This is a genomic window from Flavobacterium sp., from assembly GCF_044341265.1.
Classification (GTDB): Bacteria; Bacteroidota; Bacteroidia; order Flavobacteriales; family Flavobacteriaceae; genus Flavobacterium.
This window is the reverse complement of the sequence record NZ_JBIISA010000005.1, coordinates 1-57,671: the sequence shown is the minus strand read 5'-3', so window position 1 is coordinate 57,671 and position 57,671 is coordinate 1. Positions and strand designations below refer to the sequence as shown.

Sequence of the window (57,671 nt, the reverse complement as noted above, 5' to 3'; positions counted from 1 at the left end):
TGTTTACCAAGTTTTTCAACTCTTCTACAATCGCCATTCTGTTTTCTAAATTCGCTTTCAAATTGTTTTGAAGCGATTTAAAATGTACATTTTTCTTATCTCTGTATTGATTGTATAACGAATCAAATTTTGTTTTTAATGGAAAGCTATAATGGAAATCCTCTGTAGTATCAGGATTTTCAGCATGAAATTCATCTCTTTTTTCATCCATAAAATGGTGAAATTTAGATAAAAATGCTTTTTTAACTTCTTCAACATGTTCGCGAACCGACATTACTTGGTCAGTTGCAACCAATGTTTCTAATTCTTCAACCAATTTTTCCATTGGCAAAGCTTCATAATCTTGCAACGGAATGTCATAACGACCTTTTACCGTTTCATCTTCGCTTTCTTCTGCATTCGCATTGGCAATAGCGTTCATTGCAAAATCATTTGCATCTTCTAAAACCATAGAATCGTCAGCAACTTGTTCTTCTGTTAATTCAATAACATTTTCTACAACTTCTTCTGCTGTATTCTCGATTGTTGGAACTTCTACAGGTGTTTCTGTAATTTGTTCACCTACAAGGTCTTCAACGTCTAGAACCGTTTCTTGTTCAGCTTCAGCTACTAATGGAGCTTCAACTTCGGTATCAGGAACCAATTCAACTTCTGTTTCAACAGCTTCTGCGATTGCTTCAACTTCTTGATTTTCAGTTTGAACCGCTTCTTGAGAGGCATTGTTTACGTTTCCATCTGTCTCGTTTTCGTTAACTGACAGGTTATCATTCTTTTCTTCTAACATTTGCTTAAATGTGTAAGGTTATACAATATTTTCCTTTTTGGAGGGCGAAAGGTAGTAAAGTAGCATCAAAAATCAAAGAAAATCAATGGTTTCTGTTGTTTTTATTAAGAAAATTTTAAGAAGAGAAAGAAAAGAAAATTATTTATTCCAAATCGTCCAAGCTTTTTCTGCTTGAAAAACTAACATCTCGTAGCCATTTTTAATAGCTGCACCTTTTTTCTTGGCTTTCTTTAAAAATTGTGTTTCTTCGGGATTGTAAATTAAGTCAAAAGCGATGTGTTTTTCTGTAAAAAACTCATAAGGAATAGGAGGAAATTCCTTTGTATTCGGGCTAGTTCCGAGTGGTGTGCAATTAATAATTATCTGAAAATTATCAAATGTCGTGGTGTTGATTCTGTTGTAATCAATGGCGTTTTCAGTAGCTTCTCTTGAAACAAAAGTATAGAAAATTCCGAGTTTATCTAAAGCAAAGGCAACTGCTTTTGAAGCACCGCCAGTTCCAAGAATTAATGCTTTTTTATGATGTGGTTGGAGTAGTGGTTCTAACGATTTTTTAAAACCATACCAATCAGAATTATAGCCTTTTAGATTCCCTTTTTTGGTAAAACGAATTACATTCACTGCTCCAATTCTAAAAGCTTTATCCGACATGGTGTCAAGAAATGGAATAATTGCTTCTTTGTAAGGAATAGTTACGTTTAACCCTTTCAAATCGGGATTTTCTTTCAATACATTCGGAAATTCTTCTATTGTTTGAATATCAAAATTCTCGTAAGTGCAATCATCAAAAAGTTCTTTTGAAAATTTTTCTGTAAAATATTTTTTAGAAAAGGAGTAGGAAATATCTTTTCCAATTAATCCGAATTTTTTATTGGTTTCCAAGTTTATTTTAATTTAAAAACCATTAAGAAATTAAGTTCGTTAAGTAGAAAAAGCTTAATGGTTCTTAATATCTTAATGGTTTATTTTGAAAATTGTATTCTATTTATTGTGTTTCTTAATCAAACTCTGCACTTTTTTGATAGTCCAAACAGTTGGAAATAATTCTTCTAATAATGTTTGATTATTAAAGTTCAAACGCAAAGCATTACTCAAGTGAAATGTTCCTTTTTCAGTATCATTTAGCATAAAATAAAATCCTGCCAAACGGTATTCGATTTGATATTCTTCTGGGAACAACTCGGAAGCTTGAAGTAATGTGATGACTGCTGAGTCATTTTCACCTAAAAACTGTAAAATATCAACCCAAAACAACCAAGTGTCTAAATGGTCATCTCCAAATTCAACCGCTTTTCTAAAACCAAGTTCGGCTTCTTCATAGAAGTTCATGGCTTTATTTATCGTTGCAAAACGTTTCCAATAAGCGCGATTTTGATCGTCAATTGCTAAAGCTTTATTTACATAAAACAATGCTTTTTGAAAATTTTTCTGACGAACATAAAAATCAGTTATCGCAATCCAGCCTTTGTCTAATAAAGGATCTTCATGAACTGTTTTGTTGAAATACTTTAACGCTTCCGCTTTATTTCCTAATTTTTCGTGACATTTTCCAATACGTAATAAAGCATATGAAGTTGGATCGTCTAAATCGATAGTTCTTTGGTAGTTTTCAATAGCATCTTCATAGCGTTTTAAACGTTCTAAAGCTTTTCCATTTTCCATGAAAGCACCCATAAATTCTTCGTCAATGTAGGTAGCATATTCAAAAGCACGCACAGCATTTACATAATCTTTCAATCCGTAATACAAACGTCCTTGTTGATGCCAAGCAATTTCGGAATAAGGATTTCTATCAATGTAGGTTTTAATATATTCAATGGCTTCTGCATTTTGGTCTAAAAATTCGTAGCAGTAAACCACATTATATAGTGCCGATTGGTCTTCAATATCTACTTCTAAACAACTTTTGAAATTCTCTTTTGCTTTTTCAAGGTTGTCCATAAACAGATATTCCATCCCAATAAGGTTGTAAACATCGGCTAAATCTTCGGTAAATTTTAAAGCTTCTTCAAGGAGTTCAACCGCTTTTACATGGTTGTCTCTTTTCGAATAAATATTAGCTTTTTGTATAAAAATTTCTTCGTTTGTTGGCTCAATGGCATACAATTCGTTAAGCATTTTTTCAGCTATTTCGAGTTTGTCATCATACACCAACATTTCTACTTGAACTAGCTTTAAACCAGTTGATTTAGGATGTTGTTCAAGTCCTAATTTTAAAGCTTTTTTAGCTAAATTAGCTTTGCCCATATCAAGATAATGAAGAATAATTTCTTCAAATTCTTCTGAATCAAAAAAGAAAACTTTATTGGTTTTCAACATGGATTCAAACTTCGATAAGGATAGATTGTAGTCTTCTTCGTCGTGATCCAAATGCATAGCTTTTTGTTTAAAATTATCCTTAATAAAAGTAGTTAACTAATATCGTCATTTAAGGAAAATAGATTTTTGTTTTGAACAATTTAATTAACATTCAACAGTTTCGAGTTTCGGGTTTCGGGTTTCGAGTTTTTGCGAAATTTATATGACTCGCAACTTTTAACCCGCAACTATCTCATCCATAACCTCCAAAATAATTTGGCAACCTTCTCTAATTTCCTCTTCAGAAATAGTTAATGGTGGTGTAATTCGGATGGCTTTTCCTTCAAACAATAACCAAAATAGAATCAATCCTTTGTCTTGACAACGCAAAATCACCTGATTTGTTATTTCTTCATCAGATGTCATTGCGGCTAACATCAATCCTTTTCCTCTAACTTCTCGTATCAAAGGATGTACCAAAAGTGTTCTAAAAAGTTTTTCTTTTTCTAAAGATTGTTTGGCGTAGTCTTTTTCTAAAACTTCTTGTAGTGTTGCCAAACAAGCGGCAGCAATCACAGGATGACCACCAAAAGTTGTAATATGTCCTAATTTAGGATTGTGACTTAATAAATCCATGTGTTTTTCGTTGGCAATGAAACCACCAACAGGCATTCCGCCAGCCATTCCTTTTCCGATAATGACTACATCAGGAACTACATTGTAATTTTCAAATCCAAACAATTTTCCAGTTCTTCCAAAACCAGGTTGGATTTCGTCAACAATCATTAAAGCACCAACTTCTTCGCAACGCTTCTTTACTTTAGCTAAAAAGTCGTTTTGAGGTTGAATAAAACCAGCGCCACCTTGAATACTTTCAAGAATTATTCCAGCAGTTTTGGTTGTTATTTTTTGTAAATCGTCTTCATTATTAAAAGTTATGAAATCAACATCAGGAATTAGAGGACGAAAAATTTGTTTGCGTTCTTCAAATCCCATGACGCTCATCGAACCCATCGTATTTCCATGATAAGCATTGTGACACGAAATTAACTGACTTCTTCCAGTAACGCGTCTAACAAGTTTTAAAGCACCTTCACAAGCTTCAGTTCCAGAATTCACTAAATAAACTTTATTTAGTTCTTTAGGTAAATTTTCTACCAATAATTTACAATATTGTACAGCTGGACTTTGAGAATATTCTCCATAAACCATTACGTGAGAATATTTATCCAACTGATCTTTGATGGCTTGATTTACACGTGGATGTTGATGACCGAGTGAGCAAGCCGAAACGCCAGCAACAAAATCTAAATATCTTTTATTGTCAGTATTGTAAATGTAGGAACCAATAGCATGCGAAACCTCCATTCCTAGCGGATAAGGTGATGTTTGTGCTTGGTATTTTAAAAAATCGTTCAATTTAGTTGTTATTTAATGTTTACAGAACCAGAACACATATTTCCTTCTTCAATTCCTGTAAGCCAAATTTTTAATCTTTTTATTCGTTCTTCGGTTAATTCTTGCAGGTAATTGCTCCAACAAGTTGGTTGAATACTTCCATAATATCCAGGTTCTCTTTTAGGAAATTTTGCAAGCATTTCTGCATCTCTGAAAGTAATCCAAATTTTTTGTGCTGTTTTTAAATTTTTAATAAACTCAATATCAGATTTATATTCAGTTAAAATTTTTTGATAGACAGTATTTAGTTCTTTATCTGCTTTTTTATAATTGTTATATGCTTCTTCATTAATCTCAGATTGAGTTTGAGCAAAACTATTAAGATTGAAAAATAGGAGGAATAAAAATGCAATTTTTTTCATATCAGAAATCTAACTTTAAAACATCCGCAAATTTATGAAATTAGAATCAGCACAAATGTTTATTAAGATTTTTTTATTAGTAGTTTGAAATGATTTTCAAATTTTTATATTTGTTGAATCATGTTACCGTAAATAGTACTCATTATGAAGAAAGTCTTATTGCTCGCTTTGATTGGATTATCACTAACTGTCAATGCTCAAAATAAAAAAAGTAAACCAACCGCCAAAAATAAAAAAGTTACCATTGTGGATAAGAAGAAAGTGACGCCAACAGAGAAGAAAAAAGTTGTATATCAGGTTTTTACAAGATTGTTTGGAAATACAAATGCTACCAATAAACCTTGGGGAACAATAGAAGAAAATGGAGTGGGAAAGTTTAACGACTTTACTGATAAAGCTTTGCAAGAAATTAAAAATCTTGGAGTTACGCACATTTGGTATACAGGAGTTCCACATCATGCTTTGGTGAGAGATTACACCAATATTGGAATTTCAAATGATGATCCAGAAGTAGTTAAAGGTAGAGCTGGTTCGCCTTATGCTGTAAAAGATTATTATAATGTAAACCCAGATTTAGCTGTTAATCCTGCGAATCGTTTGCAAGAATTTGAAGCTTTAATTGCTCGTACTCACAAAAACGGTTTGAAACTATTGATTGATATTGTTCCAAATCATATTGCTAGAAAATATGAAGGAAAAAATAATCCAAAAGGTGTGAAAGACTTTGGTGCTGAAGATAAAATATCGGTTGAATATGATAGAAATAACAACTTTTATTATATTCCAGAGCAACACTTTGAAGTGCCTACATCAGATGATTATCGTCCTTTGAATGGAGAAAGCAATCCGTTGATTGATGCTAAGTTTGATGAATATCCTGCAAAATGGACTGGAAATGGTTCGCGTTTGGCTAAACCAGACATCAACGATTGGTATGAAACGGTAAAAGTAAATTACGGAATTCGTCCAGACGGTTCTAAGGATTTTCCTGAACTTCCAAATGGTTTTGAAAAGAAATCTTATAAAGAGCATTTTGATTTTTGGAAAGATAAAGACGTTCCAAGTTCATGGAAAAAATTTAGAGATATTGCTTTGTATTGGACAGCAAAAGGCGTTGACGGTTTCCGTTACGATATGGCAGAAATGGTTCCTTATGAGTTTTGGAGTTATATGAATTCGGCTATTAAAATGAAGAATCCAAATGCTTTTTTATTGGCTGAAGTATATAATCCGAATGAGTATAGAAATTATATTTTCTTAGGAAAAATGGATTATCTGTATGACAAAGTTGAAACTTACGATCATCTAAAAGCCGTTATTCAGGGAAAAACAACTCCTGATGGATTGACTGATATTCAAAACAGAATGAGAGATATTGAGCATCATATGTTGCATTTTCTTGATAACCATGACGAACAGCGATTGGCAAGTTCAGAATTTGCTGGAAGTGGTGAAAAAGGAAAACCTTTAATGGTGATTTCTACTACTTTGAGTTCTTCGCCAACGATGGTTTATTTCGGGCAAGAAGTAGGTGAGGCAGGAAACGAAGATGCTGGTTTTGGTAGACGTTCTAGAACTTCAATTTTTGATTATGTAGGCGTTCCTAATCACCAACGATGGATGAATAATGGTAAATTTGATGGAGGTCAATTGTCTAAAAGCGAAAAAGAACTGAGAGATTTTTACAAGCGTTTATTGAATTTCACTATTAAAAGTGAGGCGTTGATGGGTAAATTTCAAGAAATTCAGTCTGTGAATAGACAAGACTCTTCTACTTATGGTCAAAATGTATATTCATTTGTACGCTGGTCGGCTAATGAAAAACTTATTATTGTTTCTAATTTATCTCCAGATATTAACGAAATGTTTGATTTAAAAATTCCAGCCGATGTGATTAAGGAATGGAAACTTAAAGATGGAACGTATTTGTTAACAGAACAACTTTATGGTGTTGCTCATACTTTAAAAGTAAGCAATGGAGTAGGAATTGTAAAGATAAGTTTGAAAGGCAGTGAGAGTTTTATTTTGAAGCTGTAGTTGATATTACGTTCTCTTAAACAATTGTTATTTATCCAATTAATATTGTTAAAATTTAGTTGAGATAGAATGTGTTGATTATGTTTGTTTACTAAAACGACTATAAATGCAATTCATCCTACTGTTTTCAATATTATTAAATCCGATTTTATTATTTGATTTTTCAAAAGGTAGCAACTTATCTAACTGGAAAGTTGTTGATGATGGTGTAATGGGTGGCGTTTCCTCAAGTGACTTTTTCCTTGATTCAAATGGAAATGGAATATTTAAAGGAACAGTTTCTACAGAAAATAATGGTGGATTTTGTTCAGTGCGTCATTTTTTTAATCCTATAAAGTTAACAGATAAAAGTGTTTTTAAAATCCGTTTGAAAGGTGACGGAAAAAAATACCAGTTTAGAGTTAAGAAAAGTGAGAGTGATTATTATTCTTACATCTGCGAATTTCAAACTTCAACTGAGTGGGAAACAATTGAAATTCCTGTAACTAAATTATATGCTTCTTTCAGAGGTAGAACACTTCAACTTCCTAATTATGATGGTCAAAGCTTAGAAGAAATAGCATTTTTAATAGGAAATAAGACAAATGAAAATTTTGAATTACTTATAGATAAAATTGAAGTTGAATGATTTTTTTCAAACACAATCAAATATAGAATGCAATGTTAGAGTTTCATAGTAGGCACGGATTGCAAATCCGCGCTATCGACTGAGGAAGATATGCGCGATATCGGGTTTAATTTAATATTGATTTTTTAAGTAAATATCATTAAAATTACAAAAAGCAACAAATTCAGAAATTAGGTTTTTTAGATAAATATGAATTTTTTCATTTTGCTTTTTAAATTCCAATAATTTATAGCCACAATGAGACATAATTTCGCCAGATGTAGAACCTTCTCGGATTGCTACTTCGAGCTCTTTTCTTTCATTCTCATATCCACCTTCCAAAAGTTTTAAGTTTATTTCATCTAAAATGTCCAAATAATTCCTCATAATGGTAATCTGTTAATTTTTTAAAGATATTCTGTCTCTTGTTATTGCTAACTTTCCAGCTTGGTGAAGTGTCTGTTTTAGAATCTCGTAGTTTCAATTAAGCACTAATGTTTATTAGAAATCTGAATGTTCAATTTAGCACTGAATCAGCCATTATCACAAACTGCTGTAACCGGTAGTTGCGTTCAATCTTGGCCTTCACATATTACTTTTCCAGTTTCTGCTTCAATATTCGCAAAACTATGTTTTCCGTAAACTATTTTTAAGCCTTTATTTTCAATTCTAATTTCTCTTATTTCAGATTTTCCAACTGATGGTTTCCCGCAAACTTTCATAACAGCTGCTTTCCACTTCACTTTTCCATTTTGATAAGCAAGTATTGTTTGGGTTTTCTTTTCGAGGTAAAACGTTATTTTTCCAACGTATTCCAAACCTTCTATTTTGGTGAAACCTTTAGGAATTCCATCGCTAGTTTGTCCAAAGGAAATTTGAAAAACCAAAAGCAGAAAAAAGCCAAACTTTGTAATTTTCATATTAGTTGTTTGTTGGTGAGCAATTTTTTGTAACGGCTGTTGTGCGACGTTTTTAATACATATAGTTAACGTCTGAATATTCTTTATTATGTTCTTCGTAGAGTCTTTCCATTTCTTTTCTTTGTCCCTCTTTTAGAAACCAAATTGCTGTTTTTTCAATATTTTTATTTCTCAAAATAGGTAAAAAATCGCTAGGTTCGTTTGCAGTCATTTCTCTACAAGAAAATTCTTTTAATGAATGTAAGTTTTCTAATGAATTAAAATCCTTGATGTTTTTCATATACCAAAGTTCAATTTTTCGCAATTTACAGTTTGTGTGTAATTTAGGAAAACCTTTAATTTTATTAACAGTTTGTAAGAAAATATGTTCCAACGATTCCATTTCGTTAATAAAATCAAGATTCTCTAGATTTTCTACTTTGTAGAATTCAATAAACTTTAAATTTTTGAATGATTCAAGTGCATTAAAATTTGTTAATGGAATTGATTTTAGATGTAAGTATTTAAGTTTTTTTAAAGATTTAATAAAATCTAAATTTTTTATTGATTTGATTTTGCATAAAATTAATATTTCAAGATTTTCTAATTGTGAAATAATTTGCTCAATATTTTTATTATGTCCTAAAACAGTTAGAGATTTTAATTTTTTAAACCGACTAATTTGAGAAATATCTATTTTGTGTTGTTTTACATCGTCTGCGATAATTGATAGTTCTTCTAAATTTTCATTTAGATTATTTAAAAAGTCATAATTAGTAATATTTTTAGTTGCTAATGAGAGTGATTTTATATCTTTTAAATTTGAGATAAATTGTTCGTTTTTTACATCTACATTATCAATTGAAAGATTTTGAAGATTTACCATTTTATCTAAAATTTTTAAATCTGTCATTTTATCACTCCAACCATAGAGTCTCAAACTAATTTCAGGTTTTACAGAAAAAATTCTATTATTCAATATTTCGTAAGTCCTTAAAGATACTTTACTGTATGAATTTATTTGAATATGTAGAACATTGTTATTTAATATCTCTTGAATTAATTCTTCTGTAAGCATACTTTCAGAATCAATTTCGTTAAATTGATTAAACTTGTGTTGAGGAATTGGGTGAATATATGCTCCCATATTTTATTTTTTTAAATATTTGTCTGTTTTCAACTACTCGCGCAAAATGTCACACAACCTGTATATATCAGCCATTAAACAACACAAAGCAATCAATATTTTGAAGGATTTGTGCCATAAAATGACTTATTTAGTTATCAAATATACTACTATTTTCAATAAAAAAATCCCAAACTTAAAATTTGGGATTTCTATTTATTACTTCAAAATTGTTTGTTTTCTGTCTGGTCCAACAGAAACTATTTTTATGGGTACTTCGACTTCTTTTTCTATAAATTCGATGTAGTCTTTTAGTTCTTTTGGTAAACTTTCAAAAGTCGTTAAACCAGTTAAATCGGCTTGCCATCCTTTGAATTCGGTGTATATTGGTGTTACATTTTCTTCTTCTATATTATAAGGTAAATGTTGTATAACTTCTCCTTTATAGTTGTAAGCTGTAGCTACTTTCAAAGTTTCAAATCCTGATAAAACATCGCCTTTCATCATCATTAATTGTGTTACGCCATTCACTTGAATTGCGTATTTCAAGGCAACTAAATCCAACCAACCACAACGTCTTTTTCTTCCAGTTACTGAGCCAAATTCGTTTCCAACGCTTGCCATAACATCACCAGCATCGCCAAAATCTTCTGTAGGAAATGGTCCAGAACCCACACGAGTCGTATAAGCTTTGAAAATTCCGTAAACTTCTTTGATTTTATTTGGTGCAATTCCTAAACCAGTACAAGCTCCAGCAGCAGTTGTATTAGATGATGTTACAAATGGATAAGTTCCAAAATCTACATCTAATAACGAACCTTGTGCTCCTTCGCAAAGAATTGATTTTCCTGCTTTTTGTGCTTGTGCCAAATATTCTTCGCTGTCAATGAAAGTTAGTTTTTGTAAATCTTTGATGGCTTCAAAAAATTCTTTTTCAAGTTCAGGTAAATTGTATTGAATATCAACATTGTAGAAAGCAATCATAGCTTCGTGTTTGTCTGCCAAAGCTCTGTAACGTTCTTTGAAATCTTCTAATTCGATGTCACCAACACGAATTCCGTTTCTACCAGTTTTGTCCATGTAAGTTGGTCCAATTCCTTTTAATGTAGAACCAATTTTAGCTTTACCTTTTGAAGCTTCAGAAGCTGCGTCAAGTAATCTATGTGTTGGAAGAATTAAATGTGCTTTTCTCGAAATGATTAATTTAGATTTGATGTCCAAATTGAATTTTGCCAAACCATCGATTTCACTTTTGAAAACTACAGGATCGATAACGACACCATTTCCAATAATATTGATATTGTTATCATGAAAAATTCCAGAAGGAATGGTTCTCAAAACGTGTTTTATTCCATCAAATTCTAAAGTATGTCCAGCATTTGGGCCACCTTGAAATCGAGCAATAATGTCGTATTTTGAGGTAAGTACGTCAACGATTTTTCCTTTTCCTTCGTCACCCCATTGTAATCCGAGTAGTAAATCTACGGTCATTGTGTTGTTGTTTATTGTGTAGTTAGTTTATTCTTTTTTCTTATTTGCGTAAAAATATAAGGAGTGATTAGTGATTTCGATACCAAAAATTTCTTCCATAGTTTTTTTAATAGTTTGAATCCTTGGGTCACAAAACTCAATTACTTCACCAGAATCGGTCATAATAATATGATCGTGTTGTTTGTCAAAATAAGACTTTTCGTAATGCGCTTGATTTTGACCAAATTGGTGTTTTCTAACCAAGCCACAATCTAAAAGTAATTCGATGGTGTTGTAAAGCGTTGCTCTTGAAACACGATAGTTTTTATTTTTCATTTTGATGTACAAATTTTCTATATCAAAATGTTCTTGACTATTATAAATTTCTTGAAGAATAGCGTAGCGTTCAGGCGTTTTACGGTGTCCTTTGTTTTCAAGATAGGCAGTAAAAACGTTCTTTACTGTTTCTTGATTTTTTGTATTATCTGATGCTATTTGTGTCATAATGCGCAAAGATAAATTATAGTTTATAAGTATGAAACTTTATGAGTTTAAAAGTTATAAACTAGTTGTTGATAATCTTGTTAGTTCTTGTAAACCCTTGAAACTTTTTCGATACCATCAATTTTTTTAATGTTATCAATTAGTTTTTTCAGGATGGTATTATTTTGTACAACTACTGTCACTTGTCCATTAAAAATTCCAGCTTCACCACTCAAGGAAATACTTTGAATATTCACGTGCATTTGATTTGAAATTACTTTTGTAAGCTCATTAGTCAATCCTAAAGTATCCATTCCGGTAATTTTTAATACGGCTTTAAATTCTTGTTGTGAAGAATCAATCCATTTGGCAATCATGATTCTGTAGGCATAGTTAGATTGTAATGCAATAGCATTTGGACAGTCTTTTTTATGTACTTTTATGCCTTCATTAATGGTTACAAATCCAAATACTTCATCACCAGGAATTGGATTACAACAACTTGATAATTTGTAATCTAATCGGTCTTGTTCTTTTCCAAAAACCAATAAATCATAATTACTAGTTAGCTCTTGTCTATTAATGTCTTCAGCATTAGAGTTTGGAGTACGTTTGATTTTATTTTTAAAGAAATTGATTAACGTATTGCTTTTTTGAGCAGCAAAATCTTTTAATTGTTGATTTTCAATAGCGCCAATTCCAACACGATAAAATAAATCTAAACTTGTTTTCAGTTTGAAAAAGTTTACCAATTCATTTACAACAGTTTCATTTAAAGTAATTTTTAAATGTTTTAATTTTCTTGTAAGAAGTTCTTTTCCTTCTTCGGCTATTTTCTTGGTGTCTTCATTAAGAACACTTCTGATTTTATTTTTTGCTCTTGATGTGGTAACATAATCTAGCCAATGCATTGTAGGTTTTTGATTGACTGAGGTTATTACTTCAATTTGGTCACCACTTTTTAATTCGTGGTTTAATTGCACTAATTTTCCGTTAACACGAGTTCCTCTTGTTTTAATTCCAATTTCGGAGTGTATACTGAATGCAAAATCTAATGAAGTGGCACCTTTGGGTAATGATTTAATTTCACCTTTGGGTGTAAAGACAAAGATTTCTTTAGCATAGAGATTCATTTTGAAATCCTCTACAAAATCAACAGCATTGGTTTCAGAGTTTTCAAGTGCTTCTTTTAGTAGGTTTAACCAAACATCCAAACCATTTTCTTCGGTTGCACCTTGTTTGTATTTGTAATGTGCTGCGTATCCTTTTTCGGCTATTTCATCCATTCTTTCGCTTCGCACTTGAATTTCTACCCAGCGACCTTTTGGTCCCATTACAGTAATATGAAGCGCTTCATATCCTGATGATTTTGGTGATGATATCCAATCACGCAAACGACTTGGACTTGGACGATAATGATCGGTAATGATGGAATAAATTTTCCAAGCCAAGAATTTTTCGTCGTGTGCATTGGATTTGTATATGATTCGCAATGCAAATTTGTCATAAACTTCATCAAAACTGACATTTTGAGCCAACATTTTACGTCGAATAGAGTAAATTGACTTCGGACGACCTTTCATTGTGTATTCAACACCTTCTTCGTCAAGTGATTTTTTTAATACATCTGAAACCAATTTGATGTATTCATCTTGCTCTTCCTTAGTTTCTTTTATCTTACTGACGATATCATTATAAACAGCAGGTTCTGTATATTTTAAACCTAAATCTTCCAATTTGGTTTTGATATTGTATAGTCCTAAACGATGGGCTAGAGGTGCGTAGATGTATAACGTTTCCGAAGCAATTTTTACTTGTTTGTAATCAGGCATTGAATCCATAGTTTGCATATTGTGCAATCTATCAGCAATTTTGATAAGAATTACTCGAACATCATCGTTCAATGTAAGCAACATTTTACGAAAGTTTTCTGCTTGCATTGAGATGTTCAAGTCTTTCTTTACTTGAGATATTTTGGTTAATCCAGCTACAATTTGTGCAATTTTTGGATTAAACATTTTTTCAATATCCTCGACTGTAATTTCGGTATCTTCTACAACATCATGCATTAAGGCTGCAGCAATACTTGTTGGTCCAAGTCCGATTTCGGAAGCTACGATTTTAGCAACACCAATAGGGTGAAAGATATAGGCTTCACCAGATTTTCTGCGTTGGTCTTTGTGTGCATCAACAGCTACATCAAATGCTTTACGAATGAGTTTCTTGTCTTCAGGTGTAAGTGTTTGATAACTAATGCGAAGTAACTCTTTGTATTCGCGAGCTAATGCTTTTTTTTCTTCTTCTAAATCGATCTCTGTCATAGCAAATTCTTCAATTAGCTAAAAATAAGAAATATTATTGAAATTGCAATAAAAAAAATCCAAATTCCGATATTTTTTTCAGAATTTGGATTTGAATACTAAACAAGTTTAGTGTAAAAATTTTAGATTTAGTTATCTATTCTTGAGAAGTCTAAATCGTGAAAATCATAACTAAAATCAGTAAGTGGTGATATAGCTTTCATTTTAAATTTTATAGCTTTTCCTTCTGCATCAAGTTCGAAGAAAATATGAGCATCTGCATGGAAACTTCTGTTGTTCCATCTCACAACAAAGTTTTGGTCTTTGTAAAATAAAATGGTTCCTGAAAGTCTCGGTGAACGTTTGGATTTAAAATTTAAGATTCCATTTTTTTCATAAACGTAAACTTCTCCAAACCAGTTGTCATTATATGTTCCGATATATTTTGTAAAATCAATTTTTACACGAGTAATGCTATTTTGATTTACAGTTTTCCAAACTTCATCTGTAATTTTATCAGCGTTTTCTTCTTTATTTTTGCGTTCTTCGCTTAGCGTAATTACATGATCGGGATTTTTCAGACCCAAATAACTGTCTTTAATTGTATTTGAAATTGCATTAAAAGCAGCTCCAGATTGTTGATTAGTTAATACAATTATTCCCAATTGAATGTCTGGAAACATGATGGTTTGCGTAACAATTCCGTCCAATCCTCCAGTGTGAGAAACTTGTAAATGGCCATTAATATCTGATAATTGCCATCCTAATCCATAAGCTTTGAAGTTGCAACTGTAAGGTTTCATACCATTAATTGGAAGAATCGTTTGTGGTGTCCACATTTCTTTGTGAACCTCTTGACTAAATAATTGATTGTTTGTGCCGTATTTTCCTTTGTTAAGTTGAGCAATAACCCATTTGCTTAAGTCATTTGTACTAGCGTAAATTCCGGCTGCAGCATCAAAAATCGGATTAGTATATCGCTTGATAATTTCTAATTTTCCATTGGTAGGTACGTGAGGAACGATAGTATTTGTAGTATCTTTTAGTCTGTTCCAAGAAGCTGCACTATTGTTCATTTGTAGAGGCTTCATGATTCGTGTTTCAACAAATTCGCACCATGATGTTCCTGAAACTCGTTCAATAACTTCACCAGCAATTACGTAAAGTAAATTATCATAATCGTATTGCGCTCTAAAAGAAGAAACTGGCTTTAGATATTGAATGTTTTTGATGATGTCTTTTGGAGTAAAATCATGTCCGTCTGGCCATATCATTAAATCACCAGCGCCTAATCCTAATCCACTTCTGTGAGTTAATAAATCTCTTATTGTGAACTCGTTAGTAACAAAATCATTATACATTTTAAATTCAGGAATGTATTTGATGACTTTATCATCCCAATCAAGTTTTTTTTCATCTACAAGCATTGCTAATGCTGCTGATGTAAATGCTTTGCTATTGGAGGCAATTCCGAAAAGTGTATTTCCGTCAACCTTTTTCTGAGTATTTATATTGGTTACACCATAACCTTTTGAGATAACTACTTTTCCGTCTTTTACAATTGCAACAGCAATTCCAGGTACGTTAAAGGTTTTCATAGTTCTGTTTACAACATCATCTAGTTTAGATTCAGAAATTTGTGCAAACGATAAAGCGCATGTAATAGTTGAAATTGCAGTAAAAAATAGTTTTCTCATGGTATAAATTTAAGTTGAAAATCAAAATCCTCTTTGTCTTTTGGCTTCAAATAATAAAATAGCTGAAGCTACAGAGACATTCATAGAATCGATTTCGCCTTGCATCGGAATGATGATGTTTTGGGTAGCATTATTGCGCCAAGCTTGTGTTAAGCCTGTCGCTTCTGTACCTACAACCAATGCACTAGCTGTAGTATAATCTTGAGTATGGTAGAAGTTGGAGTTCTGTAATGTGGCACCAAATATAGCAATTTTTTTGTCTTTTAAAAATTGTATTACATTTTCGGTAGTATCAGAGGCAATTTGATTGGTAAAAAGACATCCTACACTAGAACGTACAATGTTAGGATTATACAAATCTGTTTTTGGATTGGCAATAATCACGGCATCAATTTTGGCAGCATCACAAGTGCGAAGCATAGCACCAATATTTCCTGGCTTTTCAATTGATTCCATCACTAAAATCAAAGCATTTTCAGGTAATTTTAAATCGTTTAGCGATAAAGTTTTTGTTTTTGCAACCGCTAGAATACCTTCAGTTGTATCTCTGTAGGCTAATTTTTGATATACTTCTTTGGTAATTTCAATTAGCTCAACTTTGTTTTTAACAAGTTTATTGATTTCAGTTTCAGTAATTAATTCAGGAAGAAATAAAATAGTTTCTAGTTCGTAATTACCTTTTATGGCTAATTCAATTTCACGTTTACCTTCAATCAAGAAAGTACCTGATTGCTTTCTAGCTTTAGCTTTTTCTTGTAATAAGGCTAAAGATTTAATTAACGGATTTTGTATAGAAGTGATTTGTTTCAAAAGCGATAACTTGTTTATGGTGCGAAGTTACAGAGAATTTTAAAATATTCCGCCTTAAAATTTGCTTATGATTATTTTGTAAAATACAACCATCCCACAAAAGGTTTTGGGTAATCAGCATCATTTAAGTTTAAAATATAAAAGTAAGTTCCTTTTAAAGCTAATGAGGAACTTATGGTTTGTCCCATAGTAATTTCACCATCCCAATCTTCTGATTGATTATTCCCTGTCCAAATTAGCCTTCCCCAACGATTGTAAATTTCTAATTCAAAATTCACAAAAATGTTCCTTAATCCTTCAATAAAAAACGTGTCGTTAAAGCCATCGTTATTGGAAGTAACATAATTGTAGATAATTGGAGGACAGTTTTTTGTAGTTAAATCAAATGAAGTAACTGAGAAACAATGGTCATTTTCAATTCTTATAAAGATTTTTTTTGGAGTTGAAGTTGAAACATAATTTGAAGTATTTGCTATTGCATTGATATTGTTTGTTGCATCTGCTTCCGTTTCGTAAAATCCAATAAAAGTATCAGTTGAATTGGTTAGAACTTGATTGGCATAATTTGAAAAATTGAAAGTACCAACAGTAAACCCTTCATTACAAGAGGTTAAAGGTTCAAGAAGGTTAAAATTTGGTGGCAGCCAACTAGAAATTGTTTGCGAAAAAGTATTATTGTTTTCAATTATTTCGGTTACAATTCCTGTGCCAGTTCCGTTGTCATCAATTACGAAAGTTAAGGTAAAATCTGCTGGAATTGTGTTAGGAATTATGATGGTAATTTGTCCGTTTTCACTTCCGTCTATCGGAATTGTGTTTTGTGTTTGCGTTTGCCCAACTAGTATTCCATTTGCATAAATTGCAATAGGTGTTACTGCTGGTAGCGGATTGGTACAATTAAGATTTGAAACTATATAATCTATAGTGTAAATATTCGAGCTACAAGATTGATTAATTGAGTCTAAAGCAATCGTCGCGTCTGGTAATTGACTATTAAGTTTTGTAACTACAACGTTTATCAAAACAACATCTTGTCCCGATGTTAGTTGAATTAGTGCAGAGGAATCTCCAATATTAATGTTGTTTTGAATGTTATAAATATCCAAATCCATATTGTAAAGAGTCGTACTTCCTGTAATACTGTTGGTGCTATTGAAGGCATTATTCGCAGGATTTAATGGCGGATTACTAAGCGTATTTCCGTTAATTCTAAGGGTTTCGTTTACAGCTAAAACATTATCACCTTCCCAAGCTATAAAGCCAATTTGAGCATTGTTATTATCAATTACATTCAAACTATTTAACGTAATATTCAAAGCATTTGGAATACTCTGTAAACCATCATAAATATTAATTTGATTCAAAGGCAAACTATTTTCCTTGTAAACAATTACTATCGCCCAACCTGCAAAATTGGTTCTGTTGTTGCAATATCCTTGTTCATTTATAAGTGTTTGTGAAATATCTAAATCTGAAAGTGTATACGTTCCGTTTCCAGTAGCAATGACTTGACTTGTAATATCTTTAAAAGCGCTAAAATAGGGAAGTCCTGAACTTATTGAAATATTAGAAAAAGTTCGTTGAGCTGTGATGTCAACAGCATTTAATTTTACATTAAAATCACCAGCTCCTGAACCTGCCCAATACAAATAAGCACTCTCTATTATCTGATTGGAATTCAAATTTAAAGTAGCGTCTGATGAAGTTAAAAGCAAATTTTCACATCCAAAAGTGATGTTGTTTTCACCTAAGTTCATGGTATTTCCTATGAAAGTGAAGTCGAATCGTCCGTTAAATTGATTGTATAAAGTTACGTTTTGCCCAAAACAGTTGCAAAAAGAAAGTAATAGTATACTAAAAGTAAGATAATGAAGTTTTAGATTCACAAAATTATAGCAATTATGATGTCTAAATTAGTCAATTATTTTTAATTATGACTATTTTTGAAATTCGTTTTAATATTAAATAATTGTGTAATTTTCCAAAGTTTTAATTTTAGTTGTGAAACACTACCAAATTCGATTATATAATTCAGCAGATTTTGATCAATGGAATACTTTTATAAGTGTTGCCAAGAATGCTACTTTTCTATTCAATAGAGACTTCATGGAATATCATTCAGATCGATTTCAGGATTATTCATTGATGGTTTTTGATGAAGATAAATTGGTTGCAGTTTTGCCTGCCAATAAGAATGAAAATACAATTTATTCACATCAAGGTTTAACTTATGGCGGATTGGTTTTAAATTCTAAAGCTAAATTAAGTTCAGTTATTTCAATTTTCAAAGGTGTGTTACAGTTTTTAAATGAAAATTCGATTGAGAAATTGGTTTTAAAAACAATCCCAAATTTTTATTTAGATTATTTTTCAGATGAATTAGAATATTGTTTGTTTATCACTCAAGCAAAATTGAATAGGAGAGATTCACTTTCTGTAATTGATTTGACTAAGCCTTATTCTATTACAAAAACCAGAAAAGAAAGTATTCGTAGAGGTAAAAAAAATAATTTAATTATAAAAGAAGAACTGAATTTTGAGTTGTTTTGGAACGAAATTTTGATTCCGAATTTAGATAAAAAACATCAAGTAAAACCAGTTCATTCGGTTGAAGAAATTACCTTATTGCAACAACGTTTTCCAAATAATATTCGTCATTTTAACGTGTATGATAAAGATAAAATTGTAGCAGGAACAACTGTTTTTTGTACTGATAAAGTAGCACATCCACAATATGTTTCTGGAAATTCAGATAAGAATGAATTAGGAAGCTTAGATTATTTATACCATCATTTGATTACAGAAGTTTATAAAGACAAGCATTTTTTTGATTTTAATAATTCCAATGAAGAGCAAGGAACAAAAATAAATGAAGGTTTGTTGTTTTGGAAAGAAAGTTTTGGAGCCAAAACAGTAATTCAAAATTTTTATGAAGTTCAAACAAAGAATTATTCCTTACTAGAATCTGTTTTGATATGATAAAATTCCTCGATTTGCAGCAATTAAATTTAAGTTATCAAGAGCAATTTCAAGAAAAAATGAAATTAGTTTTAGATAAAGGTTGGTTTATTTTGGGTGACGAAGTAAAATCATTCGAAACTAATTTTGCCAATTATTGTGGTTCAAGACAATGTATTGGAGTCGGCAATGGTTTGGATGCTTTGGTATTGATTTTTAAGGCTTACATTCAACTTGGAAATTTACAAAAAGGTGATGAAGTTATCGTTCCAGCAAATACCTATATTGCTAGTGTTTTAGCAATTTTACAAGCAGATTTAGTCCCAGTTTTAGTGGAGCCAAAATTGGAAACTTACAACATCAATCCAGATTTAATTGAAGAAAAAATCACATCTAAAACCAAAGCAATTTTGTTAGTTCATTTGTATGGTCAATTGTGTGAAATGGATGAAATTATTGCTATTGGTTATAAACATGACTTGCTCATCATTGAAGATGCTGCACAGGCTCATGGTTTAATTTTTAAAGGAAGTCATACAAGAGCTTTTAGTTTCTATCCAGGTAAAAACCTTGGTGCACTTGGCGATGGTGGTGCTATTACAACCAATGATGCTGAATTAGCTAAAGTTCTATTTTCATTGCGAAATTATGGTTCAGAAAAGAAATACCATAATGAATTTGTTGGGATAAATTCAAGATTAGACGAACTTCAAGCGGCTTTTTTAAATGTAAAATTACCAAATTTAGATGCAGATAACGATAAAAGAAGAAGTATTGCCAAACGTTATTTGTCTGAAATTAAAAACGATAAAATAGTTTTGCCAACTTGGGATTTTTCTAATAATCATGTATTTCATTTGTTTGTTGTTCGAACTGAAAACCGTAATGATTTACAAGATTATTTACTAAAAAATGGAATTGAAACGGTAATTCATTATCCAATTCCGCCACACAAGCAAAAGGCATTTCCTGAATGGAATAATTTATCATTTCCAATTACTGAAAAGATTCATGATGAAGTGTTAAGTTTACCAATAAGTCCAATTATGACTGATGATGAAGTTAGTATCGTTATTTCAATTTTAAATAAATACTAATTGAGTTTTATTAAAGAAATACTGTCCAAACCTTTATTCAAAGCCACTTCTTTGAATGCAATTAGTATTTTAATCAAGATTTTTGTTGGATTTATTACTTCTAAATTTATAGCCGTTTTTGTTGGCCCAAGTGGAATGGCTTTGGTTGGAAATTTGAGAAATTTTCTAACAACAACAGAAGCTTTTGCTACACTCGGATTTGAAAATGGAGTTGTAAAATATGTTGCCGAACATAAATTGGATGACAATCAACTTAAGAAAACACTTTCTACTATTTTTATTACAGTCTTATTCACTTGTCTTTTAATTAGTTTGGGATTATTTTTCTTTTCAGAATATTTGAACACTTCAATTTTCGGCAATCAATATCAATATGCTTTTGTATTTAAATCACTTGCAGTTGCTTTGCCATTTTATATTGGAAACCTCTTTTTGATAGCAACAATCAATGGATTTGGAGCTTATAAAAAAGTAATTTACATCAATATTTTCGGAAGTTTAATTGGTTTGATAGCTTCTGTTTTATTGATTTGGAAATTGAATACAGAAGGCGCATTGCTATCAATTATTTTGACGCCATCTGTTTTATTTTTAGTTTCTTTTTTCTCAATTAATAAAGAAATTAAGATTTTAAAAGCTATTGATTTGAAGTTTTACAATCTTTCTTTTCTGAAAAATTTATCATCCTATTCTTTGATGGCATTGGTTTCAGCCGTATTTGGGCCAATGGTTTTTCTTGCCATTAGAAAATACATTATAGTTAATTTAGGAATTGAACAAGCAGGATTTTGGGAAGCAATGAGTAGAATGTCTTCCTACTATTTTATGTTTATTACATCAATTATTTCTATTTATTTTTTACCAAAATTAGCTGTAGCCAAAAGTAATCAAGAAACCAAAACGCTTTTTTGGAATTACTACAAAGGAATTTTACCAGTTTTTATAATTGGAATGATTGTAATCTATTTTCTAAGAGATTTTATTATTTACTTTTTATTTACAAAAGAATTTTTGCCGGTTTCTAAATTGTTTTTTTGGCAATTAATTGGAGATACTTTTAAAGCGGCATCTTTTATTTTAGGATATCAATTTTATGCTAAGAAACTTACTAAAGCTTTCGTTATTTCGGAGCTATTTTCTCTTTTCGTATTGTATTTTAGTAGTATCTATTTGATTTCCCAATTTTCAATTGAAGGCGTTGTTATGGCTCATGCTTTTACTTATTCAATCTATTTTATCACCTTGAGTATTTACTTTAGAAAAAGTTTATTTGCTTAGCTGAAGCATCTCGTAATCGCCTTTTCCATTGCCGAAAACTACAATTTTATCGTAATTTTCTAGGTTTATTTTTTCTTTTATTCGATTTACTTTTTCTATTCCGTAGCAGTTTTTTGTTTTGAATTTTCCTGTAATTTTATTGTTTACAATTTCAAGTTTTGTGGTAATTAATTCTAAATTATTTTCTTCTGTCCAACCATAAATCCATTCGCGAAACGAAGCAGTTACAATGTAAATATCGGCGTTTTGCTCTTGAAGATTCTGAATTTTTTCCCAAATATTTTTATTAAGATTTATCGAAATATTTTCGTTTGAAAACTGTTTTCCTTTTTCTAAAAACAAATTGTAATACTCGTTTTTAAAAAAATATGCAATGAATTGTTGTTTAGCAGTTTCATTAGAAATTTTTCCAAGTTTCCACTTTAAAAGCATTGGTGAAAGAGCTATAAAACCTATTATTAATTGAAAAGTTCCTTTGTAGAATCTAGTAAATTCTATCAAACTATCTTTTTTGTAAAGCGTTTTGTCAAAGTCAACTAATACTAATGTTTTCATATTAACTTCTGAAATATAATAAATAACTCATAAGCAGTAGCCAACCCAAAATTGTAATTTGAATAAATCGGTCATTCAAAACTATTTTTGTTGGAGAATAGGTTGATTGATCTACAAAAACCAATTTCAAATACCTAAAAATTCCATTAACAACAAAGATGATGGAAACATACAATAATTTTGAATGATAATGTAGTTGAACTTCTGGCGAAATACAATAGAATATATAGCTAACAATGATTATGGATGCCAAAATTCCTAAAATAACATCAATAAAAATCAAATTATAACCTTCAATATTTTTACGGACATCATTACCATTTTCGGCAAGAATAACATCAGTTCTTCGTTTAGAAATACCTAAGAATAATGCCAAAAGATAAGTTATTAATAAAATCCAAATCGATGGAACTACATCACTTACTACTGAACCAGCTACAATACGAAGTATAAAACCAACTGCGATGATATTTACATCTAGAATAGCAATATGTTTAAGCCATTTTGAGTAAAGAAAATTTAACGCTAAATAGGAAATGATTACAAGAAACAATTCAACAGAAATCAAATAAGAAACTGTTAGGGAACTAATCATTAAAATTAGCATCAAAACCAATCCATTTTTTATACTAATACTACCTGAAGCTAAGGGTCTATAACGTTTTTGTGGATGATTTTTGTCTTCATTGATATCAAAATAATCATTAAAAATATAGACACTACTTGATATAGTGCAAAAACATAGAAATGCCAAAATTACATTAATCAAATTGTCTAAATTTAGAAACTGACTATCAAAAAAAAGCGGTGCAAATACAAACGCATTTTTTATATATTGTTCAACTCTTATGAGTTTAAGGTAATTTCTCATTTGGTTTGATTGAATTGTAAACTATGAAATATTTGGTTGTATCAAATTTATTAAATTTTTTGTAAATGTACCAAGCAGTTGGACTTGCTTCAATTGTAGCTTCTTTAAAATCTTCACCAGTTACAAATGATTTTTCAATAAAGATATAATTTTTTTTATTAGAACAAATTTTAATAAATCTTTCGTTTTGACCATCTATTTCATGATCTAATAACCAATCTCCAGGAAGTTGACTTTGAGTATTGAACAAATAATTAGCCATTGGCATACTTGGCGCTACAATATAATTCTCACCATATTTTTTAATTAATTGTTTTAATTCTAGGTGTTTTTCAAAAGTTTCTTTTTTTGTTTTAATATATTTTAACTTGGGTGAAATCGATTCAAGAGAATAGTTTAGTTCTAAAATAGAACCTTCATGATAAGGATTTTTATTGGCTACAAATGCTACCAAACAAAGCGGCAATCCTATCAAAATATACTTTTTTGGATTTAAAGAAACCTCATTTTCAAATAATGTGATGAAAGTCAAAATGATTCCTGTGGCAAATAATATTGTTGTTTGGTAACCTAAACTTATCGATACGGACCAAGATATCGCAATCAAAACCACTAGTGGAAACAGATAACTAATAGTTTTCTTTTTCTCAAAATAGGAATATAATATGGCAATAGCGGCTGCGTCAAAAGCAAGAAAAGAAGCCGCAAAAAACTTATTTATCAAAAATAAAAAGATTGCAACTAATAGAAATGCAATTGCTATTTTCTTAAGATGTGGAGTTAATTGACTAATTTTTTGATTTGTTTTTTTGAGGTAGATAAACAAGCTAACTGAAATAATAATCGTTAATGCAACAAAAAACTTAAATGGCATAAATACATAATGATGAAACCCAACAATGTATAAATCTCTTAAATCTAAAGTTCCATTAAGTTGTTGTTTGAAATTTTGCCAAGTTGTTATTTGACAAATTAATAAGATAAATATTCCTATTAAAATTGATAAACTTATTAGGTAATATAAACTTGCTTTTAAGTTATATCTGAAATATATCCAAACCAAGATGAGTAACGGAATCAAATAGAAAGATTGTTTTGATAAAGCTGAAAGTAACGAGAAGAAAGCAATAAAAAAAAGTGTTACAAAATTAACTTTAGTGTTTTTTGCTACAATCCAAAAAGCAATTGAAGCATAAAAAAGCCCATCTGTAGTTGGCCAAGGATAGGGTGGGAAATTCAACCACGATATTAAAAAACATAAAATTATCAAACCCCATTTGTTTACTTTTTTTATGTTGTAAATCAGATAAGTACCAGATACAAAAAAATAAACTTGAAGAAGAAAACTCAAATATGCAATGATTCTAAAATAAAAAAACTGACCAGTTTCTGGCAAAATTTTCATGAAAAAAGCATGGACATATATCGTAACAGGAGGAAATTTATAGATAAAATCTTCATAAACGTTTTGACCATTTACTATTCTCCAAGCAAAACTTGACATGTATCCAGTATCCCAAGTTTCCATTCCATACTGACTTAAGATTAAGCAATAGAATGAAATAATTAGAAACAAAATTATCTTATAATTCAGTGTTTTCATTTTTCTAAAATCAAAAAATAATGCGGATACACAAACATTCTTTTAGTATAACTTTTAAGAACTTTGAACCCAATTTCTTCAACTACTTTTTTAGCAAAATTGGCTTTCATTTCGTTTCCAATTTCTCTACTAAAAACTAAATCATGCATTTTATTGAAATAAAGTAATAAGCTACTAGCATCAATATCTTTCAGAATCAGCTTGCTTCCAATAGACATCTTAAAATAAATTTCTTTTAAAAATTCTAATTGATTTTCTTTTGGAACATGATGCAAAACATCAATCAAATATATTTTAGAATAATTTTGAATTAAACTTTGAATTTCAGAACCATTGAAAGTTTCAAATTGTATGTTTTTTTTATCTTTAAATTCTTGATTCACAATTCTTGCATTTTGAACAAGAGTTTCAGAAATTTCAATTCCATAAATTTCATTTGCTGGAGTAAATTTGGCTACCAATGCACAAAATTGTCCTGAACCACAACCAATGTCAAAAACAGAGTCATCATTTTCAATGTAATTGAGTAAATCATCAAAAGGACAAATCAAAGGTCGATAAACCACTTTAAGTTTATCAATAAAACTTAAATTGGCTGACTTAGTTTTTAAGTACTTCAAAATATCTGATTGGTTTATTAATTCTCCCATGCTTTCAAATATTTTTCAGCAACTTTAATGTAATTATGCTCCTTCTCAACAAATGCTCTAGCACGAATTCCAATAGCTTGAATTTCATTTGGATTTTCTATTAAAAAGGAAAGTTCTTTTACTAGATTTTCAACATTTGGTAAAGCATTCACAGCTACTTTTTCTGTTAAATTGTAATACTCTTCAAATTCTTTTTCGGCACCAGTAAATACTACTTTTCCTTTTGCCATAGCTTCCAACGCATTATAACCTTGATCATAAGCATAGATTTGATCTAAAACAATATGCGCTTTATTAAACTGTTTTATGTAGTCTTGATAAGGAATATTTCTTGTGACAATAACTTCAACTTTATCAGCATATTTTTGTTTGATAATTTCTAATGCTTCTTCAAATAAATGAATTCCTTTACTGTATGAATTTCCAATGTTAATTCCCAAGAAAATAACTATTTTACCTTCTATTGGATTTTCAATGTAGTTAACATTTGAAATGTTCACAGGATTTGGAATCATTCCTAAAAACTTAGGGTTATCTTTTAATGGATTAACATAATCTAAATCACTTGCAATAATACCATTTATGTTCTTTAAAAGAAATTTATGAATTTTAATATGAGTTTTTGAATTAAAATCAAACATCCATTTATATTGTTCTTTTATTTCTTTGGTTCCTTCAAAATAAGGATTCATTATCGAATAACGTTCCTTTTTTTCGAGCATGTGATTCAAAGTAACATAGTCAACACCACTACATAATAAAAAGAATTTGTGGTTCTGTTTGAAGAGTTTTTTTAATAAATGTAATTCAAATTTAGCAGTAGTTTGAATAGGAGCTTCATTAATTAATTGAACACAATCAAAACCTTTTAATTTCTTTAAAAGTAAATAGAAACGAAGGCCACGTTCAATTTTTGAAATATCAAATTTTGTTATTCTATATATCAACTGTCGTGGTAGATTTCCTAATTTGCTTTCACACCAAAATGCTCTATTGGAATAATCTGATGGATAATTTTTAAAGCCATCACCGTTACTAACTATGACCACTTCGTGTCCTAATTTTAGTAATCCTTCTTTGAGAGAATTATGTAATCGGCTAAACTCACCAACAAGTAATATGCGCATTTAAAAGTTTTATTTACATTTGCTAAAATACAAAAAATTGACTCAAAACCGAACATCTTATAAAATCTGCCTTGTAACTGTAACTCTTTCTGATGGTGGAGCAGAACGATGTGCTGCGAATTTGTCTCATTTTTTTGTTAATCAAGGTTTTGAAGTTCATCATTTAGTTTTTGCAGGTAAAATAGAATATGATTATTCTGGTGAAGTAATGCATTTAGCCAAATACAGTTCGAGTACGTTTGGGTTTGTAAACAGAATTCAAAGATTTTTGCACTTAAAAAAATATTTAAATGACCATAATTTTGATTTTATAATAGATTTTAGAGACAAACATTTTTTTTGGCAAGAGTTTATTATTCACAATTATTTATACAAAAATCATATTCAAACGATTCACAGTAATAAATTGGATTCTTATATTCCAAAAAGTAAGTTTTTAGCCAATTTACTATATAAAAATAGCAAACAATTAATTGCTGTTTCTAAAGGAATTGAAGAGAAGATTAAAACGGAATATAATTTTAAAAACATCCATCAAATTTACAATCCAATTGATTTTAAAAATATAAAAGAAATCAAATCAGAAAGTATTGATTTTGAAGGAGATTTCATTGTTGCTGCTGGAAGTATGAACAAAAATATAAAGCAATTTGACCATCTTATTGAATGTTATTCTAAATCAAATTTACCAGATAAAAACATCAAACTTATTATTTTAGGAGACGGAAAATTAAAACAAGATTGGATCAATTTAGCTGATAGAATAGGGCAGAAAGAAAACATCATTTTTAAAGGAAATGTAGAAAATCCTTTTGCTTATTATTCAAAAGCACTTTTCACGGTGCTTACAAGTAAATATGAAGGTTTGCCAATGGTTTTAATAGAATCTTTAGCTTGTGAAACACCTGTAGTAGCTTATAATTGTGAAACAGGTCCTTCAGAAATTATTAATCATTTGCAAAATGGTTTACTAGTAGAAAATCAAAATAAAGAGGCTATGATTGCTGCAATGAATACATTTTATGAGGATAAAAACTTATATTTACATTGTAAAAGCAATTGCAAAACAAGTATATCAAAATTTGAAGTTGAAAACATTGGAAATCAATGGTTGTCACTTTTTAAACAATTAAAAAATGAACGTTAAGTTAATTGATATTCCCAAAATATTAAATAGAGAAGGAAACATTGCTGTTCTTGAAAATGGTGTTGTTCCTTTTGATATTAAAAGAGTGTATTATTTGTATGATATTCCAAGTACATCTAAGCGTGGCGGACATGCACATAAAAAACTGAATCAGATTTTAATAGCAATTTCAGGAAGTTTTGATGTGGTTTTAAAAGATGGTAAAAATCAACAAGTTATCACAATGAATAAACCCGATAAAGGTTTGTTAATCACAAATAATATTTGGCGAGAACTTGAAAATTTCTCTTCTGGTGCAGTGTGTTTAGTTCTAGCATCAGAAGTTTATGATGAAGAAGATTATATTAGAAACTACAAGTCTTTTATAGCATACATCAATTCGAATAAGTAGCTACTTTTATGCCTTTTTTTATCAAAAAAGATTTTATTTTATCAATTGTAATTAACAAATAAGTAGGCAACTGTAATAAAATTTTCTGTTTCCAATTGAGTTTTGAGGTGTTTATAGATTTAATTAGTGAAGCTGCTAAATTTTTATCGCCATAAAGTTTGAGTTTTTTTGCCAAAACATACTTTTCAAAATTTATATAATCCGCAACTTGTGTATTTTTTTCTTCAAATGGTTTGTATTTGTTATAATCAGGAAGTTTTTTATTTACGATAGATGTTGCTGTAATTTGATTTTCAACTTGCATTAAATAACTCATTCCGATTGTTGATGAATAAGCAAGTTTAAAATGAAAATTGGCTCTAATATTAAAATCAATATCTTCAGAAAAATCTATATTTTCATCATAATTCCCAACTTTTTCATAGACTTCTTTGTGAACACAAACACTACCATGATTATAGATACCTTGGCCAATATTTAATTTAAAAAAATTGATGTATCCTTCATGATTTTCCGCTAAATTAAACGAGCCATTATAGGGTTTAAAAGTTTTAGTAGGATAAATTTCTTCATAATTGGTTGCAAAAATTTTGGCTTCTGGGAAATTATGAATCAACCGATTAATAGTTTCTAAAAAAGTTGGTTTCCACAAATCGTCAGCATCAAGAAAAGTGATATAGTTGGTCGACGCTTTTTCAATTCCAGTATTTCTACTTGCCGAAAGTCCTTTATTTTCAGAATGATGAATTAATTTGATTTTTTCCGATAAAAAAGGCATTACTTTTTCAATACTCTTATCGGTACAACAGTCATTTATTATCAAAACTTCATAATCAGTAAAGGTTTGATTGAGAATACTTTTTATAGCATTTTCAACATATTTTTCTTTGTTATAAAGCGGAATGACTATTGAAAAAAAAGGCATAAATTATTTTTTAAATATAAAATCAAAAATAGCATTCCAATCGTTCAATTGGTTCTTGGTATCAAAAGTATATTTATTTCCTTGAAATTTAATGGTTTTGTCTACAAAATCGGTAATCAATTGCGCCAATTCTGTTGGATTATTGACATCAAAAAAGGATACTTTTTCATAATCACCAACGGTTTCTCTTGCATAGGGTAGGTTGGCTGATAAAATCGGTTTACCAAAAGCTTTTGCTTCAGATAAAGGTAATCCCCAAGTTTCAAGTTTTGAAGGAAATATTAAACAATCCATGGCTTCATAATAGCCAAAAACTTCATCACGAGATAATTTTCCTATAAAATTAAATTGTGCTAGTGGATATTTTTCAATTATAAAATCCGCATATTTAGAATCTTCTTTGTCAAATGTAAGATGAACTTGTATGGCATTTTTTATAGAATCGGGTATAAGTATTAAAGCTTCAGCAATGCATTCAACATTTTTAAAACTTCTGGCAATTAATGGATAAAAGAAATGAATTTTAGAAACATCTAAATCAATTTTTTTTTGATTTGAAATTGATACAAATTCTGGCTGACAAACCATTACATTATTGATGTTGTAAAGTTTTTCAAACTCATTTTTAATCCAATGTTGTTGCACAAAAACGGCTTGGTTTTTCTTGATATTAATTTGAAATAAATATTTATATAAAATAGAAAAAACACCCACTTTATAATCAAATTTCCAATCTTTGTATGTCGCTTTATAGAACACTGTTGGATGATGACAATAAGCAAAACGTTTTTTAGCAATCACATTAGGACTAACGTCATGTAGTGAAAACCAAATGTCAGGATTTAATTTTTTAGATAATTTTTTGAAGTAAAAATATTCGTAATACAAGCGTTTGAACCAAGATTTTTTTGCTTCAGGGAATTCTAGATATTCAATATTGGGGTAATCAAATTTAGATTTATCATGAACTAAAGCAACGACTTTAATGTTTTTATTTTGAGCGTATTGCGATATTTTGAGCAAACAATTGTCCATAATGGTGAAAATTCCACCATCTTTCATATTAATACCTGATATAACAATTATTTGCTTTGACAAATTATTAATTATTTGAGACGTAAAAGTCCATATTTTAGGATGCAATAAATAGCTCGAAAGCCATCTTTCCAATTTATTTTTTTTCCTTCATCATAGGTCCTTCCATAGTAAGAAATTCCAACTTCATATATTCTTATTTTCTTGATTCTACTTACTTTTATTGTAACTTCTGGTTCAAAACCAAATCTTTTTTCATTCAAGTGTAGTGATTGAAGCATTTTAGTGTTGAATAACTTATAACAAGTTTCCATGTCGGTTAAGTTTAAATTGGAAAACATATTAGAAAGAAATGTCAAAAATTTATTTCCAATAGTATGCCAAAAAAACAACACTCTATGTGCATTGCCACCCATAAATCGCGAGCCATAAACTACATCGGCAAAACCATCTAGAACGGGTTGTAATAAAATGTTATATTCCTCAGGATTGTATTCTAAATCGGCATCTTGAATTATTGTAAAATCGCCTGTTGCCTTTGAAATTCCTGTATGAATAGCAGCGCCTTTTCCTTTGTTTTTAACGTGAGAAAATAATTGAATGTTAAATTCAACATTAGAAGTGATATAGTCATTAATTACCGATTTGGTATTATCGGTTGAGCAATCATCAATAATTATAATTTGTTTTTGTAAGTTTCCATTTAAAGTAACATTTTTTACTTTGTCTAGAAGTAAATGTATCGTTTTTTCTTCATTAAATACTGGAATTATAATTGTTAATTCTCTCATTAAATATATATTTTTGTAAAAATATGTAAATATTTTATCTAAATCCAATGGCTGTATATAAAAAAATAAGTTTTGAGTTACTTTTACTTCTGAGTTCTACAGCTTTCTTACTTACCTTGGTATTTACTTTACAACTATTTAAGCAATCATTTTATTGTCCAGATTGTGATAGTTATGTTGAATCAGTAAATTTATTTATCACTAAGTTAGCTGTACACGAATACAGACCTATCGGACTTTCTTTTTTTTATGCCATACCAGTACTTTTTAAAGATAATTTTTCATTGTTTTCCGCGGTTCTGTTTTTGACTAATTTTCTTCTCTATATACTTGTAGTTCAACTTTTTTTTAAACAATCACTACTTTTTTTTTCAAGGAAAACTTCTTTTAATATAACTCTTCTTTTAATAAGCTTAATTGGAATTTCTATTAATATAACTGTTATGTTGTCGGAACTTCCTTTTCTATTTTTGATGTTACTTGTTTTTTATTTTCTAACTCATTATTTTAACACTTTTACAATTCGTTACCTTCATATTGCAGTTTTTATTTTATTGTTTAGTATTTTAGTTCGCCCAGGAATTGTTTTTTTTGTAATTCTAGTACTGCTTTTTTTCTACAAAGAATTGCTAAAATCAATTTTGTCAAAAAGTTTTATTTTAATACTACTAGCGGTCTTTTTACTTGCTTTTCAAATGATATCAATGAAATCTAAATTTGGCGATTACACTTTTAGTTATATTGGTGATGTTACTTATTATAATTATCTCGGAAGCAAAGCCATCTGTTTTAAAGAAAATAAAGTTTTAAATCAATCTACTAATTCAAGAGCTGCTTATATTTTTAGTTTAGATTATGCCAATCAAAAGAAAGTTGCAACTCAAGATTTTTTATCGCAAGTTCAGTTTAATACTAAAAATTTAGTGTTAGCTTATATTGATGATGTTGAAGAAAATACCAAAACAGGTTCTTCTAATTTATTGATTGTAGAAAATAAAAACAAATCTGTAGGGTTTGATTTAATTGTAAAGATTGCTCAAGAACTTTCTGAGTGGCAAAACAAATTACTAACTTTGTTTGGTCTAATTTTTTCAATAGTATTGATACTAGTGCATAAGAAAGTACCCAAAATTATCTTATTTTTTTGTACCTACTTTTTTTATGTTTTTTTGATTTCAGGAATATCTAGTACTCAAGGTGACCGCTTTCATGTGTTATTTTATCCATTTGTGTTGATACTTATATTTTATTCACTAAAACATCGTAACATATTATTTAAAGCAACTAAACAATCAGACAAATGATTTCAAAAATTAAATATGAATATATATTGTTTTTTATTGCCTTGATTTGGGTGTTTATTTTTTCTTTTGCACTTCAATTAGCTCCTCATTTTAATTTTTTAGGTGATGATATAACGTATTTAGAAGCTTCAAAAATGTTGTATCATCATGGTCAATTAAGTCCAACAAGACCTTTATTAATTGCAGCAATTTTTGGATTTCCTTATTTGTGTGATGGTTCCACTGAAATGGTATTACAATGGTCGTTTTTAATTAATTTTTGTATATGGTTTTTTTCAATTATACTATTTTTTAGAATAGTTGAAGTAATTCTCAATCGAAAAAATGCTTTTTTTTGGTCATTGCTATTTGTTTTTTGCATCGGTAATTTGGCTTATGCTTTTCAATTTTTGCCAGAAGCTCTTTTTTCATTTTTACTTTTGCTAGCTGTCTTTTTCATAACCAAATATAGTAAAACTCAAAAAAAAGATTATATTGTTTTAGCTTTAATTGTGTTGTTTTTGTGCGCGCTTATCAAGCCAGTTGCTTTAGGATTTGCAATTGTATTGTTAATCTTTTACGTAAAAAAAGTGAAGTACATTTTGTTTTCAAAATTTTCTGTTGTGTTAGTTTTAAGTTGGATTTTAATCTTTTTTCAAGTACTATCGATAAAAAAGAGTTTTGGTGACTACACAATTAGCTATATTGGTGCTGTTACTTATTACAACTATGTTGGCGCTAAAGCAGATTGTTATAGAAAAAATATCGAATTTATACCAGGCGAAAACCAACGAGCTAAAACGTTGGAAGGTCTTTCAAGTCATCAGATAAAAATACTTGCGAATGAAGATTTTAAAGAACAATTCAAGAACAATAAGCTTAATTTAGTCAAAGCTTATATTTTTTGTTTGTATTCAAATTCGAGTAAAGGCAATTACATTGTTAGTGAATGTAAAAATGAGTCGAACACAAGCTACTTTGATAGTTTTCAGTTTCTATTTAAAGGAATATCTAAAATTCAAAATAATGTATTTACCTTGGTGGGATTGTTATTGTCTTTTTTAACTTTAATACAATATAAAACAAGCAATTCAATACAATTTTTCTGTTCTTTCGGAATACTTTTTATTGTTTTTATATCTGGAATTTCTTGTTTCCAATGTGATCGCTTTCACATTGTTATTTATTCAATGGTTCTTGTTCTACTTCTTCAAAAGATGAACTCATCTAAACACTTCTCTGAACCACTTCAAAAATAGCACCATCTTCACATTTAAGTGTTTTAGATGGGAATTTCATTAATAAAGCATAATCATGTGTTGCCATAATGATAGTTTTACCGTTAGCATTGATATTTTTTAAAACCTCAAGAACTTCAGCACTAGTTTGTGGGTCAAGATTTCCAGTTGGTTCGTCAGCTAAGATTAATTCTGGGTCGTTAAGTAATGCTCTTGCAATAGCAACTCGTTGTTGCTCTCCACCAGAAAGTTGGTGAGGCATTTTATTGGCAAAACCTTTCATTCCTACTTTATCTAAAACTTCATCAATTTTATTTTGCATTTCGGTCATGTCAACCCAACCAGTTGCTTTTAATACAAAAAGCATATTGTCGTTCACATTTCTATCTGGAAGCAATTTAAAATCTTGAAAAACAATTCCTATTTTTCTTCTCAAATAAGGAATGTCTTTTTCTTGTAGTGTTGCCAAATCATATTCCACGATATGGCCTTCACCTTCGGTTAAAGGTAAATCTCCATACAAAGTTTTCATAAAACTACTTTTTCCAGTTCCGGTTTTTCCAATGATGTAAAGGAATTCGCCGTGATTTACTTCAAGATTCACCTGAGATAAAATGACTTTATTTTCTTGATAAATAGTAACGTCTTTTAAAGATAATACTGGTTGTGACATAGGAAATTTTGTTTATTGGGTAAAAGTAATAAATTTTAGATATTAGATATAAGATTTTGGATATATAAATTTTGAAGTTTCCTAATTTAAAAACTTAACAAGTTGATTTTTATTGCTTCGTATCTTAATAATATCTTAAATTAGATTGTTAAGAAAAATGTTTATAATAAAACCAAACGATGTCTCGTTATACTTAGTAGAATGGTAATTTTGAATGATTATTAAAAAATATACGAAATGCGTAAAATAACAGCTTTTTTATTTTTAAATGTATTGGTTTCTGGCGCTACAATTTCGGCACAGCAAACTGCTATTTATACCAACCAACTTTCTGAATTTGATAGAGCTACAGACTTATACAACGACAAACAATATTTAGCCGCTCAGATTTTATTCGAAAAAGTGCAACAAAATAACAAAGAACAAGAGGTACAAGCTGATTGTGCTTATTATATAGCCAATTGTGCGATTCGTTTAAATCAATCTGGTGCAGATAAATTGATGGAAGATTTTGTAGCGGATTATCCAACAAGTACTAAGCAAAATCAAGCTTACATTGGTGTTGCGACCTTCTATTTTGAAAACGGAAACTATCCACAAGCATTAGAATATTTCAATAAAGTTGACGAAAGTGCCCTGACTTATGATGAGTTAGAACGTTTTAATTTTCAAAAAGGATATGCTTTTTTTACAGCTAAAAATAAAAAAGAAGCTACTGCTTATTTTAATAAAGTTGCTAATTCTAAAGAATATGGTTCACAAGCCAAATATTACTTAGGATTTATGGCTTATGAAGGCGATGATTATAAAGAAGCAACTAAGTATTTTGATCAAGTTTCTGGTGAAGAGAAATACAAAGAAAAGATGTCTTACTTTCAAGCTGATATGAATTTTAAACTTGGAAATTTTCAAAAAGCAATCGATTTGGGTAAGGCTGCTATGGCAAAATCATCGGCTGTTGAAAAATCGGAATTGAATAAAATTATTGGAGAAAGTTATTTCAATTTGAAACAATATGGTGAAGCATTGCCTTATTTGAAAGAATATAACGGCAAAAAAGGAAAGTGGAGTAACACTGATTTTTACCAATTAGGATATACATATTACCAACAAAAAGACTACGAAAACGCTATTTCGCAATTCAATAAGATTATTGATGGAAAGGATTTTGTTGCTCAAAATGCTTACTATCATTTAGGTGAAAGCTACATGAAAACCGACAAGAAGCAACAAGCTTTAAATGCATTCAAGATTGCATCTGAAATGGATTTTGATAAGAAAATTCAAGAAGATGCCAATTTGAATTATGCTAAAATCAGTTATGAAATTGGAAATTCGTATCAATCGGTTCCTGATGTTTTGTCTTCTTTTTTGGCAAAATATCCAAATTCACCTAGCAAAAATGAAATTGAAAACTTATTGATTAACTCGTATATCACTTCTAAAAATTACAAAGAAGCGCTGACTTTGTTGGAAAAAAATAAAAATCCAGAAAACAGATTGGCGTATCAAAAAGTAACTTTTTATAGAGGTTTAGAATTATACACAGACGGAAATTATCAAGAAGCTCAAAAGATGTTTGCCAAATCGTTGAAAGAACAAAAAGACGCAAAATTCTCAGCAAGAGCTACATTTTGGAAAGCTGAAACAGAATTTACTTTAGATAATTTCAACGAAGCATTGTTAAGTTTCAAGCAATTTGAAGGAATGGCTGAAGCTAAAAACACACCTGAATTTAAAAATGTAAATTACAATATCGCTTATTGTTATTTCAAGCAAAAAGAATATGATCAAGCTGGAAATTATTTTCAAGCGCAAATTGATGCTGTAAAAGACGATAAAATCCGATTGAATGATTCTTATTTGAGACTTGGAGACAGCCGTTTTGTAACTTCCAAATATTGGCCAGCAATGGATGCTTACAATAAAGCGATTGAATTAAAAAGTGTTGACGCTGATTATGCAGCATTTCAAAAAGCAATTTCTTATGGTTTTGTAAGTAAAAATGATAAGAAAATTGAAGATTTCAATAAGTTTTTAGCAACTTTCAAAACCTCTCAATATCGTGATGATGCCTTGTTTGAATTAGGAAATACTTATGTGGCTGACAATAAAACTGATTTAGCAATTAAAACTTACGACCAATTATTGTCAGAATTTAAAAATGGTTCTTATGCTTCAAAAGCGGTTTTACGTCAAGGATTGATTTATTACAATGCAAATAAAGATAATGAAGCTATAACAAAATTTAAAAAAGTAGCTGCCGATTATCCAAGAACTCCAGAAGCATTAGAAGCTGTTTCTACAGCAAGATTGATTTATGTTGATAACGGAAAAGTAGACGAGTATGCGACTTGGGTTAGGACTTTAGATTTTGTGGAAGTTTCCGATGCTGAATTAGATAACGATACTTATGAAGCTGCTGAAAAACAATATTTGCAAAATAACACCAAACAAGCCATCGCAACTTTAAGTAGCTATGTGGCTAAATTTCCAAAAGGAATTCATGCTTTGAAAGCCAATTTCTATTTAGCACAATCGTATTATGCTGATGGTTTGGAAACAAATTCAATTCCAAATTATGAATATGTAATTGCACAATCAAAAAGCGAATTTACAGAACAATCGTTAGCTCGTTTATGTGAAATTCATTTGAAAAAAGATGATTTTACCAAAGCCATTCCAGTTTTAAAACGATTAGAAACAGAAGCTGATTTTCCGCAAAACGTAACTTTTGCTCAAGCTAATTTAATGAGAGCGTATTATTCACAAAAAGATTATCCAAATTCTGTAGTTTATGCTGATAAAGTTTTGGCAAATCCAAAAACCGATAATAAAGTAAAAAGTGATGCTCAAATTATTGTAGCACGTTCAGCAATAAAAGCAAATGATGAAGCTAAAGCAAGAACAGCTTATGCTAATTTATTGAAAATTGCAAAAGGTGAATTAGCCGCAGAAGCACTATTTTATGATGCTTATTTCAAAAATAAGGATGGAAAATTTGCAGAATCCAATAAAGTGGTTCAAAAAATTGCTAAAGATTATTCTGGTTATAAATATTTTGGAGCTAAAGGTTTAGTGGTAATGGCGAAAAATTATTACGGATTGAAAGATAGTTTCCAAGCAACCGCAATTTTAGAAAGTGTGATAGAAAATTTTGCTGAATTCACAGATGTTGTTGAAGAAGCTAAAACAGAATTGAATACTATTAAATCAGAGGAAAGTAAAACGAATTCTTCTATTGAAAAATAAATTTTATTTAAACTCTGTGCAATAAAAAATAAAAAAAAATGAAAATCAATTTCCAATATAAAATCGCAATAGTAACTGTTCTTTTAGGAACTCAAATCACTTTTGCTCAAAAGAAAGACGAAAACATCGGAACAGAAGTTGTTAACGTTGTAAAACCATACACACCAACTATTTCAGATGCTTTTAAAGTGAAAGAAACACCATCTTTAGAAGACGATGATAATTCTAAAAAAGAGAATATTCAGTACAATATTTTTTCTTTTCCAGTAGCTTCAACTTTTACACCTTCTAAAGGAAAAGCAGCTGGAGTTGATAAAGGAAAGCAAGAAAAATTGTATAGTAATTACGCTACTTTAGCAGCAGGAAACTATGGAAATATCAATGCCGAATTGTTTGTAACACAAACATTAGAAAGTGGTGATTATGTAGGAGCAATGCTAAGACATCTTTCTTCTCAAGGCGGAATTAAAGATTTGGATTTAGATGATAAATTTTCAAACTCTTCTCTAGATTTAACTTACGGTAGTAAATCTAGAAATTTGTCATGGAATGCAGATTTGGGTTATCAGCATCAAATGTATAATTGGTATGGTTTGAATCCATTGTTCTATGAAAATTTTATCCCTGCCGATAAGGATGCTTTTATTAAAGCAATCGATTCTAAACAAACCTATCAAACCATTTCACTTGGTGGAAGATTAGCGCTTGGAGAAAGTGTTTTGAAGGAGGCAACAATCAAATTTAATCGTTTTTCAGATGCTTTTTCTTCTGGAGAAAATCGTTTAGTAGCAAAACCTTCTCTTGCATTTGATGTAATGGATGAAAAGATAAAAGTAGATTTTGTTTTCGATTACATCAATGGTAAGTTTGACAAAGATTATAACGGAATAACTGAGTTGAAATATGGTTACACCAACGTAGGAATGAAACCAAGTTTCCAAATCAATAAAGATGATTTATCTGTAAATTTAGGTGTTGGATTCTTTTATAGCATGGCAACAGAATCTGGAAAAAATAAATTCTTTATATATCCAAATATTACTGCATCTTACAAAGTGGTTGGCGATTTAATGGTAGCTTATGCTGGAGCTGAAGGTGCTTTGAGACAAAATTCTTATCAAGAATTCGTACAAGAAAATTTCTTCATTTCACCAACATTAGGAATTGCTCCAACCGATCAAAAATTTGACATTTATGTTGGATTAAAAGGTAAATTAGCCAATACTATAGGATACAACATTCGTGGTTCATTGATGAATGAAGGAGGTAAACCAATGTTCTTAAGAAATGAATTCTCTCATTACAATACAAATAAAAATGGTTACGCATACGGAAACTCATTTGATGTTGTGTATGATGATGTTAAAACAGTGAGTTTTTATGGTGAATTAAAAGCAGATTTCTCTAAAAATGTATCTTTTGGTGTTAACGGAACTTTTAGCAGTTACACAACCGATATTCAAGAAGAAGCTTGGAATTTACCAGCTTTGCAGTTAGGAGCAAATTTAGATTTCAATATAACTGATAAATGGTATGCAGGAACAAGTGTTTTCTTTGTTGGAGAACGAAAAGATCTTAAGTTTGTACAAACAGCTTTAGCAATTTTTCCACCAACATATACCACAGAAACGACAACACTTGATAGCTATTTCGATTTGAATGCTCATATTGGATTCAAATACAATGAAAGATTGACCTTTTTCTTAAAAGGAAATAATTTAGCTAACCAAAGTTACCAAAGATGGATAAACTATCCAGTGCAAGGTGTGCAAGGATTATTAGGTGCTAATTATAAATTTGATTTTTAGAAAAATAGACTGTTAGATTATTGGATTTCTAACAATCCAATAATCTAACAATCCAATAATCCAAAATGAAAAAACAAATCCTCCAACAACACCAACAATTACTTCAAGACAAAATCGATGTATTCCGTGATATGATTTCCGGATTAACAGAAGATGCTCAAAACGATGCTAAAGGTTCAGCAGGCGATAAGCATGAAACAGCTTTGTCGATGATGCATATCGAACAAGAAAAACTGAATCACAAACTAAAAGAAATTCTCGTCCAAAAAGAAATTCTTGATAAAATTGACGCTTCTGCAAATCATACTAAAATCGCTTTAGGGAGTTTGGTTCAAGCCAATGGTATGTTATTATTTATAAGTGCAGCTTTACCAAAAATCACTGTTGAAGATAAAACTATTATCGCTGTTTCACCTCAATCACCTTTAGGAAGTAAATTAATGGGAAATGAAGTAGGTTTTGAGTTTGAAATTAATACCACCAAATTCAAGATAGAATCTGTTCAATAATTAACAAATTCTAACCCAAAACCACAATTCAAAACAATTTTACTTTATAATTTTCATATAAAATCATTTTTCAGTTACAATTTATAACTAATTATTCTTTTTTAGTTTTAATATTTGAAGTATTACCTCAATTTTGCTTCATCAAATAAAGAATATAGTTTTTAGGCAGAACTTATAAACTCTTAAACTTTTTTAAACTTTTAAACTAGAAATAAAATGTGTGGAATTGTATGCGCCTTTGATTTAAAACAAAAATCAGAATCATTAAGACCTCAAGTATTAGAAATGGCAAAAATCATCCGTCATCGCGGACCAGATTGGAGCGGAATTTTTAGTAACGATAAAGCTATATTAGCGCACGAACGATTAGCAATTGTTGATCCAGCTTCTGGAAAACAACCTTTGTTTAGCCAAGATAAAAGTTTGGTTTTAGCTGCTAATGGCGAAATTTATAACCATAGAGAATTACGCAAACAATTTGAAGGTAAATACCAATTCCAAACTGAAAGTGATTGCGAAGTAATTCTTGCTTTATATAAAGAAAAAGGAGTTCACTTTATAGACGAGATGAACGGAATTTTTGGATTTGCAATCTACGATGTTGAAAAAGACGAATATTTCATTGCTCGCGACCACATGGGAATTATTCCATTATACATTGGTTGGGACCAATATGGAACATTTTATGTAGCTTCAGAACTTAAAGCATTAGAAGGATACTGTACTAAAATAGAATTATTTCCACCAGGACATTACATGTCAAGCAAAGATGGCGAATTCGTAAAATGGTACAACAGAGAATGGACAGAATATGATGCAGTAAAAGATAACGCAACGAGTATAGAAGAAATTAAAACCGCTTTAGAAGCAGCAGTTCACCGTCAATTGATGAGTGATGTTCCTTACGGAGTTTTACTTTCTGGAGGTTTAGATTCGTCAATTACTTCAGCTATTGCCAAAAAATATGCACAAAAAAGAGTTGAATCAGGAGATACAGTTGATGCTTGGTATCCGCAATTACATTCTTTTGCAGTTGGTTTAGAAGGTTCTCCAGATTTAGCCGCAGCACAAGTTGTAGCAGATCATTTAGGAACAATTCACCACGAAATTAAATTTACCATTCAAGAAGGTTTAGATGCGGTTCGCGATGTTATTTATAATTTAGAAACTTATGATGTTACTACAATTCGTGCATCAACACCAATGTATTTAATGGCAAGAGTTATTAAATCAATGGGAATCAAAATGGTGCTTTCAGGCGAAGGTTCAGATGAGTTGTTTGGTGGCTATTTATATTTCCATAAAGCTCCAAATGCAAGAGAATTTCATGAAGAAACAGTACGTAAATTAAGCAAGTTGCACATGTACGATTGCTTACGTGCGAACAAAAGTTTAGCAGCTTGGGGAATTGAAGGTCGTGTGCCATTTTTAGATAAAGAATTTATGGATGTTGCTATGCGCATCAACCCACAAGACAAAATGATTAACGGAGAACGCATGGAAAAATGGGTTTTGCGTAAAGCATTCGAAGACATGTTACCAGCAAGTGTAGCTTGGCGTCAAAAAGAACAATTCAGCGATGGAGTAGGTTACAGTTGGATTGACACTTTAAAAGAAATGGTAGCAAAAGAAATTTCTGATGAGCAATTGGCGAATGCAAAATTCAAATTCCCAATTCAAACACCTACGTCTAAAGAAGAATATTATTATCGTTCTCTTTTTACAGAGCATTTTCCAAGCGATACTGCAGCACTTTGCGTTCCACAAGAAGCCAGCGTTGCTTGCAGTACCAAAATTGCACTCGAATGGGATGAAGCTTTCAAAAACATGAATGATCCATCAGGAAGAGCCGTGGCTAATGTTCACGATGACGCCTATGTAAAAGCATAAAGTCAAGCGTAGTTTCTTGACTTTAGATTGAAGTTTAGTTTGTTTGTTTAAAACGCTTGTCATTTATGATAAGCGTTTTTGTTTAATCTGAAAACTGCAATCTGAACACTGAATACTATTTTTAGCATTTGTCAGTATATCAATTAGTTGTGAAAAACACTTTTTACACAACTTCCAAAAATCGTTTTAAATCAATTAAAATTTATTAAAAGATAAATGTTAATAACTTCTACGACAAAATGCTTTAAAATGCTTTAAAATCGTCTTAATAATTGTATATTTGCGTGTTAGACAAAAATCATACATACGATATAATTTATTATGAGCGACGAAATTAAAAAAAATAGCTATTCAGCCGACAGTATTCAGGCATTAGAAGGAATGGAGCACGTTAGAATGCGTCCTTCCATGTACATTGGAGATACTGGCGTTAGAGGTTTACACCATTTAGTTTATGAAGTAGTAGATAACTCAATCGATGAGGCTTTAGCAGGTCATTGTGATACTATTGGAGTTTTTATTAACGAAGATAATTCAGTTTCTGTTGAAGATAACGGTCGAGGTATTCCAGTTGATATGCACAAAAAAGAAGGTATTTCTGCTCTTGAAGTAGTAATGACCAAAATTGGTGCCGGTGGAAAATTCGACAAGGATTCTTATAAAGTATCTGGAGGACTTCACGGAGTTGGGGTTTCTTGTGTTAATGCACTTTCTGATAATTTAAAAGCAACCGTTTTTAGAGACGGAAAAATATACGAGCAAGAATACGAAAGAGGTAAAGCAATGTATCCTGTTAAGCAAGTTGGAACAACCGACAAACGTGGTACAATGGTTACTTTTCATCCTGATAAAACTATCTTTACTCAAACCATTGAGTATAACTACGATACTTTAGCAGCTCGTATGCGTGAGTTGTCTTTCCTTAACAAAGGAATTACAATTACATTAACTGACAAACGTCGTACAAAAGATAACGGAGAATACGAAGGTGAAGTTTTTCATTCAAAAGAAGGATTGAAAGAATTCGTTAAGTTCTTAGATATGGGTCGTGAACCAATTATTTCTCACGTAATTAGTATGGAGCACGAAAAAGGAGAAATCCCTGTTGAGGTTGCTTTAGTTTACAATACTAGTTATTCTGAAAATATCTTTTCTTACGTAAATAATATCAATACGCACGAAGGAGGAACGCATTTACAAGGTTTCCGTATGGGATTAACTCGTACGTTGAAAAAATATGCTGACGCTTCAGGTTTATTAGATAAATTGAAATTTGAAATTGCTGGTGATGACTTCCGTGAAGGATTGACAGCTATTATTTCGGTAAAAGTTTCTGAACCACAATTTGAAGGGCAAACGAAAACCAAATTAGGAAATAGAGAAGTAGTTTCTCCAGTTTCTCAAGCGGTTTCTGAAATGCTTGAAAATTATTTGGAAGAAAATCCAAACGATGCTAAAATCATTGTTCAAAAGGTTATCCTTGCTGCTCAAGCGCGTCACGCTGCTAAAAAAGCACGTGAAATGGTACAACGTAAAACCGTTTTAGGTGGTGGAGGTTTACCAGGAAAACTATCTGATTGTTCAGAACAAGATCCAGCAAAATGCGAAGTTTACTTAGTCGAAGGAGATTCGGCAGGTGGAACGGCAAAACAAGGTCGTGATAGAAACTTTCAAGCCATCATGCCATTAAGAGGTAAGATTTTGAACGTTGAAAAAGCAATGCACCACAAAGTTTTTGAAAACGAAGAAATCAGAAATATCTTTACTGCTCTTGGTGTAACTATCGGAACAGAAGAAGATTCTAAAGCTTTAAATTTAGAAAAGTTAAGATACCACAAAGTAATTATCATGTGTGATGCCGATGTCGATGGTAGTCACATTGCTACTTTGATTCTTACGTTCTTCTTCCGTTTTATGCGTGAATTGATTGAAGGCGGTCACGTTTATATTGCTGCGCCACCTTTATATTTAGTTAAAAAAGGAAACAAAAAAGAATACGCTTGGAACGATGATCAACGTGATGCTGCTAACGAAAGAATGGGTGGAAGTGCAGGAATCCAACGTTACAAAGGTCTTGGAGAGATGAACGCGGAGCAATTATGGGAAACTACAATGGACCCAAACTTCAGAACTTTGCGTCAAGTTACTATTGATAACCTAACTGAGGCAGATAGAGTTTTCTCAATGTTGATGGGTGATGAAGTTCCACCAAGAAGAGAATTTATCGAGAAGAATGCTGTTTACGCAAACATCGATGCGTAATAAGTTTTTAAAATATATAATGATAGGGATTTGTCTGATTTTTTCGGGCAAATCCTTTTCTCAATCTATACAAACGATAGAAGATATTGGTTTGTTTCTAACAGATGCAACATTTTACTCTGAAAAATATATTACTCCAGCCACTGATGCTGCTGTATATCAAGCATCTTCCAATTGGATGACTTCTCCAAAAAAGAGAAAATTGTATGATGTAACTTTGAGTTTGCATGGTAATTTGTTTTTTGTACCAAAAAGAGACAGAAGCTTTGAAATTAAAAACTCTGATTTTTCTTTTTTTACCATAGAAAATAATTCTTCAGCAACAGTTCCAACTGCTTTAGGTAGTGATTCACAATACTATTTAATTGGAGAAATTGACAATAACCAAGTTCGTATTGAAACTCCAAAAGGAGTCAATCAAGAAACTATTTTTTATCCTTATTTGCAAGGTTCAATCTCGCTTTGGAAAGGATTTGAAGCTGTCGTTAAATTTTCTTCAAAAGTCAAATTAAAACGTGGAGATTATCAAGTATACGGATTTGGATTAAAACATAATTTTAGTCAGTACTTCAAATCGTTAGAATCTAAAAAGATACATTTAGCTGGATTAGTAGCTTACTCAAAAGAAGAAATAAGTTTTGGATTTTTAGACACTTATACTAATTATGGTAATTTAGGTATTAATGAGATTACCGGTGAAGTAGATACATGGCAATTTCAAATAAGTGCCTCAAAAGAATGGAAGAGATTTGAATTAATGACCAGTTTTATTGCTAATCAAAGTGATTTTAAATACTATTTATCTGGACCAAAAGGTGAAATAGAAAATTTTATTCCGGTGCAATATATTTTGAACGAAAAACTAAAAGATATTTACAAATCAAAATTCAATACTATTGGAGAAATCTCAGGTAGATATCAATTTAGCAAAATTTATGTTCAAACTTCATTTGCTTTTGGTAAATTTGTAAACACAAACTTATCCGTACAATATGAATTTTAATTTTTATCAATATAAATAAACACACAATACAATGAAAGTTACCATAGTAGGAGCAGGAAACGTAGGAGCTACATGCGCAGACGCTATTGCTTACAGAAGAATTGCGAGTGAAATCGTATTATTAGACATTAGAGAAGGATTTGCAGAAGGAAAAGCTTTAGACATTATGCAAACACAAACTACTTTAGGATTCAATACAAAGGTTTCTGGAAGTACAAATGACTATTCAAAAACTGCAGGAAGTGATGTAGTAGTTATTACATCTGGAATTCCAAGAAAACCAGGAATGACTCGTGAAGAGTTAATCGGAATTAATGCAGGAATTGTAAAAGGAGTGGCTGAAAATTTATTAGCACATTCACCAAATGCAATTGTTGTTGTTGTATCAAATCCAATGGATACAATGACTTATTTGACATTAAAAGCTACAGGTTTACCAAAAAATAGAATTATTGGAATGGGAGGAACTTTAGATAGTTCACGTTTCAAAACTTATTTATCTTTAGCCTTAGACAAACCAGCTAACGATATTCAAGGAATGGTTATTGGTGGTCACGGAGATACTACAATGATTCCTTTAACAAGATTGGCATCTTACAACGGAGTACCAGTTTCAGAATTTTTATCAGCTGATGAATTAGCAAAAGTTTCTGCAGATACAATGGTTGGTGGAGCAACTCTTACAGCTTTATTAGGAACTTCTGCGTGGTATGCACCAGGAGCTTCTGTAGCATTTTTAGTTGATTCTATCTTAAACGATCAAAAGAAAATGATTCCTTGTTCAGTAATGTTAGAAGGTGAATACGGACAAAGCGATATCTGTATCGGAGTGCCATGTATCATCGGAAGAAATGGTATTGAAAAAATTGTGAACATTGAATTAAACGACGAAGAAAAAGCAAAATTTGCTAAGAGTGCAGACGCAGTTAGAGCAATGAATGGTGATTTGAAATCGATTTTATCATAAATTAAAATACAATAGATTAAAAAGACTGCATTTTTGCAGTCTTTTTTTTGATATTAATGTGTAAATAATTTGTTAATCTTTAGGTTAATTATATATTTGCACGTTTCAAAAAACGTGTACAAAAGTATTTTTATTGATTTACATTGAAAATCAATGGCTTACTTTATATTTACTTGTTTTTTTAAACCCAACAAACAAAAATTAATTAATTTTTAGTAATAATGCAGAATAAAGGACTTATTAAATTTTTCGCAATTCTATTTGCACTGGTAAGTATTTACCAACTTTCTTTCACATTTGTATCTAACGGTGTTCAAAATGACGCTAAAGCATTTGCAAAAGGAAACCAAGATAAAGAAATAGAATATCTAAACGATATTAAAAACAAAAAGGTTTTTAGTATGTTTGGTCTTGTTGATTACACTTATGATGAGGTAGTCGGTAAACAAATCAACAAAGGTCTTGACCTTGAAGGAGGTATCAACGTTATTCTTCAAATTTCGGTTAAAGATGTTTTGAAAGGTCTTTCTAACAATTCTAAAAATGCCGTTTTCAATAAAGCTTTAGAAGATGCAAAGGTTAATCAACAAGGAAATCAATCTTATTTAGAAGCTTTCTTTGTGGCTTTTGATGCTATCAAAGGTGATACAAAATTGGCTTCTCCAGATATTTTTGCAAACAAAAATTTATCTGACGAAATCAATTTTAAAATGTCTGATGATGAAACTAAAAAAGTTATCAGAAGAAAAGTTGATGAATCAGTTGAATCTGCTTTTGGCGTATTAAGAAAACGTATCGATAAATTTGGTGTTACTCAACCAAACATTGCTAAACTTGGACAAACAGGAAGAATTCTTGTTGAATTACCAGGTGCTAAAGATGTTGACCGTATCAAAAAATTATTACAATCAACAGCTCAATTAGAGTTTTGGGAAACTTACAAAATTGATGAAGTAGGTGGTTTCTTAATGGCTGCAAACGACGCTTTGAAAGCTACTGAAAAGAATGCAACTACTCCAGAAGTAAAAACTGTAACAAACGATTCTATTAAAGATATGTTAGCTAATAAGGCTAATGATTCTGTTGATTCTAAAAAAGGAGGTAATCCTATATTAGATAAATTTGTAGGTCAAGGTGGTGGACCAATTTTAGGTATTGTTTCTGTAAAAGATACAGCTAAAATTAACTCTTATTTAAAAAGAGCAGATATTCGTTCTTTATTACCAGCTGACAAACGTTTTGCAAAATTTGTTTGGGGTAAACCAACTATCACTAAAGACGAAAAAACTAAAGCTGATATTGAAACTTTTGAACTTTATGCTTTAAAAGGAAATAAAGATGATGTTGCACCTTTAAGTGGTGGAGTTATCACTGACGCAAGAGATACTTTTGATCAATTAGGTAAGCCTGCAGTTTCTATGCAAATGAATGGTCAAGGTGCTAAAGTATGGGAGCAATTAACAGGAAATGCATTTACAACTAAAGGTTATATTGCTATTGCACTTGATGATGTAGTTTATTCTGCTCCAGGTGTTTCTACAGGACCAATTGCTGGTGGTAGATCAGAAATTTCAGGAAATTTTGATGTTACTGAAACTAAAGATTTAGCGAATGTATTAAGAGCTGGTAAATTGCCTGCTGCTGCAGAAATTGTTCAATCAGAAGTGGTTGGACCATCATTAGGAGAAAAAGCTATCAATGCAGGTTTTATATCTTCAATTGTAGGTTTCTTATTAGTTTGTTTATGGATGGTATTCTACTATGGTAGAGCTGGTTGGTATGCGAATATTGCATTGTTAGTTAACTTACTTTTCTTATTCGGAATTTTAGCAAGTTTAGGTGCTGTATTGACATTGCCTGGTATTGCTGGTATCGTTTTAACACTTGGTACTGCTGTAGATGCAAACATCATTATATATGAAAGAGCAAAAGAAGAACTTCGTGAAGGTAAAACTTTAGGCGATGCAGTTATATCTTCTTATGGTTGGAAAGGAGCAATGCGTTCAATTATTGATGCAAACGTTACTCACGTATTGACTGGAGCTATATTATTTATTTTTGGAACAGGACCTATCCAAGGTTTTGCAACAACATTATTAATTGGTATAGTAACTTCATTATTTACTTCAATCTTTATTGCAAGAATCTTTATTGATAAAGATATTGCTAACAATAGAAGTTTAACTTTCACAACGCCATTAACTAAAAATTGGTTTACAGGATTCAATTACGACTTTATTGGGGTTAAAAAATATACTTATTTATTTTCTTCTGTTGTAGTAATTGGAAGTTTGGTTTCAATCTTCTTTTTAAACGGTCTTGACGAAGGTGTTGATTTTGTTGGAGGAAGAACTTTCCAAGTTAAATTTGAAAAAGCAGTAGAGCCAACTCAAGTTTCGGAGGAGTTATCCGCAGAATTTGGAACTACAGTTGAAGCAAAAGTATTTGGTGATGATGATCAGTTAAAATTAACAACTAAATATAAAATCAAAGAAGAAAGTACTAACGTAGATGAAGAAGTAAATAAAAAGTTATATAAAGTTTTAGGTAAATATTATACTAATACTTCATATGAAAACTTCATTAATTCATACGATGGTAAACAATTTGGAGTTTTACAAGCTTCTAAAGTTGGAGCAGCTATCTCTGCAGATATCAAAACTAACTCTTTTTGGGCTGTTATTGGTGCAATGCTAGTTGTTGGACTTTATTTAGTTATTTCTTTCCGTAAATGGCAATATTCATTAGGTGCTATCGCTGCTATATTACATGACGTTATTTTTGTATTAGGATTATACTCATTATTATATAAAGTGATGCCTTTCCACATGGAAATGGATCAGCACTTCATTGCGGCAATCTTGACGGTTATTGGATATTCTATGAACGATACAGTAATTGTATTTGATAGAATTAGAGAGTTCTTAGCAGGAAATGTTAAAGGTACTTTCAAAGAAGTAGTAAATGCTTCTATTAATACTACATTATCAAGAACATTGAATACGTCTTTAACCATGATTTTAGTATTGTTAATCATGTTTATTTTCGGTGGTGAATCTATTAGAGGATTTATCTTTGCAATGCTTGTTGGTATTGTTGTTGGAACATATTCATCTTTATTTATTGCAACACCAGTTTTAGTTGACTCAATGAATAAGAAAGATATTAAAGAAATTGAAGAGCGTCACCATTCATAAGTGAACTGCTTCTAAATATAAAAGCTACCTTGTTTAAGGTAGCTTTTTTTTATGTATTAAAGTTTGATATTTGGTCTTGGTTCAATGTATTAGTTCTCAAATAAGTTTAAATTCAATCATTGTTAAAGTCATTTTTATTTTATCCAACCAACTTTTATTTTCCAAAGGTTAAATTCTTTTTCTCTTACGTGAAGATTTTTTGGAGCAGTTTGATTTTCTTTTTCAGCCTGTATTCTTATAATTTGCGTTTGTTCTTCAATAGTATTGAATCCAATTTTTAATCTTCTGAAGTTAACTTTCAAAAGATCATCATATTCATTAGGACTTAACTCTCCATTTTTGTCCCAATCGAATTGAGTTCCGTATAATTGAGGCTTTCCCTCTAGCACACTTATTCTATCTGTTAAACTTGCTAAATTCTTCTCATAATCTTTGTTTTCAATAGCTACATTTTCTAATAGTTTTAGACACTTTTTCATGAATTCAGGTTTACTTATAGAATGTTGAATGATTAACCAAGCCGATTCACTAGCCTCAATTCCGACTTTTTCAATGGTTGGAAAACCAATTTCGTCAATAATTTCATTTAGTTTTTCTGCATTTTTTATATGAAGAGTTTCCATTTCATTGTTGTAACCTTCAGATAGCTTTTTTTCTTTAATAAGTTTCTCTCGAAACTTTAAATCAGCATCTTTTAATTCAATCATCAATTTAGCAATTTTTGGAAAATTCATTTTGTAGATAAATTTAAGTTTCGGATGAGCTAAAATAGCAACAAATTGTTTATTTTAATCAGTTATTAAAACTATTTTGATTGTAAAAAAAAAGAGAACCATGTTAGTTCTCTTCTTATATATCGGATTAAATTTTAAATTTTTATATCATCAGGAAGAGGTTCTTCTGCCATAAACAGATAATATAAACCCACTAAAATAAAAGGAACACTTAGCCATTGTCCGGTTGTAAATAGACCAAGAGAACTCTCGAAACCACCTTGACTTTCTTTTACATATTCTACTGCAAAACGTACGGTCCATAAAAGGATTAGAAAAATTCCAAAAATTAAACCATGTTTTCTTGGAGTATCTGTTTTCCAATACAAGAATAACAAGATAAAAAATACAAAAATATAGGCAAAAGCTTCATAAAGTTGTGCAGGATGTTTTAAAGGAACTTCAGCAAGTAGGTTTGCAAATTTTGGATTGTTTACAATAGCATCATAAGCTAAATCTGGATTTGCAATCTGAGTTTGATTCATGGCAGCTTGAGGAGAAAAATAATCTCGAACAAATTTAATTCCAAAAGTTTCATTGGTAGTTATTTTTCCAACAATTTCAGAATTAAAGAAGTTACCTAATCTTACAAAAATAGCACCACAAGCTACAGGTATCACAACTCTATCTAAAACCCAAAGTAAAGGTTTGTTTACTACTTTTTTGCTGTAAAAGTACATTACAATTATTATTGAAATTGCAGCTCCATGGCTTGCTAATCCTGCAAAACCTGTAAATTGAAATTCTGGTTCAAACTTAAAAGGAAGCAATATTTCAAGTGGATGATTTCTAAAGTATTCCCAATCATAAAAAAATACATGTCCTAGACGTGCACCAAACAAAGTAGCTAATACTGTCCATACGAAAAGAGTGTCCAATTTATCTAAAGGTTCTTTTTCTTTAATAAAAATCTTTTTCATGATGTACCAACCTAATCCAAATGCAATTACAAACATTAAGCTGTAAAACCTCAAATTAAGAGAGCCAATATGTATTCCTTCTGACGGATTCCAAATCATTTTTTGTGTTTTTTAATATGAATTTTATCAAAAATAGTAATTTTAAAATTACTTAATTCTAAAATTATGTTATTTATGTGTACATTTTTTTTCAGGGACAGGGTCATAACCAGTTTTTCCCCATGGATGACAACTTAAAATTCGTTTAATTCCTAAATAAGATCCTTTTATCAATCCATGAACTTTCAACGCTTCAAGAAAATAACTGGAACATGTAGGTTCAAATCGACAAGTTGAAAGAGTGAATGGTGATATTGCTTCTTGATAAAACCGAATAAGTAGTACAAGAGGAAAAATAATTATTTTTTTCACCATTTGAATTTTGATTAAACACTAAAGGATGTTCCTTCTTTTCCGTCTTTTAGTTGAATTCCAAGTGCTAATAATTTATCTCTAATTTCATCTGAAAGTGACCAGTTTTTATTAGCTCTAGCTTCATTTCGCATTTCAATAAGCATTTCGACAACACCTTCTAATTTTTCTCCGTTATTTCCGGAAGTTTTTTCATTTCTAATACCTAAAACTTCGAAAGTAAATTCCTCTAAAGTCTTTTTTAGCAGTTCTAAATCAGATGAAGTTATTGATTCTCTTTTATCATTAAGTAAATTCACAAAACGTACTCCTTCAAAAAGTTGAGCGATTAAAATAGGAGTATTGAAATCATCATTCATTGCATCATAACAACTTTGACTCCAAGAGGAAATGTCTAAAGTAGAAGAAGAACTTGTTTGAATATCGTTCAAAAGTTGAAGACCTTCCATCAATCTACTGAAACCTTTTTCACTTGCTACCATTGCATCGTTAGAAATATCTAAAACGCTTCTATAATGAGCTTGCAAAAAGCAAAAACGAACTACATTTGGGTGAAAAGGTTTTTCAAAAAAATTATTTCCACCTTCAATTAGTTCCATCGGAAGAATATAATTTCCAGTAGACTTACTCATTCTTAAACCGTTCATTGTTAGCATATTTGTATGCATCCAATGTCTTACTGGTGAAACTCCATTGCAAGCTTTTCCTTGTGCAATTTCACATTCGTGATGAGGGAATTTCAAATCCATTCCGCCACCGTGAATATCAAATTGTTCTCCTAAATATTTAGTACTCATAGCAGTACATTCAAGATGCCAACCAGGAAAACCTTCACCCCAAGGTGAATTCCATCTCATAATGTGAGCAGGAGTCGCATGTTTCCATAATGCAAAATCTTGAGGATTTTTTTTCTCGTTTTGCCCATCCAAATCACGAGTGTTTGCTAATAATTCTTCAACATTTCTGTTGTTTAATTCACCATAATTCAAACCTCTTTTGTTATATTCTAAAACGTCAAAATAAACCGATCCATTGCTTTCATAAGCAAATCCTTCATCTATCAATTTTTGAGTTAATTCTATTTGTTCAAGTATATGACCAGTTGCTGTTGGTTCAATATTTGGAGGAAGAAAATTGAATAAATCCAATACTTTGTGAAAATCAACAGTATATTTTTGAACCACTTCCATGGGTTCTAATTTTTCTAATCTTGATTGTTTTACAAATCTATCATTTTCAATATCGCCATCATCTGTTAAATGTCCAGCATCAGTGATATTTCTAACATAACGAACTTTATAATCTAAATGTAAAAGGTATCTGTAAATAACATCAAAACTCATAAAAGTTCTAACATTACCTAGATGTACATTGCTATATACAGTTGGTCCACAAACATACATTCCAATAGTACCATCTGTTATTGGAGTGAAAATTTCTTTTTCTCCAGAAAGAGAATTATAAATTTTAAGTGTTTGATTTTTATAAAGTTGCATATTATATTTATTGTTTTATTGATAAGTAAATGATTAGAAATCTAGAAATTTGTGTCTAATTTTATGTAATCTAAAAATTCTCTCCTAACTATATCATCTTTAAATTTTCCTCCAAATTCAGCAGTTACAGTACTACTTTCAATATCTCTTATTCCACGAGAATTTACACAAAGATGTTTTGCATCAATAATACAGGCAACATTTTCTGTGTTTAAAACTTTCTGAAGCTCTTTAACGATTTGGATAGTAAGTCTTTCTTGAACTTGAGGTCTTTTTGCAAAATAATCTACAACTCTATTCATTTTAGACAAACCAACAACTGTACCATTTGAAATATAAGCAATATGAGCTCTACCTACTATTGGTAATAGGTGATGTTCGCAAGTTGAATAAACAGTTATGTTTTTTTCAACTAACATTTCGTTGTATTTGTATTTATTGTCAAAAGTAGAAGAACTTGGTTTTTTATTTGGGTTCAAACCACCAAATATCTCTTTAACAAACATTTTCGCCACACGATTGGGTGTGCCTTTTAAACTATCGTCAGTTAGGTCCATTCCAAGAGTGAAAAGTATATTTTCGACATCTTTTTTTATTAATTCGATTTTCTCTTCATCCGTTTTTTCAAACGCATCATTTCTAAGAGGTGTTTGCTCATTTGTGGCAATATGATTGTTTCCGATTTCGTCGGCAAATTCTTCGTTATTGGTCATTTTTTAATAAGATTTTTTTAGCAAATTTTAATTGCAAAGATAAATATTATTGAATTATAATTAGCAATGGAAACTCTATTTTTAAAAATTAGAAATTTTAAGATAAATTTTGGTTAAATTTATGTATATTTCGCTCCTTAAAATGTATTATGCAATGAAAAGAAATACTCTAATTATATTGTTAAGTTGCCTGTTTATCAATGTTATAACGGCTCAAAATTTATTAGTTAATGGTAATTTTGAATCAGGTGGAGTAGGTGTAGGATTTAACATCAATAGTACTGGATATAATTATGTTGCAACACCAACCGGAACTACTGCAGCCGGTGATTATTCGTTTGGAGGAAATCCTCAACCTTATAATACGTCTAATTTCATAAGTGGTTTTGACCATACTACTGGTTTAGCATCTGGTAGAATGATGATTATTGATGGTAGTACAGATGGCGGTAATCCAAGTTTTTGGAAAGCTGGTAATTCTGGAGGTGGAGTTTGCGGACTAACTGTTGGATCAACATATACTTTTCGTTATTGGGTAAAAACAATTTCAACAAATGTAACAGGGGTGTCGACACAACCAGATATTAGAGTAGTTTTTAATAATGCAACACTTTTAACATCGCCACCAAGTTTTTTAGCACCTTTACCTGCTGCTGGATGGGAAATTAGAACTTATACTTTTACACCAACAAATGCATGTGTAAATATTGAATTAAGAAATTTTAATACAAATCCTGTTGGTAATGATTTTGCTATAGACGACTTGTCTTTAACACCACCTGCTTCACCATTATCAATAACTTATTCTGCTTTAAATACGTCATGTCCTGCATCTTCAGATGGATCAATAGCGATTTATGCCACTGGAGGTTCACAATCTTACACTAGTTATTCAATTACAGGTCCTGTTTCACAAACAAATGCTTTAGGAATTTTTACAGGTTTGCCTGCAGGTACATACACAATATCAGTAACAGATAGCGCTCCAACAACAGTTAGTCAGTCAAACGTTGTTATTGCTAATCCAGTAAATCCTTTAGTAGTTTCTTCTAATACAAGTATTTGTAATGGAAGTAACACAACATTATCCGTAAGTGGAGGTTCAACCTATACTTGGACAGCATCACCAGCAGATCCATCATTGACAACTCCAAATAGTGCAACACCTACAGTTAGTCCTACAGTTACTACAACATATACAGTGACTTCATCAATAAGTTCACCTAGAAGTTTAATTGTTAATGGAGATTTTTCACAAGGAACTAGTGGTTTTGGTACTGATTATCAATATATAGCATCAGCACCAGCGGTTGGAATTCAGAAAGCTTATGGAATTGTTACAAATCCAAGTTCTTGGTTTACACCTTTTTCCACTTGTGGTGATCATACCACAGGAACTGGAAATATGATGGTTGTTGATGGTTCAAATTTAAATGCTGGGAATGACAGATTATGGAGTCAAACGGTTCCAGTTTTACCTGGTCAAAATCATACTTTCAGTTATTGGATTCAAACAGTCGCAACGCCAAATCCTGCACAAATAGAAGTTTTGATAAATGGAGTATCACAAGGAATTGGATTAGCTCCAGCTATTGCAACATGTGGAAATTGGACTCAATATTCATACGTTTGGAATTCTGGTGCAAGTAATACGGCACAAATCGTAATGTATGATAGAAATACAAATGTTGCAGGAAATGATTTTGCAATTGATGATATTTCATTCACTACAAATGCTACTTGTTCTGTTTCTAAGTTAGTTACTGTTACAGTGAATACTTTAGCTTTAATTGTACCTGGTAATCAAATTGTATGTAATGGTACATTAATACCTTCTTTGTCATTTCCAACTAATTTACCAGGATCAACAGTATCATGGACAAACAATAATCCTCTATTGGCGATTGGAAGTGCTGGTTTAGGAAATTTAACTAACGTACTTGCAACTAATACAACTTCTGCTCCAATTGTAGCAACTATTACAGTGACTGCTTCTTTGAGTGGTTGTACAGATGTTACTAATAGTTTTACAATTACTATAAATCCATCACCATCAGTATTGGTTAACAGTCCTGTTAAATGTACTGGTGATATAGCTCCAGTTTTAATTCAAGCTACACCTTCAGTTGCTGGAACTTATAATTATGCTTGGACTGTTCCTGCAGGAGTTCCTGCACCTGGTAACGTGCCTAGTTTTAATAGTGCAATTGCTGGAAATTATACAGTAATAATTACTAATTCAGCTACTGGATGTGTAAGTCAACCTTCAACAGGAACACTAACATACATAACTAATTGTTGCCCAGATGAGATTACAATTGATGCTCCAAATCCTGTTTTATGTAATGCATCTAGTTGCACCACAATTTCAGCATCATATATAGATATTAAAGATACCACTTCTTATACTGTGGCATCTATTCCTTATGCGCCTCTAGCGCCATTAGGTAATGCAGGAACATCATTATGTAATATTGATGACGCCTACTCAGCAGCTACACCTTTACCATTTGATTTTAGTTTTTATGGTAGTTGTTTTGACGCATTTCAATTAAGTACTAATACTTATTTAACTTTTGTTACAACGAATCCTAATTGTCAACCAGCAACAAGTCCTTGGCCATTTACTGCAGCTATACCAGCTTTGGGTACAGCTCAACCTGAATTTTTAAATTCCATTTTCTTCCCAATGCAGGATACAAATCCTAATGTTCCAGCTACACCACCAGTTGATGTTAGATACATTGTTGATGGTGTTGCTCCGTGCAGAAAGTTGATTGTGAATGTAAGAAACATGCCTTTGTTTTCATGTGGAACTGCACAAGGTTTGCAAGAGAGTCAATTGGTTTTATATGAATCAACTAATATAATTGATATACACGTTAAAAGAAGAAGCGTTTGTGCTGGATGGAATAGTGGTAGTGGTGTTATAGGCATACATGGTCAAGTAGCAGCTGAAGGACTTGCTGCACCTGGTAGAAATACAGGTACTTGGATTGCAAATGATGAATCATGGAGGTTTACACCTTCAGGACCTTCTTTGACTTCATTCAGATGGTTACAAAATGGAAATCCAATAGGCACAACTCCAACTATTTCTGTTTGTCCATCAGTTACAACAACTTACACAGCAGAAGTTAGATATACTCAATGTAATGTCCCAGGACCACCAGCAACTATTGTAAGAACAGTTACAGAACCTGTTACTATTGAGGTTTTTCCTGATGATACTTTAACACCAAATTCAATTACAAATTGTATTCCAAATAATGTATTTAATTTAACATCAAATGAACCTACAGTTTTAGGTCCGTTGAATGGAACAGGTGCATATGATGTTTATTATTATACAAACCAAGCTGATGCTGAAAATGCTGCAGCTAATAGTATTGCTAATCCAGCTGCATATGTTTTAGCATCTGGTACAAGTCAAACTATTTATATGAGTTTAATTAGTACAAATAATCCTTGTATAAGAGTTAAGTCTTTTAATATAATTTTGGATGATTGTTCTACTTGTCCAACCATAACAAATCCATCACCAACTCAAACATTATGTTTGAATTCAGACCCAACACCATTTACAGTAAATACTACATTTACAGCTGCTAACAGTATAAGTTATGTGTATTTTACTACTCCACAAGTTGGAACAAATATGTATACTGGAGGTACTTTACTTGGAACTGTTACACCTAATGCAGGTGGAATTGCAACTTATGACGCACCAGTTTTAGGAAGTGCAGGTTCTTTGCCTAATGTTTTAGGAAGTTATTATGTATATGCTATTGCAAACCCAGCGCCTTCAGATGTTACTTGTAGACCATTTCAATTGATTCAAGTAAATGTAAATACATCACCAAATGCCGGAACTGATGGAAATACAACAATTTGTGAAACATCAACTACTGCAATAAATTTATTTAATTTAATTACAGGCGAGCAAGCTGGAGGAACTTGGTCACAAACTAGTGGAACAGGTGGAGTTTTCAATGCGACAGCAGGAACTTACACGCCTGCAATTGGAGCTACAACAAGTACTTTTAATTATACTTTAACAGGAGCAGCACCTTGTACAGGAGATTTTAGTATAGCAACAGTAAACATAAACCCTCAACCAAATGCAGGTAACGATGGCACATTGGTTATTTGTTTAGGAAATTTAACAACAGTTGATTTATTTAGTATTATTACTGGTGAACAATCTGGAGGTTCATGGGTAAGAACATCAGGAACAGGAGGAACTTTTAATGCTCTTGCTGGAACTTTTACACCATCAGCAACAACAACAAATAGTACATTTACTTATACTTTAATTGGAACTACGCCTTGTATTGATGATTCAAGTATTGCTACAATAAATTTTGTTTCCCAACCAACAGCGGGCACTGATGGAAGTTTAAACATTTGCGGTAGTAGTTCTACACCTATTAATTTATTTAGTTTGATTACAGGTGAGAGTTCAGGTGGTTCATGGGTAAGAACTACAGGAACAGGCGGAACATTCAATGCAGGCA

At 30.9% G+C, this 57,671-nt stretch carries 45 protein-coding genes and 1 pseudogene (1 of these 46 running past the window's edge); 18 read left to right on the top strand and 28 right to left on the bottom strand.

Going from position 1 to position 57,671, the window contains the following annotated elements; genetic code table 11:
* From ACIQ06_RS03520 to ACIQ06_RS03500, 5 genes are all read right to left on the bottom strand, one after another.
* On the bottom strand, positions 1-784 hold the 5' end (the start) of the coding sequence (locus ACIQ06_RS03520) for a DUF349 domain-containing protein (RefSeq protein ID WP_396143902.1). Its footprint begins 1,382 nt before the window's first position; the window shows 784 of its 2,166 coding nt (coding positions 1-784); the start codon lies at positions 782-784; the stop codon falls past the left edge of the window.
* Positions 785-922: 138 nt separating this feature from the next.
* Positions 923-1,666 (bottom strand): shikimate dehydrogenase family protein, encoded by a 744-nt coding sequence (locus tag ACIQ06_RS03515; RefSeq protein ID WP_396143901.1) that lies wholly within the window; start codon positions 1,664-1,666, stop codon positions 923-925.
* 99 nt (positions 1,667-1,765) lie between these two features.
* Complete coding sequence (locus tag ACIQ06_RS03510; RefSeq protein WP_396143900.1) at positions 1,766-3,160, bottom strand: tetratricopeptide repeat protein; 1,395 nt, start codon at positions 3,158-3,160, stop codon at positions 1,766-1,768.
* A gap of 159 nt (positions 3,161-3,319) precedes the next feature.
* A complete protein-coding gene (locus ACIQ06_RS03505) occupies positions 3,320-4,450 on the bottom strand; it encodes an aspartate aminotransferase family protein (protein ID WP_396143986.1) in 1,131 nt (376 codons plus the stop codon).
* 59 nt (positions 4,451-4,509) lie between these two features.
* Positions 4,510-4,902, bottom strand: coding sequence for a lysozyme inhibitor LprI family protein (locus tag ACIQ06_RS03500; protein WP_396143899.1), 393 nt, complete (start codon positions 4,900-4,902; stop codon positions 4,510-4,512).
* 144 nt (positions 4,903-5,046) lie between these two features.
* On the opposite strand from ACIQ06_RS03500, the gene ACIQ06_RS03495 reads away from it, so the two are divergent.
* Both ACIQ06_RS03495 and ACIQ06_RS03490 read left to right on the top strand, forming a co-directional pair.
* Complete coding sequence (locus tag ACIQ06_RS03495) at positions 5,047-6,939, top strand: alpha-amylase family protein (protein WP_396143898.1); 1,893 nt, start codon at positions 5,047-5,049, stop codon at positions 6,937-6,939.
* Between the two features lie 106 nt (positions 6,940-7,045).
* A complete protein-coding gene (locus ACIQ06_RS03490) occupies positions 7,046-7,567 on the top strand; it encodes a CIA30 family protein (RefSeq protein ID WP_396143897.1) in 522 nt (173 codons plus the stop codon).
* A gap of 111 nt (positions 7,568-7,678) precedes the next feature.
* Here ACIQ06_RS03490 and ACIQ06_RS03485 read toward each other — a convergent pair whose 3' ends face one another.
* The 9 genes from ACIQ06_RS03485 to ACIQ06_RS03445 all read right to left on the bottom strand — a co-directional run bounded on the left by ACIQ06_RS03485 (position 7,679) and on the right by ACIQ06_RS03445 (position 18,088).
* Positions 7,679-7,933, bottom strand: a complete 255-nt coding sequence (locus tag ACIQ06_RS03485; RefSeq protein WP_396143896.1) for a hypothetical protein — start codon at positions 7,931-7,933, stop codon at positions 7,679-7,681.
* Positions 7,934-8,118: 185 nt separating this feature from the next.
* Positions 8,119-8,466 (bottom strand): hypothetical protein, encoded by a 348-nt coding sequence (locus ACIQ06_RS03480; protein WP_396143895.1) that lies wholly within the window; start codon positions 8,464-8,466, stop codon positions 8,119-8,121.
* A gap of 52 nt (positions 8,467-8,518) precedes the next feature.
* Positions 8,519-9,592, bottom strand: coding sequence for a hypothetical protein (locus tag ACIQ06_RS03475; RefSeq protein ID WP_396143894.1), 1,074 nt, complete (start codon positions 9,590-9,592; stop codon positions 8,519-8,521).
* Between the two features lie 198 nt (positions 9,593-9,790).
* Positions 9,791-11,062 carry an adenylosuccinate synthase gene (locus tag ACIQ06_RS03470; RefSeq protein ID WP_298302574.1) on the bottom strand — a complete coding sequence of 424 codons (1,272 nt, stop codon included), beginning with the start codon at positions 11,060-11,062 and terminating at the stop codon, positions 9,791-9,793.
* 27 nt (positions 11,063-11,089) lie between these two features.
* Positions 11,090-11,545 carry a Fur family transcriptional regulator gene (locus ACIQ06_RS03465; RefSeq protein WP_298302572.1) on the bottom strand — a complete coding sequence of 152 codons (456 nt, stop codon included), beginning with the start codon at positions 11,543-11,545 and terminating at the stop codon, positions 11,090-11,092.
* A gap of 80 nt (positions 11,546-11,625) precedes the next feature.
* A complete protein-coding gene (locus ACIQ06_RS03460; protein ID WP_396143893.1) occupies positions 11,626-13,845 on the bottom strand; it encodes a RelA/SpoT family protein in 2,220 nt (739 codons plus the stop codon).
* Positions 13,846-13,973: 128 nt separating this feature from the next.
* Positions 13,974-15,521: a serine hydrolase gene (locus tag ACIQ06_RS03455; protein WP_396143892.1), complete on the bottom strand. Its 1,548-nt coding sequence runs from the start codon at positions 15,519-15,521 to the stop codon at positions 13,974-13,976.
* 21 nt (positions 15,522-15,542) lie between these two features.
* Positions 15,543-16,331, bottom strand: a complete 789-nt coding sequence (locus ACIQ06_RS03450) for a TrmH family RNA methyltransferase (protein WP_396143891.1) — start codon at positions 16,329-16,331, stop codon at positions 15,543-15,545.
* 71 nt (positions 16,332-16,402) lie between these two features.
* The gene (locus ACIQ06_RS03445; protein ID WP_396143890.1) at positions 16,403-18,088 is read right to left on the bottom strand and encodes a gliding motility-associated C-terminal domain-containing protein; all 1,686 of its coding nucleotides are present in this window, start codon (positions 18,086-18,088) and stop codon (positions 16,403-16,405) included.
* 244 nt (positions 18,089-18,332) lie between these two features.
* Between ACIQ06_RS03445 and ACIQ06_RS03440 the strand changes: the two genes are divergently transcribed.
* Genes ACIQ06_RS03440 through ACIQ06_RS03430 form a run of 3 tightly spaced genes read left to right on the top strand, consistent with a single transcriptional unit; the run spans position 18,333 to position 21,664 of the window.
* On the top strand, positions 18,333-19,310 hold the full coding sequence (locus ACIQ06_RS03440; RefSeq protein ID WP_396143889.1) for a GNAT family N-acetyltransferase: 978 nt from the start codon (positions 18,333-18,335) through the stop codon (positions 19,308-19,310).
* Positions 19,307-20,386 (top strand): DegT/DnrJ/EryC1/StrS family aminotransferase, encoded by a 1,080-nt coding sequence (locus ACIQ06_RS03435; protein ID WP_396143888.1) that lies wholly within the window; start codon positions 19,307-19,309, stop codon positions 20,384-20,386. Before ACIQ06_RS03440 ends, ACIQ06_RS03435 begins: the two co-directional genes overlap by 4 nt.
* Complete coding sequence (locus ACIQ06_RS03430) at positions 20,387-21,664, top strand: O-antigen translocase (RefSeq protein WP_396143887.1); 1,278 nt, start codon at positions 20,387-20,389, stop codon at positions 21,662-21,664.
* Here the strand turns inward: ACIQ06_RS03430 and ACIQ06_RS03425 are convergent.
* The 5 genes from ACIQ06_RS03425 to ACIQ06_RS03405 are packed head-to-tail and all read right to left on the bottom strand — an operon-like array spanning position 21,653 to position 26,470.
* On the bottom strand, positions 21,653-22,219 hold the full coding sequence (locus ACIQ06_RS03425; RefSeq protein WP_396143886.1) for an HAD family hydrolase: 567 nt from the start codon (positions 22,217-22,219) through the stop codon (positions 21,653-21,655). The two genes, ACIQ06_RS03430 and ACIQ06_RS03425, sit on opposite strands and share 12 nt — an antisense overlap.
* Before the next feature lies 1 nt (position 22,220).
* The gene (locus tag ACIQ06_RS03420) at positions 22,221-23,090 is read right to left on the bottom strand and encodes a decaprenyl-phosphate phosphoribosyltransferase (RefSeq protein WP_396143885.1); all 870 of its coding nucleotides are present in this window, start codon (positions 23,088-23,090) and stop codon (positions 22,221-22,223) included.
* Positions 23,074-24,693, bottom strand: coding sequence for a hypothetical protein (locus ACIQ06_RS03415; protein ID WP_396143884.1), 1,620 nt, complete (start codon positions 24,691-24,693; stop codon positions 23,074-23,076). Before ACIQ06_RS03415 ends, ACIQ06_RS03420 begins: the two co-directional genes overlap by 17 nt.
* Positions 24,690-25,343 carry a class I SAM-dependent methyltransferase gene (locus ACIQ06_RS03410; RefSeq protein ID WP_396143883.1) on the bottom strand — a complete coding sequence of 218 codons (654 nt, stop codon included), beginning with the start codon at positions 25,341-25,343 and terminating at the stop codon, positions 24,690-24,692. Before ACIQ06_RS03410 ends, ACIQ06_RS03415 begins: the two co-directional genes overlap by 4 nt.
* Complete coding sequence (locus ACIQ06_RS03405; RefSeq protein WP_396143882.1) at positions 25,331-26,470, bottom strand: glycosyltransferase; 1,140 nt, start codon at positions 26,468-26,470, stop codon at positions 25,331-25,333. Before ACIQ06_RS03405 ends, ACIQ06_RS03410 begins: the two co-directional genes overlap by 13 nt.
* 37 nt (positions 26,471-26,507) lie before the next feature.
* Here ACIQ06_RS03405 and ACIQ06_RS03400 point away from each other — a divergent pair, with 37 nt between their 5' ends.
* Positions 26,508-27,617, top strand: coding sequence for a glycosyltransferase (locus ACIQ06_RS03400; protein WP_396143881.1), 1,110 nt, complete (start codon positions 26,508-26,510; stop codon positions 27,615-27,617).
* A complete protein-coding gene (locus ACIQ06_RS03395) occupies positions 27,607-28,008 on the top strand; it encodes a sugar 3,4-ketoisomerase (RefSeq protein WP_396143880.1) in 402 nt (133 codons plus the stop codon). Before ACIQ06_RS03400 ends, ACIQ06_RS03395 begins: the two co-directional genes overlap by 11 nt.
* Here ACIQ06_RS03395 and ACIQ06_RS03390 read toward each other — a convergent pair.
* The 3 genes from ACIQ06_RS03390 to ACIQ06_RS03380 are packed head-to-tail and all read right to left on the bottom strand — an operon-like array spanning position 27,992 to position 30,759.
* A complete protein-coding gene (locus ACIQ06_RS03390) occupies positions 27,992-28,933 on the bottom strand; it encodes a glycosyltransferase family 2 protein (protein ID WP_396143879.1) in 942 nt (313 codons plus the stop codon). The genes ACIQ06_RS03395 and ACIQ06_RS03390 overlap by 17 nt on opposite strands.
* A gap of 3 nt (positions 28,934-28,936) precedes the next feature.
* Positions 28,937-30,031, bottom strand: a complete 1,095-nt coding sequence (locus ACIQ06_RS03385; RefSeq protein ID WP_396143878.1) for a glycosyltransferase — start codon at positions 30,029-30,031, stop codon at positions 28,937-28,939.
* Between the two features lie 8 nt (positions 30,032-30,039).
* Positions 30,040-30,759: a glycosyltransferase family 2 protein gene (locus ACIQ06_RS03380; protein WP_396143877.1), complete on the bottom strand. Its 720-nt coding sequence runs from the start codon at positions 30,757-30,759 to the stop codon at positions 30,040-30,042.
* A 704-nt stretch (positions 30,760-31,463) separates the two neighbouring features.
* Here ACIQ06_RS03380 and ACIQ06_RS03375 point away from each other — a divergent pair.
* Positions 31,464-32,063 carry a hypothetical protein gene (locus tag ACIQ06_RS03375; RefSeq protein ID WP_396143876.1) on the top strand — a complete coding sequence of 200 codons (600 nt, stop codon included), beginning with the start codon at positions 31,464-31,466 and terminating at the stop codon, positions 32,061-32,063.
* Entirely contained in the window at positions 32,060-33,301 is a 1,242-nt protein-coding gene (locus ACIQ06_RS03370; protein ID WP_396143875.1) for a hypothetical protein, read from the top strand. The genes ACIQ06_RS03375 and ACIQ06_RS03370 overlap by 4 nt, the downstream gene beginning before the upstream one ends.
* On the opposite strand, the gene ACIQ06_RS03365 is transcribed toward ACIQ06_RS03370, so the two are convergent.
* Positions 33,270-33,953: a cell division ATP-binding protein FtsE gene (locus ACIQ06_RS03365; RefSeq protein WP_298302498.1), complete on the bottom strand. Its 684-nt coding sequence runs from the start codon at positions 33,951-33,953 to the stop codon at positions 33,270-33,272. The genes ACIQ06_RS03370 and ACIQ06_RS03365 overlap by 32 nt on opposite strands.
* 237 nt (positions 33,954-34,190) lie before the next feature.
* Between ACIQ06_RS03365 and ACIQ06_RS03360 the strand changes: the two genes are divergently transcribed.
* From ACIQ06_RS03360 to secDF, 8 genes are all read left to right on the top strand, one after another.
* The gene (locus tag ACIQ06_RS03360; protein ID WP_396143874.1) at positions 34,191-37,205 is read left to right on the top strand and encodes a tetratricopeptide repeat protein; all 3,015 of its coding nucleotides are present in this window, start codon (positions 34,191-34,193) and stop codon (positions 37,203-37,205) included.
* Positions 37,206-37,243: 38 nt separating this feature from the next.
* Positions 37,244-39,013 carry a TonB-dependent receptor gene (locus ACIQ06_RS03355; protein WP_396143873.1) on the top strand — a complete coding sequence of 590 codons (1,770 nt, stop codon included), beginning with the start codon at positions 37,244-37,246 and terminating at the stop codon, positions 39,011-39,013.
* A gap of 65 nt (positions 39,014-39,078) precedes the next feature.
* A complete protein-coding gene (locus ACIQ06_RS03350) occupies positions 39,079-39,522 on the top strand; it encodes a hypothetical protein (protein ID WP_396143872.1) in 444 nt (147 codons plus the stop codon).
* Positions 39,523-39,738: 216 nt separating this feature from the next.
* On the top strand, positions 39,739-41,412 hold the full coding sequence (gene asnB, locus ACIQ06_RS03345) for an asparagine synthase B (protein WP_396143871.1): 1,674 nt from the start codon (positions 39,739-39,741) through the stop codon (positions 41,410-41,412).
* Positions 41,413-41,733: 321 nt separating this feature from the next.
* Positions 41,734-43,674 (top strand): DNA topoisomerase (ATP-hydrolyzing) subunit B, encoded by a 1,941-nt coding sequence (gene gyrB / locus ACIQ06_RS03340; RefSeq protein ID WP_396143870.1) that lies wholly within the window; start codon positions 41,734-41,736, stop codon positions 43,672-43,674.
* The gene (locus ACIQ06_RS03335; protein WP_396143869.1) at positions 43,610-44,677 is read left to right on the top strand and encodes a DUF6588 family protein; all 1,068 of its coding nucleotides are present in this window, start codon (positions 43,610-43,612) and stop codon (positions 44,675-44,677) included. Before gyrB ends, ACIQ06_RS03335 begins: the two co-directional genes overlap by 65 nt.
* Positions 44,678-44,708: 31 nt before the next feature.
* Positions 44,709-45,644, top strand: coding sequence for a malate dehydrogenase (gene mdh / locus ACIQ06_RS03330; RefSeq protein WP_396143868.1), 936 nt, complete (start codon positions 44,709-44,711; stop codon positions 45,642-45,644).
* 221 nt (positions 45,645-45,865) lie between these two features.
* Positions 45,866-48,841, top strand: a complete 2,976-nt coding sequence (gene secDF / locus ACIQ06_RS03325) for a protein translocase subunit SecDF (RefSeq protein ID WP_396143867.1) — start codon at positions 45,866-45,868, stop codon at positions 48,839-48,841.
* A 134-nt stretch (positions 48,842-48,975) separates the two neighbouring features.
* On the opposite strand, the gene ACIQ06_RS03320 is transcribed toward secDF, so the two are convergent.
* The 5 genes from ACIQ06_RS03320 to folE all read right to left on the bottom strand — a co-directional run bounded on the left by ACIQ06_RS03320 (position 48,976) and on the right by folE (position 53,154).
* Positions 48,976-49,575: a DUF6624 domain-containing protein gene (locus tag ACIQ06_RS03320; protein WP_396143866.1), complete on the bottom strand. Its 600-nt coding sequence runs from the start codon at positions 49,573-49,575 to the stop codon at positions 48,976-48,978.
* Between the two features lie 134 nt (positions 49,576-49,709).
* Complete coding sequence (gene lgt / locus ACIQ06_RS03315) at positions 49,710-50,633, bottom strand: prolipoprotein diacylglyceryl transferase (protein ID WP_396143865.1); 924 nt, start codon at positions 50,631-50,633, stop codon at positions 49,710-49,712.
* A gap of 69 nt (positions 50,634-50,702) precedes the next feature.
* Positions 50,703-50,948, bottom strand: coding sequence for a membrane protein insertion efficiency factor YidD (gene yidD, locus ACIQ06_RS03310; protein ID WP_396143864.1), 246 nt, complete (start codon positions 50,946-50,948; stop codon positions 50,703-50,705).
* Between the two features lie 11 nt (positions 50,949-50,959).
* Positions 50,960-52,441, bottom strand: coding sequence for a cysteine--tRNA ligase (gene cysS / locus ACIQ06_RS03305; protein WP_396143863.1), 1,482 nt, complete (start codon positions 52,439-52,441; stop codon positions 50,960-50,962).
* 41 nt (positions 52,442-52,482) lie between these two features.
* Positions 52,483-53,154 carry a GTP cyclohydrolase I FolE gene (folE, locus tag ACIQ06_RS03300; protein ID WP_396143862.1) on the bottom strand — a complete coding sequence of 224 codons (672 nt, stop codon included), beginning with the start codon at positions 53,152-53,154 and terminating at the stop codon, positions 52,483-52,485.
* A 154-nt stretch (positions 53,155-53,308) separates the two neighbouring features.
* Here folE and ACIQ06_RS03295 point away from each other — a divergent pair.
* Positions 53,309-57,671, top strand: a pseudogene (locus ACIQ06_RS03295) (hypothetical protein); the annotation flags it as partial.

What these genes read in the sequence shown, in the direction of transcription:
- ACIQ06_RS03320 (WP_396143866.1), bottom strand. Translation starts at nt 49,575, where the DNA reads ATGAATTTTCCAAAAATTGCTAAATTGATGATTGAATTAAAAGATGCT.
- ACIQ06_RS03405 (WP_396143882.1), bottom strand. Translation starts at nt 26,470, where the DNA reads ATGCGCATATTACTTGTTGGTGAGTTTAGCCGATTACATAATTCTCTC.
- ACIQ06_RS03465 (WP_298302572.1), bottom strand. Translation starts at nt 11,545, where the DNA reads ATGACACAAATAGCATCAGATAATACAAAAAATCAAGAAACAGTAAAG.
- ACIQ06_RS03350 (WP_396143872.1), top strand. Translation starts at nt 39,079, where the DNA reads ATGAAAAAACAAATCCTCCAACAACACCAACAATTACTTCAAGACAAA.
- ACIQ06_RS03420 (WP_396143885.1), bottom strand. Translation starts at nt 23,090, where the DNA reads ATGAGAAATTACCTTAAACTCATAAGAGTTGAACAATATATAAAAAAT.
- ACIQ06_RS03335 (WP_396143869.1), top strand. Translation starts at nt 43,610, where the DNA reads ATGAAGTTCCACCAAGAAGAGAATTTATCGAGAAGAATGCTGTTTACG.
- ACIQ06_RS03490 (WP_396143897.1), top strand. Translation starts at nt 7,046, where the DNA reads ATGCAATTCATCCTACTGTTTTCAATATTATTAAATCCGATTTTATTA.
- ACIQ06_RS03360 (WP_396143874.1), top strand. Translation starts at nt 34,191, where the DNA reads ATGCGTAAAATAACAGCTTTTTTATTTTTAAATGTATTGGTTTCTGGC.
- ACIQ06_RS03510 (WP_396143900.1), bottom strand. Translation starts at nt 3,160, where the DNA reads ATGCATTTGGATCACGACGAAGAAGACTACAATCTATCCTTATCGAAG.
- ACIQ06_RS03500 (WP_396143899.1), bottom strand. Translation starts at nt 4,902, where the DNA reads ATGAAAAAAATTGCATTTTTATTCCTCCTATTTTTCAATCTTAATAGT.
- ACIQ06_RS03475 (WP_396143894.1), bottom strand. Translation starts at nt 9,592, where the DNA reads ATGGGAGCATATATTCACCCAATTCCTCAACACAAGTTTAATCAATTT.
- lgt (WP_396143865.1), bottom strand. Translation starts at nt 50,633, where the DNA reads ATGATTTGGAATCCGTCAGAAGGAATACATATTGGCTCTCTTAATTTG.
- ACIQ06_RS03435 (WP_396143888.1), top strand. Translation starts at nt 19,307, where the DNA reads ATGATAAAATTCCTCGATTTGCAGCAATTAAATTTAAGTTATCAAGAG.
- ACIQ06_RS03505 (WP_396143986.1), bottom strand. Translation starts at nt 4,450, where the DNA reads ATGGAGGTTTCGCATGCTATTGGTTCCTACATTTACAATACTGACAAT.
- ACIQ06_RS03395 (WP_396143880.1), top strand. Translation starts at nt 27,607, where the DNA reads ATGAACGTTAAGTTAATTGATATTCCCAAAATATTAAATAGAGAAGGA.
- ACIQ06_RS03390 (WP_396143879.1), bottom strand. Translation starts at nt 28,933, where the DNA reads ATGCCTTTTTTTTCAATAGTCATTCCGCTTTATAACAAAGAAAAATAT.
- ACIQ06_RS03485 (WP_396143896.1), bottom strand. Translation starts at nt 7,933, where the DNA reads ATGAGGAATTATTTGGACATTTTAGATGAAATAAACTTAAAACTTTTG.
- gyrB (WP_396143870.1), top strand. Translation starts at nt 41,734, where the DNA reads ATGAGCGACGAAATTAAAAAAAATAGCTATTCAGCCGACAGTATTCAG.
- ACIQ06_RS03380 (WP_396143877.1), bottom strand. Translation starts at nt 30,759, where the DNA reads ATGAGAGAATTAACAATTATAATTCCAGTATTTAATGAAGAAAAAACG.
- yidD (WP_396143864.1), bottom strand. Translation starts at nt 50,948, where the DNA reads ATGGTGAAAAAAATAATTATTTTTCCTCTTGTACTACTTATTCGGTTT.
- mdh (WP_396143868.1), top strand. Translation starts at nt 44,709, where the DNA reads ATGAAAGTTACCATAGTAGGAGCAGGAAACGTAGGAGCTACATGCGCA.
- ACIQ06_RS03415 (WP_396143884.1), bottom strand. Translation starts at nt 24,693, where the DNA reads ATGAAAACACTGAATTATAAGATAATTTTGTTTCTAATTATTTCATTC.
- ACIQ06_RS03460 (WP_396143893.1), bottom strand. Translation starts at nt 13,845, where the DNA reads ATGACAGAGATCGATTTAGAAGAAGAAAAAAAAGCATTAGCTCGCGAA.
- ACIQ06_RS03480 (WP_396143895.1), bottom strand. Translation starts at nt 8,466, where the DNA reads ATGAAAATTACAAAGTTTGGCTTTTTTCTGCTTTTGGTTTTTCAAATT.
- ACIQ06_RS03365 (WP_298302498.1), bottom strand. Translation starts at nt 33,953, where the DNA reads ATGTCACAACCAGTATTATCTTTAAAAGACGTTACTATTTATCAAGAA.
- ACIQ06_RS03375 (WP_396143876.1), top strand. Translation starts at nt 31,464, where the DNA reads ATGAAATCTAAATTTGGCGATTACACTTTTAGTTATATTGGTGATGTT.
- ACIQ06_RS03495 (WP_396143898.1), top strand. Translation starts at nt 5,047, where the DNA reads ATGAAGAAAGTCTTATTGCTCGCTTTGATTGGATTATCACTAACTGTC.
- ACIQ06_RS03425 (WP_396143886.1), bottom strand. Translation starts at nt 22,219, where the DNA reads ATGAAAACATTAGTATTAGTTGACTTTGACAAAACGCTTTACAAAAAA.
- ACIQ06_RS03355 (WP_396143873.1), top strand. Translation starts at nt 37,244, where the DNA reads ATGAAAATCAATTTCCAATATAAAATCGCAATAGTAACTGTTCTTTTA.
- ACIQ06_RS03445 (WP_396143890.1), bottom strand. Translation starts at nt 18,088, where the DNA reads ATGAACTTAGGTGAAAACAACATCACTTTTGGATGTGAAAATTTGCTT.
- ACIQ06_RS03470 (WP_298302574.1), bottom strand. Translation starts at nt 11,062, where the DNA reads ATGACCGTAGATTTACTACTCGGATTACAATGGGGTGACGAAGGAAAA.
- ACIQ06_RS03410 (WP_396143883.1), bottom strand. Translation starts at nt 25,343, where the DNA reads ATGGGAGAATTAATAAACCAATCAGATATTTTGAAGTACTTAAAAACT.
- folE (WP_396143862.1), bottom strand. Translation starts at nt 53,154, where the DNA reads ATGACCAATAACGAAGAATTTGCCGACGAAATCGGAAACAATCATATT.
- secDF (WP_396143867.1), top strand. Translation starts at nt 45,866, where the DNA reads ATGCAGAATAAAGGACTTATTAAATTTTTCGCAATTCTATTTGCACTG.
- asnB (WP_396143871.1), top strand. Translation starts at nt 39,739, where the DNA reads ATGTGTGGAATTGTATGCGCCTTTGATTTAAAACAAAAATCAGAATCA.
- cysS (WP_396143863.1), bottom strand. Translation starts at nt 52,441, where the DNA reads ATGCAACTTTATAAAAATCAAACACTTAAAATTTATAATTCTCTTTCT.
- ACIQ06_RS03455 (WP_396143892.1), bottom strand. Translation starts at nt 15,521, where the DNA reads ATGAGAAAACTATTTTTTACTGCAATTTCAACTATTACATGCGCTTTA.
- ACIQ06_RS03370 (WP_396143875.1), top strand. Translation starts at nt 32,060, where the DNA reads ATGATTTCAAAAATTAAATATGAATATATATTGTTTTTTATTGCCTTG.